The sequence below is a fragment of the Mesorhizobium sp. WSM4823 genome (assembly GCF_055811195.1).
On sequence record NZ_JBVVQL010000013.1, the window covers coordinates 1 to 55002 of the forward strand.

Here is a 55002-nt window from a genome sequence, read left to right on the forward strand (position 1 = left end):
GTCTTGCCATGATCGACGTGCCCAATCGTGCCAATGTTCACATGAGGCTTTGTACGCTCGAATTTACCTTTTGCCATAGTCTCTTTCCTTGGACGGCCTGGACCTTCAGTTCAGTCGAATGCGGGGCGATTAGCGACTACGGCCGAAAAACACAAGTGCCTTGTGGCCGAGCGCGCGCTCACCCGGTCTGAACCCGTAATCCGGTTTCGGGGATGTGGCGCGGATATAGGAACGAACAAGAAGAAATGGAATGGGCGAAGATAGGTTCCGCTGACATCGGCATTCACAGGATGGATACCGCCGCTCGCGCCTGTCCGCCTTGCCGGATTTTACGGCTGGATCTGGCCCATTGCCGGTGTGGCGCCGGTCTGATTTCCTGATCGGATGCATTTCATCCCGATTGCCATCCGCGGCCCACTGTTCATGATCCTCTCGACTGGATCCTATGTCGTCAACGACACCATGATGAAGCTGGCGACGGCAGGGCTGCCACCTTATGAGGTGTTGTTTCTGCGCGGGACAGCGGCAACGCTGTGGGGCATCCCATTGCTGCTTTCGCTGGGCTACGCCAAGCAGATCCCGCTGATCCTCGAAAGGAGAGTGTTACAACGAAACCTGCTCGAGCTGGCGGCAATCCTTTGCTACGTGGTGGCGCTCGCCAACATGCAGATCGCCGATTCGACCGCCTTGGGGCAAATCACTCCGCTTCTCATGCTGATTGGCTCCGCTGTCCTGTTCGGCGAACGGATCGGGGGACTGCGCATGGCGCTGATCGGGCTCGGCTTCGTCGGTGCGGTGATGGTGGCGCAGCCGACCATGCAGGGAATCTCGGTCTACGCCCTGCTGGCCCTCGGCAACGCGGCATTCGCCGCCGCGCGCGATCTCGCCGGACGGCGGGTCGCCGCCGACGTGCCTGGAATGATCGTTGCAATTTCCGCGGTGGTGGTGGTGCTGGTCGGCTCAGGCGTTGCGCATCTGATGTCGGAGCGCTGGGTGATGCCCGAGATGCATCATCTGCTGCTGATGGCCGGGGCCGGATTGTTCCTGATCTTCGGCCACTTCTTCATCTTCATGGCCTATCGCGTCGGGCCGGCCGGCGTGGTGGCGCCGTTCTATTACTGCTTCACCGTCTGGGCGGTCATTTCGGGTCTGGTGGTGTTCCAGCAATTCCCGAACGCGCTGGCGATCAGCGGCATCCTGCTGGTGGTGGCCAGCGGGCTGACCATCGTGTCGCTCGACGAGCGCAAGCGCCGGCTGACCGTGGTGGCGTAAGGCGCGTACTCACAAATCGAGCTGATTGGCGTGACTTTGAGCAAGGTCCGCTTCGCCCCGGCACTGATCAGATTCCGCATCGCGCCGAAATGACGCGAAGGTCACTTGCAGTCATTCGCGCCCATCTATTTACAGATCCTGTTGCCTAGAGGTTGCGGCAAAATTGCAGAACTGCAGTCGCCGCCTGATCAATGCTGGCGTGAACGGCCGGTTGTCATGCTTTGCAACGAAACCACGAGAACACTGTGCCTTGAAGAACGAAATCGATATTCCCGACAAACGAAGGGCAAATATGAGGAGTTTGGCGTTCGGTCTACACCGTTCGCGAGGGTCCGGTCTTGCCAGAAATGCCAATATGCGCAAACTTCACGGGCCTGTCATCCGGTGGGTGTCGTTAAGGAGCTACCCATCTTGGTGTACGCAAACCGCACGCCTCTCCGCGCTTTGGCGTTCGAACGCTATGATCCAACCGAAAAATCTATTGATTGGCTACGGCAGCAGGGGCTCGAAGTGCAACTCGGACATGCACTTTGGGAAATGCCTTTTCAGCGCTTTACCGAGGACGAACTGATCGCCAATGCCAGAGGCTGCGTGGCACTCATGGGGGCAAGTGGAACGCGTATTACTGATCGCGTGATGCAGGCATTGCCTGAGCTGCGCTATATATCCAAATATGGCATTGGAGTTGACAGTATTGACATCGAGGCTGCCACCAAACGCGGCATCCTTATCAGCAGCACGCCCAATGACTTTCAGATATTTACAGTAAGCGAACATGCAGTGGCAATGATGTTGGCCCTCGCCAAGCAGCTTGGGACTTGGACTCCGGAATTTATCCGTTGTGGTGGTTGGCGCGGCTTGACCCATTCCGCAACGCTGCGCGGAGCAACCGTTGGCATTGTCGGTCTCGGTCGCATCGGTCGGGGCGTGGCGCAGCGCTTAAGTGGCTGGGAAGCGAGGATTATTGCCTATGACCCATATCTCGAAGATGCACCCGCGGGGGTGGAATTAGTCAGCCTTTCCGATCTCCTGGCCCAATCCGACTTTATAACGCTGCATGCTACACCGAACCCGGAAAATCACCATCTGCTGAATGCCCAGACGTTCGGCCAAATGAAACCTACCGCCTACCTTGTTAATACAGGCCGGGGCTCACTGATCAACTATCCGGCGCTGCGCGATGCGCTAGACCAGAAGCAAATTGCCGGGGCTGCATTGGATGTCTTTGATCAAGAGCCACCAAGGACTGACGATTCGCTGCTCACGCGGTCAAATGTGATCTGCTCGCCGCATGTTGCCGCCTGGACAAGTGAAGGGACGCAGGCGATTGGTTGGCATGCTGCCAAAAATCTATGGGCAATGATCAGTGGTGAAGGGAGAGCTGACATCGTCAATCCTGAAGCCAGAACTGTGCCAGGATCGCGTAATCCAGGATAAAGACGCACGGGTTGGAAATTATGGTCCAACCGGAGTTCAATCGTGACACGGTGTCAATAGAAAAACAGTCGAGCATGGGTCACGCAACAAGAGACGATGGCCGCATAGGGTCAAGACTGACACACGATGGCCGCGATGTGCCGGCTTAACCTCCAACTCCGTCCCTGGGCTGCGTCCGGAGACTGAAGCGAAAGGCCAAATTCAGAGCGTAAGGGTACATGAAAAGCTCGGATAGCGACTGCCTATCAAATCACTGAGCGGTCAATCTCCCAAACGGTTCGCCGCCCCGTGATCGCCATGGCAGTCTCCAACTCATTCTTCAAGAGATTGACGCAACGCCTAACACCGACAGCACCGCTCGTGGTAGTGCGAAGACATATGGGCGCCCGATCATCACTGCCGTCGCCCCCAACGCCAGGCATTTGAGGACATCAGTGCCGCGACTGTACCGCCGTCCACAATCACGGCTGCCCCTCCGCTCACCCGCTCCACAACAGCAGGCAGAGCGAACGCGCTGGCGATCAGCGGCATCCTGCTGGTGGTGGCCAGCGGGCTGACCATCGTGTCGCTCGACGAGCGCAAGCGCCGGCTGACCGTGGTCGCTTAGTTTAAGCAGAGGTCACCGCAAAAGATGGAGAAGCCCGTGACAAGCCATGCCAACGACCGCACGCTCGCCGGAAAGTGCCTGTGTGGCGCCGTGCAATATGCGGTGGCCGATGAGTTTCTCTATGCCGCGAACTGCCACTGCTCGAACTGCCGGCGCACCACCGGTTCAGCCTTCAAGCCGTTTGCCGGCATCGAGCGTGAGAGACTGAGCCTGACCGAAGGCGACGACAACCTCCTGATCTTTGGCGACGAGACCGGTCATAACACGCACTGCAAGACCTGCGGCTCATTGCTCTATTCGGTCGTCCGCGACGGCGCTTTCGTGCACGTCGCCATGGGAACCCTTGTCGATGAGCCGACCATCCGCCCGACGCACCACATCTTTGTCGGCTCCAAGGCGAAGTGGTTCACGATCACCGATGACCTGCCTCAATATGAAGAGCATGTGACATGAAGAGCATGTGGTGACGGGCAGCCAGACGACAGGGATGATCGCACCGGCCGCAAGCCCATCCATAGATTAGCCGCGGTTCACCAAGTGTTAGAAACGCTCAACCAAATTATCGTTTCGTTTTCACATTCGGCGCCAAAGAACTTATAGTGATTCCGTTCGCTCGATTGTTGCGGGGATTTCTGTGGCACTGCCGCCGGACTGGATGCCCAACATTCCGATGAAGCGGGTCGTATGCCACTGGACGGCTGGCTCGCATTCGGCCGGCGATACCGACAAGGACGCCTATCATATACTTGTCGAAGGCAATGGCAGCCTCGTTAGGGGCCGGCCTTCCATCGCACTTAATTCCGGCAGGGTGAAATCAGGGTACGCAGCTCACACCCTCAACTGCAACAGCGGCTCGATCGGGGTTTCTCTGTGCTGCATGGCCGGAGCGGAGGAAAGGCCGTTCGATGCCGGCCGCTATCCAATGACGAGGACGCAATGGGATGCGCTGATTGTCGTCGTCGCCGAGCTTTGCAAATATTATCGCATCAAGGTAACGCCCAAGACGGTTCTTTCGCATGCCGAGGTCGAAAGCAATCTCGGCGTCGAGCAACGCGGAAAATGGGATTTTTCCCGCCTGCCTTTCGACCCGACGGTCGTCGGCGCGAGAGCCTGTGGCGACCGGCTGCGGCGGGATGTGACGGCGGCGATGGGGGCGATGCCTAATCTGCCGGTCAGACCGGGCCGTGACATGGCCCTCGAAACAGCCATCAGGCGTCTGCTCGATGAATTGTGGCCAATCCTGGCCAGAGGACTCCAAGCTGGCTTCAACACGCTGGTGCGGGAGATCCTCAAAAGGATGCGGTAAAGCGTGCAGCAGCCAAGCGGAAGGCAAATCCGCCCGGCTGCCGCATTTCTGCGACGCCAAATGATGCAGTGCAAATGTTCTAAAGAGCCCGGTTCCCGGTAAACTGGTGATAGGCCCACAGAACGACCACCGACCCCAGCACAGCGACGATCAGGCTGTAGATGTTGAGACCGGTAACGCCTGACGCGCCAAAGGCGCTGAAAATCAGTCCGCCGACGATGGCGCCCACGATCCCGAGTATGATGTCAAGAACAAGGCCCTGCCCGCTCTTGTTGACGATCTTACTGCCTATGAAGCCGGCGATAGCGCCAAGGACAATCCAGCTTAATATTGACATTTTCCTCTCCATTCCCCGCCTCCGATTACTTCCACATTATTAAGCAAAGCTCAAGCCAACTTGAAATTCGTGATTACGGAAAGATCAACCAGCTTGAAATTCGACCCGAATGGGTCATTGTGGGGCGGGATGGGCAACGTTGACATGGAGATCCACAATGGGACTGTTTGACAATGCCGTTCCCGGCGGTAACGTCGCCAAGCCGCTGATGATCGCACTCGGCGCGCTACTGGTTGGAAAAATGCTGAGCGGTGGAAGTTCCACCCAGACCGACCCGGCGCAAAGCCCCGCCCCCGTGCCGCCTGATACAACCGCGCCCACCGACGGTGGCCTGCTCGACGGGCTGGGTGGCCTGCTCGACAAGATGAAAAACGCCGGCCACGGCAACGTCGCCGATTCGTGGGTCGGCACTGGGCAGAACCAGCCGATCAACGCCAACGATCTGGGCAATGCGCTCGGGCCGCAGGTCATTCAGGAGATCGCGCAAAGGACCGGTCTGAACCAGCAGGACCTGCTCAAGCAACTCTCCGCGGCTTTGCCGGGCCTCGTCGACCAGTTGACGCCGAACGGACAAGTGCCGCAGCAGAATCAACTCGCGTCGATATTCAACAGGTTCACAACTTAGACAGTTAAGTCGCCACGCGTCCGTTTGGACGGGCTACGGAAGCTCCAGCATTTCGAACTATCGATTTGCGGATGATCCCGATCGCAAAGCGCGTTTCAATTGCGCTGACCTTTGGTTCGGGATCCTACGTTCGGCCCTGGCGGGCAGCGTATGGAGATCTGGAGCGGGTAGCGGGAATCGAACCCGCATATTCAGCTTGGAAGGCTGCTGCTCTACCACTGAGCTATACCCGCGCCTTTCAGTTAAAGCATCGGATTCATCTGAAAACCGATGCTTTTGCGTTTCAAACCTCCGGGCTGGCAGTGGTGGAGAGGGTTGGATTCGAACCAACGTAGGCTAAGCCAACGGATTTACAGTCCGTCCCCTTTAACCACTCGGGCACCTCTCCAGCCTGCCATCGAAGCCTTGCAACGAGGCATTCACGCTGATCAGGGTCGAAACCTCCTGGTTTTGTCCGAAATCAGCGAAGCGCCTTATGGCGGCAAGGCCATTGGGTGTCAACCGCGCAGCCAGGCTTTTTCGTTGTTGTTCGATATCCGCCGCGACGTGCCATATCCTTAGCCGAAGTAGGCGGTTATAGAAGCCAGCCATGAGCAATAAGTCAGGCACCCCAAAAGACACCCACTATGCCAAGCTGCGGCGCGCCCATCGCGACGAGAAGGCCGGCGGCGCGCCGGCGTTCAGGCCGCGCCAGCCGGTGCCGCCCGGCGAGATCCCCGCCGATGGCCTGGTGCGGCTCTACGGCCTGCATACGGTGCGGGCAGCGCTCGACAATCCGCGCCGGCGGATCAAAAAAATGCTGGTGACGCGCAACGCGGCCGAGCGGCTGGCGATCGCCGATCTCGCCGCCCTGCCGTTCACGGCTGAGCTGGTCGAGCCGAAGGACATCGACAAGATCACCGGCTCCGATGCCGTCCATCAAGGCGTGCTGATCGAAGCCGAGCCGCTGAAACCAAAACGCCTCGACGCGCTCGGCGAGACCAGGCTGGTGCTGGTGCTCGACCAGGTCACCGACCCGCACAATGTCGGCGCGATCCTGCGCTCGGCAGTCGCCTTCGGCGCCGGCGCGCTGATCACCACGGCGCGCCACAGCCCGCATGAATCCGGTGTGCTGGCAAAATCGGCCTCCGGCGCGCTGGAGCATATCGACCAGATCGAGGTGAAGAACCTCGCCGACGCGCTCGGCCAGTTGCGCGAGGCCGGCTTCCAGACCATCGGCCTCGATTCGGATGGGCCGGCTGAGCTTGAAAAGAGCTTTTCCGGGGAAAAGATCGCGCTGGTGATGGGCGCCGAAGGCAAGGGCCTGCGCCAGAAGACCCGCGAAACGGTGATGACGCTCGCCCGGCTCGACATGCCCGGCGCCATCCGCTCGCTCAACGTGTCGAACGCGGCGGCGGTGAGCCTTTATGCGGCGAGGAAATTTCTGGGGTGAATGGTGAATAGTCAATGGCGAATGGTTAGGACGCCTTCCTATTCACTATTCACTATTCACTATTCACTATTCACCCCACTTCATGCCCCGCCATCCGCTCCAGCGCCCTGACCAGCGCCGAATGGTCCTCCTTGGCGCCACCATTGGCGGCACAGGAGTTGAACAATTGCTGCGTGGTCGAGGTATTGGGCAGTGCCACACCCAGCGCCCTAGCGCCTTCCAGAGCGAGATTAAGATCCTTCTGATGCAGTTCGATGCGGAAGCCCGGGGCGAAGCTGCGCTTGATCATGCGCTCGCCATGGACTTCCAGGATGCGCGAGGCGGCCAATCCGCCCATCAGCGCTTGTCGTACTTTGGCTGGATCAGCGCCGGCTTTCGATGCGAAAACAAGGGCTTCGGCGACGGCTTCAATGGTCAGCGCGACGACGATCTGGTTGGCAACCTTGGTGGTCTGGCCGACGCCATTGGGCCCGACCAGCGTGATGTTCTTGCCCATCTTCTCGAACACCGGCCTGGCGCGCTCGAAAGCCTTTTCCTCGCCGCCGACCATGATGGTCAGCGATGCGGCCTTGGCGCCGACCTCGCCGCCCGACACCGGAGCGTCGAGATAGTCGCAGCCTAGCACGTTGATCTTACTGGCGAAAACCTTGGTCTCGATCGGCGAGATCGAGCTCATGTCGATGACCAGTCTGCCCCCGGTTAGACCCGAGGCGACGCCGTTGTCGCCGAACAGCACATCGGCCACCTCAGGCGTGTCCGGCACGATGGTGATGATGATGTCGGCGGCACGTGCCACGGCGTGATGGCCGGTGACTGTCTTCAGACCTTTGGCGATAAGATCGGCCGGCGGCTTCGAACGGTGGTCGCTGGCGACGACGGGGTAGCCCGCATCGAGCAGATGCCCCGCCATCGGCGCGCCCATGATGCCGAGGCCTATGAAACCGATGGTTTCCATTGATTTTCTCCGTTCTTTGTTAAGGCCGCGTTCCTTCGCGCCCCCCTCTGGCCTGCCGGCCATCTCCCCCACAAGGAGGGAGATTGGATGTCGCCGCCGCTTTCGCCAATTTTAGAGGTCGGGAAAGTTAAAAGCCGGCGCCGAAACTGCCAATCTCCCCACCCGTGGGGGAGATGGCCGGCAGGCCAGAGGGGGGGCGCGAAGGAACTTCAATAGTCCTTGACCCTAAGCCGCAGCACTGCCCCGCCCGGCCAGGTCCCGGAACCATCCCAGGCCGGCATCCGTCCCCGCCTTCGGCTTGTACTCCGCCCCGACCCAGCCGGAATAGCCGATGCTGTCGATGTAATTGTACAGAAAAGGGAAATTGATCTCGCCCGTCCCCGGCTCATGACGGCCGGGATTGTCCGCTAGCTGGATATGCGCGATGCGGCCGAGGTTTGCCTCGATGGTGCGGGCGAGATCCCCCTCCATGATCTGCATGTGATAGATGTCATATTGCAGGAACAGGTTCTTCGAGCCGACGCGGTCGATGAGCGCCAGTGCCTGCTCCGAATAATTGAGAAAAAAGCCCGGAATATCGAGCGTGTTGATCGGTTCGATCAACAGCCTGATGCCGGCCTGCTCCAGCTTCTCCGCGGCGAAAGCCAAGTTCTCGGCGAAGACGTCTTCCAGCACGCTCCGTTCGACGCCCTGCGGCGCGATGCCGGCGAGGCAGTTGACCTGTTCGCAGCCCAGCGCGTGCGCGTAGGTGATCGCCTTGGCAACGCCTTGCCGGAACTCCGGAATGCGATCCGGCAACACGGCGATGCCGCGCTCGCCCTTGCCCCAGTCGCCGGCCGGCAGGTTAAACAGCACCTGCGTCAGGCCGTTCTTCTTCAGCCCTGCTGCAACTGTCTCAGGCGCATGCTCATAAGGGCCGATATATTCGACGCCCTTGAAACCGGCGCGGGCGGCGGCATCGAAGCGGTCGAGGAAATCATGCTCGCCAAAGAGCATCGAAAGATTCGCTGAAAAACGCGGCATTCACTTCTCCCATTCAGTCGAGCATGACGATCGCCGTGGGGGCGTCTTCGTGATGTTCGGCAAGCTCCTCGAACTCGGTGATCTTGTCGATTTCGGTGCCCATCGAAATGTTGGTGACGCGTTCGAGGATGAATTCGAGCACCACCGGAACCTGGTATTCCTTCATCAGGCGCTGCGCCTGCTCGAAGGCGCCGGCGAATTCCTCCGGCCTGCGCACCCGGACCGCCTTGCAGCCCATGGCCTCGGCGACAGCGACATGATCGACGCCGTAGCCAGCCTCGGGATCGTCTTTGCGGTTGACGTTCTCGAAGGCGAGGCTGACTTCGAAATCCATCGAAAAGCCACGCTGCGCCTGGCGGATCAGGCCGAGATAGGCATTGTTCACGACGACATGGATGTAAGGCAATTTATGCTGCGCGCCGGCCGCCAATTCCTCGATCATGAACTGGAAATCATAGTCGCCGGATAGCGCGACAATGTTGCGGTGCGGATCGGCGGCGCGGACGCCAAGCGCTGCCGGCAGTGTCCAGCCGAGCGGGCCGGCCTGGCCGCAGTTGATCCAATTGCGCGGCTTGTAGACGTGCAGGAACTGCGCGCCGGCGATCTGCGAAAGCCCGATCGTGGTGACATAGGTGGTGTCGCGGCCGAATGCCTTGTTCATCTCCTCATAGACGCGCTGCGGCTTCAGCGGCACCTGGTCGAAATGCGTCTTGCGTTTCATCGTCTTCTTGCGGCCCTGGCATTCCCTGGCCCAGCTCGACCAGTCGCGCAGTTTCCCCGCGGTCTTCCATTCGGTGGCGACGTCGAGCAGCATTTTCAGCGCGGCACCGGCATCCGACACGACACCGAGATCCGGCGCGAAAACACGGCCTATTTGGGTCGGCTCGATGTCGACATGGATGAATTTTTTGCCTCTGGTGTAGACGTCGACCGAGCCGGTGTGGCGGTTGGCCCAGCGGTTGCCGATGCCGAAGACGAAATCGGCCTCGAGCATCGTCGCGTTGCCGTAGCGATGCGACGTCTGCAGCCCGCACATGCCGGCCATCAGCCGGTGGTCGTCGGGGATCGCGCCCCAGCCCATCAGCGTCGGGATGACAGGCACGCCTGTAACTTCGGCGAACTCGATCAGCAAATCCGAAGCGTCGGCATTGATGATGCCGCCGCCGGCGACGATCAGCGGCCTTTCGGCCGCGTTGAGCATCGCCAACGCCTTCTCCGCCTGACCGCGCGACATTGCCGGCTTGAACGTTACCAGCGGCTCATAGGCATCGATATCGAACTCGATCTCGGCCAGTTGCACGTCGACCGGCAGATCGATCAGCACCGGACCGGGTCGCGACGAGCGCATCAGGTGGAACGCCTTCTGCAGCGCCATCGGCACGAGATAAGGTTCCATGACGGTGACCGCCCATTTGGCGACGGGTGCGGCGATGGCGGCGATGTCGACCGCCTGGAAATCCTCCTTGTTGAGACGCGCCCGCGGCGCCTGGCCGGTGATGCAGAGGATGGGAATAGAATCGGCCGCGGCCGAATAGAGGCCGGTGATCATGTCTGTGCCGGCCGGACCCGAAGTGCCGACGCACAGACCGATATTGCCCGATCTGGCGCGGGTATAGCCTTCGGCCATGTGCGACGCCGCCTCGACATGGCGCGCGAGGATGTGGCGGATGGTGCCCCTCGCCTTCAGCGCCGAATAGAGCGGGTTGATCGCCGCACCTGGCACGCCGAAGGCGCAGGAAATGCCTTCCTTTTCGAGAACAAGAACCGCTGCGTCGACCGCGCGCATCCTGGCCATAGCAAGCCTCCGCAAATGTGTAGATGGCCAAGGATGGCAGCGTTCCCGCTATTTTTCAATTTTTTCAGAATATTTTTTCATTTCTAAAAAGCGACTGCTATAGGCTGATTTTGTTGTATTTTCCGTTTTCCAGAGATCGGCTTCTCTGGTTTGTGGAAAACTTTTTCATTGCCCTGTTTGGTGGAATTGGCGACAATGGCGCCGTGGAAACGAGTGAAAAACGTCAGCGTGGCCGTCCGCGCTCCTTCAACGGCCCCGCCGAGGCCGCCTCGGTGCAGTCGCTCGACCGGGCGTTGCGCATTCTGGCCATCGTTGCCGAGGGCAGCGGGCTGTCGCTGAGCGAAATCGCTGCGCAGAGCGGCCTCGCCGCGTCTACCGCCTACCGCATGCTGACGACGCTGGAAAACCACGGCATGGTCGAGTTCGACAGCACCGACCAGCTTTGGTCGATCGGCGTCGAAACCTATCGCATGGGCGCGGCGTTCCTGCGCCGCCGCAAGCTGGTCGACCGCGCCCGCGCCGTTATGCAGGAACTGATGGAGAAGACCGGCGAAACCGCCAATCTGGGCGTCGCCGAGGATGATTGCGTCGTCTTCGTCAGCCAGGTCGAGACGCATCAGGCAATCCGCGCCTTCTTCCGGCCGGGCACGCGCAGTTCCTTCCATGCCTCGGGCATCGGCAAGGCGGTGCTGGCGCATCTCGAGCCGGAGCGCGTCGGCGCGATCCTGCGCCGGGCCGGACTGGAGCGCTTCACCGAAAAGACGCTGTCCGATATCTCTGCGCTGGCTCGCGATCTGGTGACGATCAAGCTGCGCGGCTGGTCGGTCGACGACGAGGAGCGGCATCCCGGCATGCGCTGCGTGGCCGCCGCCATCTTCAACGAGTTCGGCGAGCCGATCGGCGGGGTTTCGGTCTCCGGCCCGACGGTGCGCGTGACGCCGGAGCGGCTGGCCGAGATCGGCCCCCTGGTGCGCGAGGCCGCAATGGAAGTAACCAGGATGATTGGTGGTCTGCCGCCCCCTTCTTCACCAAGCCGCGCCGGCGAACCGGGTTCACTCTTCGAGATTGGCGCTGCGCGCTCACCTTGACAGCCGCCCGGCTACGGCCAAGTTTGCGTCCACCTTCCGCCAGCCGAAAAGACGCATGAGCCTCCAATCCGTCAAAGCCTTCTTCGCCGAATATGCCCCCGATATCGAGGTGATCGAAACGCCGACAAGCTCGGCGACCGTCGCGCTCGCGGCCGAGGCGCATGGCGTCGAGCCGGGGCAGATCGCCAAGACCATCTGCCTGCGCGTCGGTGACCGGGTCATGCTGGTCGTCGCCCGCGGCGACGCGCGCATCGACAATCGCAAGGCGCGCGATGCATTCGGCGGCAAGCCGCGCATGCTCGATGCCGAGCAGGTGGCCGAAATCACTGGCCATCCGATTGGCGGCGTCTGCCCCTTCGGCCTCGCCTCGCCGTTGCCGGTCTATTGCGACGTATCGCTGCGCGCCCACGATCAGGTCGTGCCAGCGGCCGGCGCAACCAATGCAGCGGTGAAAATAGGCGTCGAGCGCATGGCAGCGCTGACCGGCGCCGAATGGTGCGACATCTGTCAGGATGAGCTAGGCCCCGGGCACCGCGCTCTTGGTCGATAGGTCGTAGAAATCAAGCAGCATCGCCAGCCCAACTCCGCAGGCGGTGAAGATGAGGCCGGCGATGAAGATGCGGGTGGCGCGCTCATAGACGCGTCGCTGTAGAGACGTTGTGTCGAGCAGCAACCGCAACGCTCGTATCTGCAAGGCAATGCCTATCAAAATCGGCACGACGGCTGCCAGGTGATAGATTTCCCAAGGGAGCGGGTTGGCGGCCCAATGCGTGATGAAGCCCAGCGAGAAAGCCAGTAGAATGCCGACGGTGGTGATCGAGCCGTTGCGGAAATCCGTCTCAATCTGCTCTGCCTTGGGTTCGTGCTCGTCCAAGCGTCCCTCTCCCTCTGGCGCCTTCAGCGCCAGACTAAGCTGTCGAAAAAACCCTGTACATCCCTCGCTTGAACCGGTTGCGGTGCCGGGTTCAATTTTGCAACCCAGACAGCTGAAAAGGGGCAGTGGGTGCCCCTTTTCCCTTGCCTGAAACGGTTCACTTCCCCTCAAAGCCGGCAGCGGTGACGGTAGCGCCTCAGCCCATGCCGGTGATATGGCGCAGCCAGAAGGCGAGCGCGATGAAGCCGATGATGGTGGTGACGCCGGTCCAGTCGACGCTGGCGCTCTTCAGATCCTTGATCAGCTTCACCAGGAGAATCCAGGCCACGACGACGACCAGGGCAATGACGACAAGTCTGATCATGCGATACCCTCGCCCATGCGATTGCACCTTCAATCAATATAGGAAGCGAATTGGCCGTTTTTCAGGATGCCCGCGCCGGCAGCTCCGGCGGGCTTATGGGAAACCAAAAACAGAGTTTTGTCTTTACTGGCGCAACAAATATGCTAACCGGAGCGCCGTGCCCTTGTAGCTCAGCTGGTAGAGCAGCGGTTTTGTAAACCGAAGGTCGGCGGTTCGATTCCGTCCGGGGGCACCAGCAAACCGCTTCTTGTGAGAACCTCCCACGGTCGGTCGAAATCTGCTCATCCCCGATTTCCACAGGCCGGGGCCGTAGCACATCAGCTTCAACGCATATATCCCTGAATGGGAACCACAGGTATTCCCCAGTGGGAAACCCTAGGTATTCCCTAGTGGGAACAGAGGAGCCTCCGTTGGAGCAAAAACGTACGATCGCCCCCTTTATTGGCGGCATGTATGGTGGTCTTGCTGCCCTCGCGTTGGCGTTCGGTTTCCGCTTCCTGGTGGTTCCCGATCCTGATCCAACCTCGCAAACAACGATAATCCTTTCAGGACTGGCCTTTTCGGTTTGTTTCAGCCTGGCCTTCCTTCGCGAGCATAGACGCCAAATCGCTGCTGCCAGGGAATTTCTAAGCCGCCCAAGATCGTACTAATCCTCCTGCCACGCGAAGCCCTTCGGATCACGTCTGGGCATCAAAAAAATTCGATCGAACCAACTGATGCAGCAGCGCAGGCGGACCGGCCGGCAACCCTGCCCTCCCGGCCACTTAATGCCATTCGATTAAAATGCACCTGTGTATATTAGCAATCGCTCAATTTAGCGCGTCGACAATGTCCGGGCGGCGGGTAAAATCAAATGGGTGATGTCATGCGAAGCGACTTCGCCGCTGCGCGCGAGCTCTTGGAGTGCGCCCAAAACCGGCTCTGCGGCATGGATGAAACGAGCCAACGCGTCAGCGAGGCGCTGGACTCCCTGATCGAGGAAATAGCCATCGCGGAATTCCGCAAGGCGCCACTGACCGTCGTGCCGTTTCCGCGCGCACGGCCCAGGCATGCTCGGTAAAATTGCCGGTCGTGCCCCGGGGAGGCAACTATCTCTCTCGGGATTGCTTGGCGCGCTGGCCCCTTACGCTTTTTGGGGCACATGCTTTAAATAGATTTCGCGAAAGCTGCGGCACTGGGATCTTTTGCCTGTGATGTGCCGGTGTTCTGAAACTGCGAGCTGATCCATGTCACGCTGTGGAGATGTCTACGAGAACAAGGTGACCGGCGAATATGCAGTGATCCTGCGCGGCACCGAAGACCGTGGCGAAGGGCCTGGCATCGTTTATTTAACCGCTCGGCCGGGGGCCGCGGTGGTAGGCGAGCACTTCCACCCGAACATGATTGAACGTTTTACCGTCTTCAGCGGCCGGCTCGATGCCTGCATCGCCGGGAAGACTTTCTCTCTGGGACCTGGGCAATCCGCCACGGCCGAGGCAGGCGTTGCACATGATTGGTGGAACAGCAGCAAAACCGACGAGGCGCAGATCCTGATCGAAATCCAACGGGCTCACGGTGCGGACCACATTGACCCGAACCGTTTCGAACTGCTGATCGGCATGCTCTTCGGCCTGGCCAATGCTGGCAAGGTGGATAAGAAAGGCAGACCTTCACCGCTTCAAGCGGCGGTCATCGCCAGGGAATTTGCCGATGTGATCGTCTTCACGCGGCCGTCACCGGCGATCCAGCGGGCGGCGTTGGGGCTTCTGGTGCCGCTTGCCAACCTGCTTGGCTATCGGGCGATCGATCCCAGCTACTGCAAACCGCACGCACATATCACCCCGGCCCTCGAAATCCTCGCGCTGGCAGGCCTTTCGGGTGCGTGATTTCGATGTCGCAAATTGGGCAACACTCGCTTTCACAGTTTGCAAGGTCCTTGGGTGGAGCCGGCGCTTCTTGGCCCCTCACGACGTGGTTTGGGTGAGAGGCCTCCTTCCAATCGCTGCCACCAGAATCCGGTTCTGCCTTCGTATCGCCGCGCGCAACTCCGCGATCCTCGCCTCGTCGCGTTTCACGAACTCGATGAACATCATGTTCATGTTGTTGAAGATCAGTTCGCCGAGCGCCGGCCCGTCTGTATCGGGGCGCACCAAGCCGATAGCGACCGGACGGCAATTCCCGTGGCGGAGCACTGACTGACGGGACCACCGCCCCGCCGTCTCCCCGAAAAACGTCCGTTAGTCGGCTTAGGATTTCGTCAGTTTGGCGTATTCCTTGGATACCTTGTCTCCGGCTTTCAGCCTCTTCAACTCGCCTTGGTAATAATCATCCTTCTTGGGTTTGGAGCCATCATAGTGAGTGGACCATAGCGTCCAGATCTTCTTTCCGTCCTTGTACCACTGCCAGCAATCGGACGCTTTACCGGTATCGGCCGACTTGATCGACTTCCAGGCAACTTTCATGCAATTCCGATTTGAAGAAACACTCCAACTGCCTGAAAAAGTAACCTTCCCCTTTGTATTGTAACCGATGACACTTCCATCCGGAGCAAAGAAAGCGCGAGCGTCGTCCCAGACAGCGGACTTTCCTGAATAGACGGCACGCACTTCATCCGCCGACATAGGTTTGGCGGTCTTGGGCAAATTGTCGGCCGATGCGGCCGATACCTGCGCTGCCAGACTCAAGACCAAAATAGGGAATACTGCCGAACGAATTCGTCTCATAACGCTACTCCCCTCCATTGATTGTTGTTCGGTATTTCCGTAGCGCCATTACTTTAGATCTTTCTAAACAATGGTCAACCAGTTAGGCCTGAGCAACGGCTCTCAGCCCGCAAGGGGCAAGGCCCAATGGGCGCCAAATAGCGGCATGCTACCGTGCTAACGGATACGAGAGCCAAATCTATGCAGCGTGCGCAGAGGTGCGTCCAGCGGACCTGAAATCCATCAGCAGACCTTCTCAAACCCCAATCGCTGCCACCAGAATGCGGTTCTGCCGGCGTATCGCCGCGCGCAGTTCCGCAATCCTGGCCTTGTCGCGCTTCACGAACTCGATGAACATCATGTTCATGTTGTTGAACACCAGCTCGCCCAGGGCCTGCCCGTCGATATCGCGGCGCACCAGGTCGATCGCCTGCAGTCTCGCGATCAGCGCGCGGATCTGTTCGGTCAGTGCCCGGTCGAGCGCGGTGTAGGCCTGGCCGAACGGGCTGTCGGGCAGCTGCGTCGAGATCGCCATCGCCTGCCGCCACATCTCCTTGCTGAGGTAGTGCAGCGAATGCTCGATATAGATGCCGAGCAGCGTGTCGAGCGCGTCCCCGACATTGGCCGGTGGATTGGCGACGACGCCCTGCCCGGCATTGAGCACCTCGTTGACCTCCATCGAAACGATGGCGCCCAGGATATCGCCCTTGTTCTGGTAGTAATTGTAGATCGTGCCGACCGACACCTCGGCCTGCGCCGCGATCGTCTCGATCTTGGCGCCTTCATAGCCGGCGTCGCGGAAAAGCGCCGCCGCCGCCTCGATGATACGACGGTGCCGGTCCGCCTTTTGCCTTGCCCGCAATCCACTCATATCGGCTATTTGCCATAAAAACAGAATTGACTCAATTTTAGAATTGGTTCAATTTTTTGCCAGAAGCCAAAAAGGCAAGGGAGAACACTCGATGTCCATCAATTCCACGTCCGTTTTGAAAACCCATCTGCGCGCCGCTACTGCAGCCGCAGCCCTTCTGCTCGCGACAGGCGCACAGGCTGCGGATCTCAACGCGCTGATCTGGTGCGATCATGCCGACCCGGCGCTGCTGCAGCCCTTTGAGGAGGCCAATGGCGTCAAGGTCAATGTCAAGGAATTCGAGGGCACCGGCGCCGGCATGGCGATCGTCGAACAGTCGCAGCCCGGCGACTGGGATGTGATGGTGATCGACAGCATCGACATACCGCGCGGCGTCGAAAAGGGCCTGTTCGAACCTCTGCCGGAAGACAAGCTGCCCTTCGCCGACCTCTTTCCGCAGGTGAAGATGGACAGCTCCACCGTGGTCGACGGCAAGCGCTACGGCATTACCGAAAAATTCGGCTACAACACGATCGGCTATAACAAGACCAAGGTCGATCCGGCCGACATGCAGTCGATGACTGCGCTGACCGGCGACAAGTACAAGGGCAAGATCGCCATCTATGACTATTACCTGCCGGTCATCGGCATGGCAGCACTGGCGATCGGCAAGAAGACTGCCGAGCTGACCGAAGCCGACCTTCCCGCCATCAAGGAAGAGCTGCTCAAGATGAAGGCCAATGCCAAGCTGGTCGGCGAAGTGACCGCCAGCCAGACGGCGCTGGCGACCGGCGAGGTCGACATACTGGTCGGCGGCGGCGAATGGGTGACGGCCGGGCTGGCCAAGGAGAACCCTGCCCTCGACTTCTCCATTCCTAAAGAAGGTGCTGTGCTGTGGTCGCAGTCGCTCGCCATGTTCAAGGACTCGGAGAACAAGGACATGGCGCTGAAGTTCATCCAGTACATTATGAGCCCCGAAGGCCAGGCGCGGCTTGCCACCTCCGCCTGCTATTGGGGCATGCCGGCGAATGCCAAGGCGGCGCTGAGCGACGAGCAGAAGAAGATCCTGCGCTTCGATGAGCAGCCGGATTTCCTCGCCCGCGCCCAGCCCTACCCGGCGCCGAACGCCGATCTCGACAAGAAGATGCAGGACGTCTGGACCGAAATGCTGCAGGCGCAGTGACCGGTAGCCGGTCGTGAACTCTGCCACGAACAGCGGGCCTGCCCTGCCTCGGGCGGGCTGCGCCCTGCCCTGGGCGCTGGTCACGCCGGCGCTCGGCTGGACGCTGCTGTTCTTCGTCCTGCCTTTCCTGGCCATGGCGTTGTCCAGCCTGACGGCACATGACGGCGGCGGCTTCACGCTCGCCAACTACAGCCAGTTCTTTGCCAATCCGGCCTATTGGCAGGCGATGGTGAACTCGCTGCAGGTCACCGCAATTGTCACAGTGGTTTCGGTGCTGCCCGCCTACCCCTTCGCCTGGATCCTAGCCGAACAGGTGCCGGAGCGCTGGCAGCGGCTGGCGCTGATGCTGGCCGTGCTGCCGTTCTGGACTTCCTATGTGGTGCGTTCTTACTCCTGGCTTCTGGTGTTGGCGCAGAACGGCGTGATCAACGGCGCGTTGACCGGCTCCGGCCTGTTCAGCGAGCCGGTGCAGCTCGCCAACACACGGCTGGCCACAATCATCGGCTTCGTGCATTTCTTCGTCATGCTTTTGACGTTGACGATCTTCGCCAATCTGAAGCAGCTCAGCCCGAGCTACCGCAAGGCCGCCGCCGATCTCGGCGCCGGGCCGGTGCGGACGTTCCTGCATGTCGTCCTGCCGTTGACCTTGCCCGGCATCATGGTCGGCGCCTTCCTCACCTTCGTGCTGTGCATCGGCGATTACATCACGCCGCAGATTCTGGGCGGCAACAACGAGCTTTTGATGCCGCAGCTGGTGATGATGCAGATCGGCCGGCGCGGCGACTTTCCGCTCGCCTCGGCGCTGTCGATCATCCTGATGGCGGTCGTCACTATCGCCTATCTCGCCTGCGCCCGCTGGCTGAAGATCGAGCGGGCCTGAGATGCACGCTCTCATCCGCATCGCCTCCGGTCTCTACGCCGTCGCCATCTATGGCTTCATCTTCCTGCCGGTGGTCGTGCTGGTACTGTTTTCGTTGCAGGCGACGTCGTTTCCGATCCCACCCTTCACCGGGCCGTCGCTGCGCTGGTACGACGCCGTGCTCGCCGACACGCGGCTGACCTCGGCACTAATCAATTCGCTTCTAGTGGCCGCCCTCTCCTCAGCTGCCGCGGTCACGTTGGGATTTCTCTCTGCCTGGGGCTTTGCACGCTTCGCCTTGCCGGCCTCGCCCCTGCTGCGCGGTCTGATCACGCTGCCGCTGACAGTGAGCTATCTCATCATCGGCATGGGGCTGCTGGTGCTGTTCAACTGGGCCGGCGTGCCAAAATCGCTGCTTGCCGCCGGCATCGGCCATGTCGTGATCAACCTGCCGCTGTGCTTTGCCATTATCTACAGCCAGATGGGTGACCACCAGATCAACATCGAACGTGCAGCGCGCGATCTCGGCGCGCCCGAATGGAAGGTGCTGCTGCTGATCACGGTGCCTGTCATGGCGCCGGCGATCTTCGCCGGTTTCTTCCTGTCGATGACCTTTTCCTGGGACGAGTTCGTGATCTCGTTCCTGCTGACGCGCTTCGACACCACGCTGCCCGTCGAGATCTGGAACCTGCTGCGCTCAGGCCTCAATCCCAAGACCAACGCCGTCGGCTCGCTGGTCTTCGCCGTCTCCATCGTGCTGGTGGTATTGTTCGAACTGATGCCGTTGCGGAGGAAGCCGGCATGACCGTGCCTTTGGTTGATATCCGTGCCGTCTCGCATCGTTTCGGCCAGCACATAGTGCTGAAGAATGTGTCGCTGCAAATCGAGCCGGGCAGCTACACCATCCTGCTCGGGCCGTCGGGCTCCGGCAAGACGACTCTTTTGTCCATTCTCGGCGGCTTCGTCACACCAAGCGAAGGCAAGGTGCTGATCCGCGGCGAGGACTGCACCGCCGTGCCGCCCGCCAAACGCCCGACGACGACGGTGTTCCAGGACTACGCGCTGTTTCCGCATATGAGCGTCGGCGGCAATGTCGGCTTCGGCCTGCGCATGCAAGGCGTCGAGGCCGCGACACGGGTCGCGCGGGCGCGCGAAGTACTGGCGCTGGTCGGTCTGGCCACTGCCTTCGACAAGAAGCCGCACCAATTATCCGGCGGCCAGCGGCAGCGCGTCGCATTGGCGCGGGCGCTGGTGATCGAGCCGGCGGTGCTCCTGCTCGACGAACCGCTCGGCGCGCTCGATCTAAAGTTGCGCCGGCAGATGCAGGACGAGCTGAAGGCGATCCAGAAGCGCGTCGGCACTGCCTTCATCCATGTCACCCACGACCAGGAAGAAGCGATGGCGCTGGCCGACCATTGCGTGGTGATGAATGATGGCCGCATCGAGGACGAAGGACCGCCCGAGCGCGTCTATGCGCGGCCGGCAACGCGGTTTTCCGCGACCTTCATGGGCGAAAGCACGCTGATTTCGGGAGCGGTGACTGCGGCGAAGGACGGAACAATCACCGTCGCAACGCAGACTGGATCGTTCTCGCTGCCCGGCACATTGCCGGCCGGGACGGCCGTCGCCCTCGCCATTCGTCCGGAGCATCTCGTTTTCGGCGCGGCCGGCGGCGCGGTAAGGCTCGGCACGGCCACGGTGAGCGACGTGGTGTTTCAAGGCAGCTTCAAGCGCGTGCTTGCTGTCTCCGAGAAAGACCCTGCGGTGCACTTCATCGCCAAAGTCCCTGCCGCATCAGCCGTTCAGCCGGGCGAAATCATTGCGGTCTCGTGCGACACTGGCGACATCATCCTTCTGGCGGGTTGAGCCATGGGCACGCTTCCAGTCATCGACGCCCCGCAATGGTACGAAACCATCCGCATGAGCGATGGCGTGACGTTGATTCACGAACCATGGATAAAACCGTTCTTCCGCTGCAATATCTGGCATGTGCGCGGCCGCGACCGCGATCTTCTGTTCGATACCGGCCTCGGCCATTTTAGTCTCAGGCGCCACGTGCCGCTGGTGAGCGAGCGCAAGCTCATTTGCGTGGCCAGCCACACGCATTTCGACCATATCGGCTGCCACCACGAATTTTCGGACCGCGGCGTTCATCGGGCCGAAGCAGAAATCCTCGCCGATCCGCGCAATGAATGGACGGTCGCCGACCGCTATGCGACCGACGCAATGTTTGAAGGCCTGCCGGAGGGCTGGGATGCGGCGCGCTACCGGATCCTGCCGGCGCCGGCCGGCCGCCTGCTTGGAGAAGGCGATGTTGTCGATCTCGGTGATCGTGCCTTCGAGGTGATCCACACGCCGGGCCATTCACCGGGCGGCATCGCGCTCTACGAGAGGAAGACCGGCATCCTGCTTTCCGGCGACATCGTCTATGACGGCCCGCTGATCGACGATGTCTATCATTCAGCCATCGACGACTATGTCGCCACGCTGCTCAGCATGCGCGACCTTGATGTCTCAGTCGTCCACGGTGGTCATTTCCCGAGCTTCGGCAAGGTGCGCTATCGCCAGCTTATCGACGAGTATCTCGCACAGAAGCGGCAGGCCGGCTGCCATCTGCTGCAGGCGCGATAGGCATCGGCTTCTCGTAGGACGGCTTGCCCGGTGCCTAGCGAATTCACAAAGCCCTTTGAGGGCACGGTGTGCCGGCGGCGTCGCCGCAGCGTGAAGCCGTAGGCTGGGGTCTTAAACTCGTCTCTTCGGACTGGCGCACCAGTTGGGCAAAGGCAAGCGCAAAGCTTCCCAGCATCAGGACGATGATAATCAGGCGTGTTATCGGCAATAGATCGGTCCGACTGGCTAGCCCCGCGCCACCCATCCACTGCCGGCTAACATGATCGATCCCGCTTTACGAGAGTTTAATCCCCGTCTTAACCATCACATTCGCCTGTCACTCGACACGATGCGCGAGAACCCGACCGGCGCGCTTCACGGCGCTGTGTCGAGGGGCAGCACTTGCCTCCTTTGCAGATTTGCCCGCCCATGCTAACCCGGCGCTGGCGCGGCCCCAGCAACCGGTCGCCATCAGCCGGTCGCCACCAACCTTCGCCATTGGGGAGCCATGAGCAAAGCCGCCAACCGTTTCGCCTTCGTCTCGTCCGGCACCGCCGACGCCAATGCGGCGCTGGAGAGCCTGTCGGCGCGCTATGGCCAGGCATCCATCGAAAATGCAGAGATCGTCGTCGCCCTCGGCGGCGATGGCTTCCTGTTGCAGACTTTGCGCGAGACGATGAGCACGGGAAAAAAAGTCTACGGTATGAACCGTGGCACCATCGGATTCCTGATGAACGAGTACCGCGCCAGTGGGTTGACGGGGCGCATTGCGGCAGCCGTTGCCGAAACGATCCGTCCCTTGGAGATGCAGGCGGTGACGGCAGAAGGCGAAACGATTTCGGCGCTAGCGATCAATGAGGTTGCGCTGTGGCGCCAATCCTACCAGACGGCCAAGATCCGTATCACCGTGGACGAGCAGATGCGGCTGGAGGAATTGAACTGTGACGGCGTGATGATCGCGACGCCGGCCGGTTCGACCGCCTACAATCTGTCCGCGCACGGGCCGATTCTGCCGCTCGACGCGCCACTGCTGGCGCTGACCCCGGTCAGTCCGTTCCGCCCGCGCCGCTGGCGCGGCGCGCTGCTCTCCAACAAGGCGATCGTTCGTTTCGACATTCTGGAGCCGGAAAAGCGGCCGGTGAACGCCGCCGCCGACCACACCGAGGTGAAGGCCGTAACCTCGGTCACGGTACGGGAATCGCCAACGGCGACAGCCACGCTGCTGTTCGATCCCAACCACTCTTGGAACGAGCGTATTCTCGCCGAACAGTTCCGCTATTGAACCGGCATAGTGACAGACAGCCCGATTAAGCATCGGGATTAAGGTTACGACTTCACAATCGTGCCATTCCGCGCCCGTTTCTGTTGACAAATCGTGGGCTTGCGCCTACCTGCAATACCAATCTTGCAGGCGCGCGGCGCTTGCCGCGACTGCTTATGTTGCGCCCCCGAACCAGCCAAAGACAGCCAAACTTGTCCTCAGACGCCCAGATCGCTCAAGAAGCGTTGACCTTCGCAGACCTCGGCCTGTCGCCGAAGGTCCTTTCCGCAGTTACCGATGCCGGTTACACCGAACCGACGCCGATCCAGGCTGGCGCCATTCCGCACGCCTTGCTCGGCAAGGATGTTCTGGGCATCGCCCAAACCGGCACCGGCAAGACGGCCTCGTTCGTGCTGCCGATGCTCACCCGCCTAGAAAAAGGCCGGGCCCGGGCCCGCATGCCGCGTACGCTGATCTTGGAACCGACACGCGAGCTTGCCGCGCAGGTCGAGGAAAACTTCGTCAAATACGGCAAGAACCATAAGCTCAACATCGCACTGTTGATCGGCGGCGTGTCCTTCGACGAGCAGGACAAGAAGCTGGAGCGCGGCGCCGACGTGCTGATCGCGACGCCTGGCCGCCTGCTCGACCACCGCGAGCGCGGAAAGCTTCTGCTCAACGGGGTCGAGATCCTCGTCATCGATGAGGCCGACCGCATGCTCGACATGGGCTTCATTCCCGACATCGAGCGTATCTGCGAGATGATCCCGTTCACGAGACAGACGCTGTTCTTCTCGGCGACGATGCCGCCTGAGATCACCAAACTCACCGAAAAATTCCTGCACGCGCCGGTGCGCGTCGAGGTTTCGAAGGCCGCATCCGCGGCGACCAACATCATCCAGCGGCTGGTGAAATCCGGCTCGAAGCCCTGGGACAAGCGCGAGACGCTGCGCAATCTGATGAAGGCCGAGGATGCCGAGCTGAAGAACGCCATCATCTTCTGCAACCGCAAGATCGAGGTTTCGGAGCTTTTCCGTTCGCTGCTGAAATATGATTTCGACGCCGGCGCGCTGCATGGCGACATGGATCAGCGCGCGCGCATGCAGATGCTGGCCAATTTCCGTGACGGCAAATTGCGCTACCTCGTTGCGTCGGACGTTGCGGCCCGCGGCCTCGACATTCCCGATGTCAGTCACGTTTTCAATTACGATGTGCCCATCCATGCCGAGGATTATGTCCACCGCATCGGCCGCACCGGCCGCGCTGGCCGCTCGGGCAAATCCTTCACCATCGCCACCAAGTCCGACACGAAATACATCGACGCGATCGAACGGCTGATCGGCAACAAGATCGAGTGGCATGATGGCGATCTGTCGACGGTCGTCGCCAGCGAAAGCGGAGAGGACGACGCTCCCCGCCGTGGCCGCGGCGCGCCGCGCCGTGCCGGCCGCAAGGACGGCGACCGCAAGGACAGGGGCGAACGCAAACCGCGCGAACGCCACGCCAGGCAAAGCGAAGATGCAGCACCGGATACCATGGGCGAGCCATTGGTGGCCGAGACCGCGGTCGCCGATGCCGGCGAGCGGCGCGCGCGTAAGGAAGCGATCCGCTCGGAAAATACCGAGCGCCAAGCTTCACCCGAACGCCAAGTTTCATCTGACCGCCAAGCTTCACCCGAACGCCAAGCTTCATCTGAGCGCCAAGCTTCACCCGAACGCAAGGCTTCGTCCGATCGCAATCGCAACGAACAGCGTGCGCCGGAACGTGGCGATACCAGGCCGCAGCGCGACGGCAACCGCCCTGCCCGCAATCGCCAGGAAGACAATGACGCGACCGTCGGCTTTGGCGACGACATGCCCGCTTTCATGCGCATCGTGGCCAAGGTCTGACCACACAAGAAATTCTCAAATGCCAACGAAAACGGCCCCTTGCGGGGTCGTTTTCGTGTCTGACATTTGCTTTGCTCTGGCGTAGTCCGAAAGCTGATCTCGACGTCCTGGTTCCAGGCGCGGTCAGCCGCGCTCCCTCGCCTTATCTGTGGCTACAGGTTTTTAAATTCCAGGCGGGACGGCAACATATCCAGAAAGGCGCGAACTTTGGCTGAAGATGATCTGCCTTCCGGCCACACGGCATGCATCGGTACCAGCACCGGCTCGAAGTCGCTTAAAACCACCTCTAGGCGGCCGTCATCCACCAACTGCCTTATCTGCCAAAGGGGCGAGTAGCCCAAACCCAATCCGTGAACTGCGGCTGCATAGATCGGTGCCATCAAATTGGATCGAAAACTGCCAGCCACTTTCACCGCCCGGGGTTTCCCCTCGATCTGAAACATCCATTCACCCGGACGCTGGTCGGAGGTTCGAACAATGCAACTGTGCTTGCTAAGGTCAAAGGGATGCGTTGGTCGGCCACGGCGTTCAAGGTAGGAAGGCGAGCCGAACACGACGCGCCGCAACGCGCCCAAGCGTCTGGCTCGCAAGCTGGAATCCGGCAAATTGCCGATCCGTATCGCGAGATCGAGGCCATCGGCACCTAGATCTACAAACCCATCGGCAAGTTGGAGGTCAACCTCGACCCGCGGATACATCTGCATGTAGTCGGCTATGACAGGTACAACGAAATCCGGGCCGAACAGAACTGGCGCGCTCACGCGCAGGATGCCTGATGGTTCTGAACGTTGGTTGGCGGCTTGAAGCCTCGCGTCGTTTATTTCGTCGATCGCGGGTTTGATGCGGTGGAAAAACACCAATCCGGCTTCGCTTGGTGTCGAACGGCGCGTCGTCCGCTGTACAAGCTCGACCCCGACGGATTCCTCCAGCGTCGCCAAGGACCGGCTGATCGATTGCAGTGAGCGGCTCAGCCGGCGTGCGGCGGCCGTCAAGCTTCCATGCTCGACGACTGCCATGAAAGCTTCAAAATCATCTATCCGGCTCATGATGTCCGTTTCTCTCGAAAATCGAGAGAAACTATCGCAAGTCCAAACAATTGTAACGCTGTTCGCGAGTTTTTATTTCCCTAGAAGGAATCCCGATAAGGGCAAGCTTCGGTCGAAGGGAATGGTCATGCGAGCACTCAATCCAACCGTTCTGGTCGTGGGCGCAACAGGCCGATTTGCCGGATTGATCGTGCCTCAACTTATCCGCCGCAATGCCAGCGTTCGAGCATTCATTCGCGACCCCGCGAACGCCGAAAAGGCCCGGAGGCTCGGGGCATCCGAGGTCGTGACCGGAGATTTGCGCAACCCTCAGAGCCTCGAAAATGCCGTCGAGGGCGTCGACGGCATCTTTCACATCGGACCGGCTTTTGCCCCCGATGAAGCAGCCATGGGTGTTGCCATGGTCGAGGCTGCAGCACGAGCATGCGTTCGAAAATTCGTCTTCTCGTCGGTCATCCAGCCGACCAATACGAGGCTAAAAAACCATGCGAGCAAGGTGCCGGTCGAGGATGCTCTCTATTCGACGAACATGGAATACACCATTCTGCATCCCGCCAATTTCATGCAGAACATCGCAGCAGCCTGGCCATCCGTCGTTAGGGACGGCGTCTTCTCGGAACCGTTTCCAAAGACGGCAAAGCTGGCGCGTGTCGATTACCGCGATGTCGCCGAAGTGGCAGCGATCGCATTGACCGAAGCGCGGTTGTCCTACGGGACGCTCGAGCTGTGCGCTGGTATGCATAGCCGGGAAGAGATCGTTTCAATGATGAGCGAGGAGCTTGGCCGCCCGATCTCTGCTGGGGAGCCGACCTTTGGCGAGTGGGCAGCGAATGCCCGCCTTCCCTACGACGACCGCCAATTGCAGCTGCTGGCTAAAGTCCATGACCACTACGCCAAATACGGCCTGGGCGGAAACACTCTGACGTTGCGCGCCGTCTTGGGCCGCGAGCCGCGTTCGCTACGAAGCTTTATCCGAGAACTGGCCCTGCAAACGGCACAGAACGCCTGATCGCGCTCACGCATTTTCCGACTGGGAGACTTCCATGCAAGCGTCACCGCAAAAGAAGACGTTGAAGCTGAGAAAACTGCCACCTTCCTACAGTGCTGTGGTCATGCCGTTCGTTCTTTCAATCCTCATGACCTGCATCATCTCGGCGGTTTCGACGGCGATCGGCACGGGCTGGACTAACGATTTCGTAGCGACCCGGTCATACGCATGGGGCGTATCATGGCTTGTTGCGTTTCCGAGCCTGCTGATTGTCCTTCCGATCGTGCGTCGGATCGTTGCGGCAATTGTCGATCAGCCGGTCCGACCCTAATCCTAACAGAAACGGCCCCTTGCGGGGCCGTCTTCATGTTGGATGCCGGCTTGCTCAGGTGAGCGGTGAAAGCTGGATCTCGACGCGACGGTTCTGGGCACGGCCGTCGGCCGTTGCGTTGGAAGCGATCGGACGCGTCTTGCCGAAGCCGGTGACGGCGAAGCGGCGGGAATCGACGCCCTGCCCGGACAGGTAGTTGGCGACCGCCAGCGCGCGGCGTTGCGACAGGTCGAAATTGTGTTGGTCGCCACCGGTCGAGTCGGTGTGGCCGAACACGTCGACCGTGGTCTGCCGGAACTTGTTCAGCACAAGTGCGACCGAATTCAACACCTGATAGAAGCCGGGCTTCACCGCGTCCTGGTCGACGTTGAAGGTGATGTCGGACGGCATGTTGAGGATGATCTGGTCGCCGGTGCGGGTAACGCTGACGCCGGAGCCCTGAAGCTGCCGGCGCAGTTCGGCCTCGTTCTGGTCCATGGTGGCGCCGATGGCGCCGCCGGCGAGCGCGCCGACGCCAGCCCCGATCAGCGCATTACGGCGATCGTTGCCTCCGGCAAGCAGGCCGAGCCCGGCGCCTGCTAGCGCACCGATGCCGGCCCCGGCCGCAGTATTGGAAACCTTCTGCTCTCCGGTATACGGATCGGTGGTGGTGCAGGCGCTCACGAGTACAGCCGTCGCCACGGCGACGAGCACAGTCTTTTTCATTGGGTAGTCCCTCTTCAAACCGTGGCTACGCCGACGGCGCGCCATATCAGCCCTTCCGGGCTCGTTGTAACATGAAATGCGGCGAAAAGCGGAACAGGAAAAGCGGCTGGCTATGGCTTTTCCCGGTCAATTCCACAGCCACGATGTTGCGCGATTTCGATCGGCTACCAGAGATTCTTGCCGTCGATGACAACGACCTCGATCTGGCCGAGGTCGAAGTCGTCGAACAGGCGCGAGTTCACGCTGATCTTCGGGTTGTCGAAGTTCGGCTTGCCGGTCGACCAGTCCGGGGTTTCGGTGAACGTGCCGCAGCCGCAGGTGGCGCAGAAGCCGTGTTTGATGGTTTTCGACCCCCACCGGTAGAACGAGACATTCTTGAGCGGGCTGGTGAGCTTGAATTGCGACGGCGTATAGTAGGCCCACAACGAGCCGCGCTTCGAGCAGAAGGAGCAGGTGCATTGCGTCACCGTTTGCGGCGCCTCCGAAACCTCGAATGTCGTCGCTTTGCAGTGACAGCTTGCCTTTATGGTCATGAACGACTTCCTCACGATTGCCTGCCGCCTGCACGACAAGGCAACATAAAGAGACGCTTCTGACAACCGTCTGTCAGCAGGCCCGCTTGCCTGCGTCAGACGCTTAGCGCTTCAATCTTTTTTGATGCAAGCCGTCATCCCAAAACCGCTGCGCACCCTCGGGTCAGGCCCGTGGGCAAGCTTTTGGGGCGACATGCACTAAAACGATGACGGCGGCACGAAAAGGCAGATGGTCTTTCCATCATTGGCGCCGGCAACCGAGCACCAGTGATATTCGCCATCGGGCGAGTTCTTGATCCGTGTGTCGGTGTAGGCCACGACCTCGCCTGTCCCCCTGATGACGTAGCCCTCCGGACGCTCGCTGATCGACGTCTGCGAGACCGCGCGGCAATCATAGCCCGAGCAGCAGGAGAAAGGGTAACTCCAGCCTTGCGGCTTCGCCGCGGTCGGCTTGGCGTCATGCGCCAGAGCGGGCGCTGCAAATGTCGTGATGGCGGCTGTCATAGCCACCACCGCGATGATTGAATTCAGGAAGCGGCGCGCCGTGTTGACGGCTGAGGCCGGTCGGGTTGTGAAAGCAGGCATGGGCGCAATTCCTATCGACGGTTGTCAAGCGTTTCGCTTGCCCGTTCCCGGAACGTGTCTTCCCAGTGGCCGGATCGTCAGGTCGCAGATACGCCGCGTCCGGCCATAAATGCTTTTTCTCCCCCCAGCCCTTGAATGCTGGGCTGATTCCTTGGTTGGCGCAAGAAATTGCTGTGCAAACCGAGCGCCGACATCTGCGGCCGGAATCAGCCTGCCGGGTTGGCGAGGCTAACCTCGTCAACCCGGCAGATGGGATCGCAAATAACGGAATTCGGCTCGCAGTGGTTCCGGGCTGACCGCCGGCAGGCATGCGACATCCAACCTGGAGATGATAATCGTTCTGGAAAATTCGATGAAAAACAAAGCCATAAGCAACCGCTCAATTCGAGTGAGAGCCTGTTACTCTAGCGTGATGTTGCTGCTGCTTTGATGCTTAAAGCGTGTCGCGTTTGAACGGATTCATGCAACGCGCTTTAAGCCCTTTGTTTCTATGCATATCGTTACCCCAAAACCGCTGCGCACTTTTGGGCGACATGCGTTAGGAGCTTCAGTCGATATCGGCAACCATTTCGCCGGCGCCGCCCTCGATGCGCTGCGACAGCGAGGCCTCCATGAAATCGTCGAGGTCGCCGTCCAGCACGCTCGACGGGCTTGTGCTCTCGACACCTGTGCGCAGGTCCTTCACCAACTGGTAGGGCTGTAGAACGTAGGAGCGGATCTGGTGGCCCCAGCCGATATCGCTCTTCGACGCTTCGGTGGCGTTCGCCACCGCCTCGCGCTTCTTCAGTTCTTCCTCGTAGAGCCGCGAGCGCAGCATCTCCCAAGCTTTCGCCTTGTTCTTGTGCTGGGAGCGCTCGGCTTGGCAGGCGACCGCAATGCCGGTGGCGAGATGGGTGATGCGGACCGCCGAATCGGTGGTGTTGACGTGCTGGCCTCCCGACCCGGACGACCGATAGGTGTCGATGCGGACATCCGATTCGGATACGTCGATCTCGATCGTATCGTCGATCACAGGATAGACCCAGACGCTGGCGAAGGACGTGTGACGGCGCGCATTGCTGTCATAGGGCGAAATACGCACGAGACGGTGGACGCCGGATTCCGTCTTCAGCCAACCATAGGCATTGTGGCCCTTGATCAGCAGCGTAGCGGATTTGATGCCGGCCTCTTCGCCGTCATGGACTTCCAGCACCTCGACCTTGAAGCGGCGCCGCTCGGCCCAACGCGTGTACATGCGCAGAAGCATCGAGGCCCAGTCCTGGCTTTCGGTGCCGCCGGCGCCGGCATGGACTTCGAGATAGCTGTCGTTGGCGTCCGCCTCGCCAGAAAGCAGCGTCTCGATCTGGCGCGCCTTTGCCTCGCCGCGCATCGAGCGGATCGCCGCTTCCGCCTCGGCGACGACGCTCTCGTCGCCCTCCTCCTGGCCAAGCTCGATCAGACCGATATTGTCTTCCAGGGCCTGGGTGAGGCCTTTGACCGCGGCGATCCCGTCCTCGAGCCCCTGGCGCTCACGCATCAGCTTCTGCGCCTCCAGCGGCTCGTTCCAGAGGCTCGAATCCTCGGCTCGCACGTTCAGGTATTCAAGCCGCTTTATAGCTTGATCCCAGTCAAAGATGCCTCCTCAGCAGGGTTATCGCCTGCCTGATCTCATCGACAATATTCTGCGTTTCCGCGCGCATGGCTGGCCGTTCTGTCCCGTTCTGAAATGATGCCCGTTAACTGAAAATAGCGCTCGGGGTTGGCGCGATACATAGGGACGGCACTGCCGCCTGTAAAGCGGAATGGCCGGCTAGACCATGATCGCGAAAAGCGAAAATCGGTTTTCCGAAAAGATCATGGTCAGACAAGAAGAGGTCCGGCCCAACCGCATGTTCCGGCTGTCAATAGAGCCCGCCACCGCCGGACTGGATAGCCTGGTTGGCCTGAGGCGAAAGCGATCCGCCGGAGGCCTTGGAGCTGTCCGCATCCATGCCGATCACCCAATAGCTGTCGGCGGGGCCGGTCCCCGGCTTGAACGCTTCGATAAAAGCACCGGCGTCGCCTGAGTTGGCCCGCATGCCGGTCTTGCGATTGATGGCGATCAGCTTCATGCCTTCGGGGACCTTGAAATCGACATTGGGCGTGCCGTCCAGCGCCACCCGCATGACGTCCTTGAAGATCGGCGCGGCGAGGCCGCCGCCAGTGGCGCCTTTGCCAAGACCTTTCGGCTGATCGTAGCCCATATAAAGGCCAACGACGAGATTGGGCGTGTAGCCGATGAACCAGGTATCCTTCTCGTCGTTGGTCGTTCCGGTCTTGCCGGCGATGTGGCGGCCGAGTTCGGCGACGGTGGCGCCGGTACCGCGCTCGACGACGCCCACCATCATCGAGGTGATCTGATAGGCAGTCATCGGGTCGAGCACCTGCTCGGAATTGTCGACCAGTTCCGGCTCAGGCTGGTTCTGCCATTCGGCCGCGTTGCAATTTTCGCAGCCGCGTTCGTCCTGCCTGTACACCGTCTTGCCGTAGCGATCCTGGATGCGGTCGATCAGCGTTGGTTTGATCGACTTGCCGCCGTTGGCCATGATCGAATAGGCCGACACCATCCGCATCACGGTGGTTTCGCCCGACCCCAGCGCCATCGGCAGATATTGCGCAAGACGATCATAGACGCCGAAGCGCTCGGCATATTCGGCGACCAGCTTCATGCCCATGTCGTTGGCAAGGCGTACAGTCATCAGATTGCGCGACCTCTCGATGCCGGACCGCAAGGTCGCTGGGCCTGCTGTCCTTCCATCGTAGTTCTTCGGCGTCCAGGTCGTGTTGCCGCTCTTGATGGTGATCGGGCCATCCATGATCACCGAAGCTGGCGTATAGCCATTGTCGAGGGCGGCCGCATAGACGATCGGCTTGAACGACGAACCCGGCTGCCGCATGGCCTGGGTGGCACGGTTGAATTCGGACTGCGAATAGGAGAACCCGCCGACCATGGCCAGAACGCGGCCGGTATGCGGATCCATGGCGATCAGGCCGCCTTCCACTTCGGGGACCTGGCGCAGGGCATAGGCCCCATCCGCATCCTCTTTCTTCTGCACGAAGATGACGTCCCCCGGCTTCAGCACATCCGCCGGCGAGCTGGCCTTGACGGTCCTGCCGTCGACCACATGACGCATGGCGAAGCGCATGTCCTCCTTGCTGACCGTGCCTTCGATGCGATCCTTGGCGAGTTCGCCCGAGACCTCCCGGGTCGGCTGAAGGCCGATGGACAGGCCGTTCGCCGAGCTGTCGAGCACTACGGCGAGCGACCATTCCGGCACGTCCTCCAGTCGCTTGACCTCGCCCAAGGGCACGCCCCAGTCGCCGGATACATTGATCGACGTCACCGGTCCGCGGTAACCGCGCAGCGTGTCGAACTTCATCAGGCCGTTCTGCATGGCTTTGCGGGCGATGAGCTGCATCTTGGGATCGAGCGTCGTACGGACGGACAGGCCGCCCTCGTAGAGCGCATTCTCGCCGTAGCGGGTGCTGATCTGGCGACGCACTTCCTCGGTGAAGTATTCGCCGGCGAACAGATAGGTGCCGGTGCGGCGCGGCGTGACACCAAGCGGCTCGGCCTTGGCCTTGTCGCCTTCCTCACGCGTGACGTAGCCGTTGTCGACCATCTGGTCGATGACCCAGTTGCGGCGCTCGATGGCACGGTCGGCATATTTGAAGGGGTGATAGTTGGAGGGTCCCTTCGGCAAAGCCGCCAGATAGGCCGCCTCCGCCACGGTGAGTTCATTCACCGCCTTGTCGAAATAGGTAAGTGCCGCGCCGGCGACACCGTAAGCGCCAAGCCCGAAGAAAATCTCGTTGAGGTAGAGCTCGAGAATGCGGTCCTTCGAATAGGCCTGCTCGATACGGAAGGCGAGGATCATCTCCTTGATCTTGCGCTCGTAGGTCTGGTCCGAGGACAGCAGGAAGTTTTTCGCCACCTGCTGGGTGATCGTCGAGGCGCCGACCTGGCGCTTGCCCGAGCCGAAATTCTGCAGATTGACCATGATTGCGCGGCCAAGGCCGGTCATATCGATGCCAGGATGATTGTAGAAGTTCTTGTCCTCGGCAGACAGGAAGGCCGCCTTGACACGATCCGGCACCGCCTGGATCGGCAAATACAGGCGCCGCTCGCGCGCATATTCGGCCATCAGCGCACCATCGGACGCGTGGATGCGGGTCGTCACCGGCGGTTCATATTTGGCCAGGACCTCATAGTCGGGCAGATCCTTCGACAAATGGCTGATATAGATCGCCACGCCCGCCGCGACCAAAAGGGCCAACGCCGTGCCGATGCCGAAAAAATAGCCAATGAGACGAATCATGCCCGCTCCAGTCCTTGGTTCGGGAATCTCCTAAACGAAGCCGCCTTTCGCGCAAGCTTTCGAGCCGATCCCGACCGGTAATCAAAAACCCATGTCGCTACCATGTGGGTAAAATACGGCAGCATGCGATTTCGGCTTCGAATGGAGGAAATAAAAGCGCCGGGTGTTGTCGTCGTGCAACGCTGCCTGTGGTTGCGAGCGACGGCGCGCATCTCAGCCTCCGGTTCCTGCTCCGGTCCTGGCTGAAGCGAACAGAGCGATGGCATTGGTTATGCTCTGCGCTGCCTTGCCGCGCCAATCCGGGCTGAGCAGTTGCGCCTCGTCCTTGGCGTTCGAGAGATAGCCGAGTTCGACCAGCACGGAGGGGACATCCGGCGCCTTCAACACCTTGAAGCTGGCCGAACGCTGCGGATTGTTGATCAGGCCGACGCTGGTGGAAAGCTGGCCTACCAAAGTGTGGGCGAAACTCATCGAGAAACTGTGCGTCTCGCGGCGGATCAGGTCGATCAGGATGTCGGTCACTTCCTTGTTGTCGTCCTTGATTTCCATGCCTGCGAATTGGTCGGAGAGGTTTTCACGGTCGGCAAGCGCCTGCGCCTCGGGATCGGAAGCCTTATCGGAGACCGTGTAGACGGTTGCGCCGCGAATGCCCTTGACCCTGATCGTGTCGGCATGGATCGAAATGAGCAGATCGGCCTCGTGCTGGCGGGCGATGCGCACGCGATCGTCCAGCCGCAGGAATTGGTCCGTCTCGCGCGTCAGGAACACGTCGTATTTGTCGGCTGCCGCAAGCCTGGCGCGCAGTTCGTTGGCGAAGGCGAGCGTGACGTCCTTCTCGACCGTGCCGTTCAGACCCTCGGCGCCGCCGTCAATGCCGCCATGACCTGGATCGATGACGACGGTGAAGCGATGGCCTGGATTGGAGACCGGCCCGGTGCCGATCCTGCCGCCCTTGTCGGAGGAAACCGTCGAGCCCGTGGTCAGCGCCTGATTGGCAAGAGCAGCGTCGAATTCCCGCGCCGACGCCGCCGACATCTCGATGGCGATGCGGTAACCGATGCCGTCTTCATTCTTGAGCACGTCGAGCCTGTCGACGGCGAACGGCCCCTTGCCGGTGAGAATCAGCCGCGATACCCCCTCGCTGAGATCGCCGTAGCGCACGCCTCTGACCAAGCCGCGCGCCTTCAGATCTTTGGCATTGATGGCAAATTTCGTGTTTGGCAGGTCGATGACCAGACGGTGGGGACCGCGCAGCAGGAACCATTTGACGTCGGGCTCACGGTCGAAATTCATAACGATGCGCATCTTGGTGGCGTCGCCCGCCATTTTGTAGCTCGTCGCAGCAAGCGGCGCTTCGGCAGCAAAGGAAACCGGCGAAAGGGCCATGCAAGCGATAAGCAGCAACAGCAGACAAGCAACGGGGAAGCAGGCGTAGAAGAAAATGCCTCCGGCACGACTGTCCTTGCGCGTGAAGACTGCCAGTCCCATCTTTATTCCAGTCGCTCCGGTTTGGCGCCAGGCGCCCAATCTTGCTTGTCGGAGTGTCGGCGTCTTGTCGAAATGCCGGTTAGGCCGCGAACTCGATTAACGATTGGTATCCAGAGAAGGTTAACCAAGCCTTTTCATCCAAAGGCTTAAAGCGTGCTTCCGTTACGGAACTGCTTTTTGCCGGCATCGGAAATCGGGGTTGCCTTCCAACCCGCCAAATCATAAAAGCGATGGTGGATCACTGCAATCCTGGAACCGTCCTTCTCCGCAGCTTCCTGCTACAGGTCAGATGAACGACGGCTCCTTTCGCTTCAGGCGAAAAAGGCATCAGGTGATCGCGACGAATTTCGCAGGCGCGAGCCCGTGGCGGGGGAAACGCCTGCGTAAGGAAAACGGCCGGGATTGTCCCGCGCCGGCTCTGTACGAGCAAACAAGCTGGTCCGGTTTTCCCGGGCTTTGGTTCAAAAAGGTTCTGCTGGTTACGATGGCTTCAAGCGCAATCATGGAAAGGTCCGCAGCAAACCGCGCCATTATGGCTGCGGGCGGCACCGTCATGGCGCTCAGGCCGCGGCCGGCGGACGTTCAATTGCCCGGCACCCATGTTCATCCACACTCACAGCGGCGGGCTTTGCCCCGCAAGCTGCGGCTGACGGCTGCCGGGGGGAAACGAAATAATGCCCAACAAGATGCTGATAGACGCCTCCCACCCGGAGGAAACACGTGTTGTCGTCGTTCGCGGTAACCGTATTGAAGAATTCGACTTTGAATCCCAGGACAAGAAGCAGCTCAAAGGAAATATCTATCTCGCCCGCGTAACCCGCGTCGAACCCTCGCTTCAGGCAGCCTTTGTCGAGTATGGCGGCAACCGTCACGGTTTCCTCGCCTTCAGTGAAATTCATCCCGATTACTACCAGATTCCGGTCGCCGACCGTCAGGCGCTGCTGCGCGCGGAAGCGCAGGAGGCCGAAGACGAGGACGACGAGGACGGCGAAGGCGACGACCGCCAGAGCCGCGATCGCGGCCGGCGCGGACGCCGGCGCGGCGGCAAGAGCCGCGACCGCGGCGAACACAAGCGTGATGCAGGTGCGGCCGACGACGATTCTGCCGGTTCTGCCGATTCCCCCGATTCCAATGAGAGCGGCGAACTCAACGAGAACGGCGGCGATGCGCTCGCGGAGAGCGGCGATGCCGTTTCCGAAAATGTGAACACGGCATCCGAGACTTCTGAACATCGCGAGGATATCGCCAGTCACAGTGAAGCCAGCCATAGTGAGGCGCACCATGATGAGACGTCTCATGATGAGACTGGGCCTTCCGAAGGCGGTCCAAATTCCATCGCCGCCAGCATTGAAGCGGATGTGATTTCCGAAGCCGTGCCGCAGGCGGACTCGGTCGGCGAAGCCACGTCCACCGACAACGATCGCGGCATGCTGGAAGAGGTGCATTCCTCGCATTCGGACGACCACGAGGTCGAATCGGTCGGCGCCGAGGATGCGCTGGAAGAAGCGCGCAACCGCCGCAAGCCGGTGCGCCGCCAATACAAGATCCAGGAAGTGATCAAGCGCCGGCAGATCCTTCTGGTGCAGGTCGTCAAGGAAGAGCGCGGCAACAAGGGTGCGGCGCTCACCACGTACCTGTCGCTTGCCGGCCGCTATTCGGTGCTGATGCCCAACACGGCGCGCGGCGGCGGCATTTCGCGCAAGATCACCAACGCACAGGACCGCAAGCGCCTGAAAGAGGTCGTCGCCGACCTCGAAGTGCCGCAGGGCATGGGTGTCATCCTGCGTACGGCCGGCGAAAGCCGCACCAAGGCCGAGATCAAGCGCGACTATGAATACCTGATGCGGCTTTGGGAAAACGTCCGCAATCTGACGCTGCAGTCCACGGCCCCTGCCCTGGTCTACGAGGAAGGCAGCCTGATCAAGCGCTCGGTGCGCGACCTCTACAACAAGGACATCGACGAGATCCTGGTCTCCGGCGAAGAAGGCTATCGCGAGGCCAAGGACTTCATGCGCATGCTGATGCCGAGCCATGCCAAGGTGGTGCAGCCGTTCCGCGACACCACGCCGATCTTCGTGCGCAACGGCATCGAGGCGCAGCTCGACCGCATGCTGCAGCCGCAGGTGACGCTGAAGAGCGGCGGCTACATCATCATCAACCAGACCGAAGCGCTGGTCGCCATCGACGTCAATTCGGGCCGCTCCACCAAGGAGCACTCGATCGAGGACACAGCGCTTCACACCAATCTGGAGGCGGCCGAGGAAGTCGCGCGGCAGCTGAGGCTACGCGATCTCGCCGGCCTGATCGTCATCGACTTCATCGACATGGAGGAGAACCGCAACAATCGCTCCGTCGAGAAGCGGCTGAAGGATCACCTCAAGAACGATCGCGCCCGCATCCAGGTCGGCCGCATCTCGCATTTCGGCCTGATGGAGATGTCGCGCCAGCGCATCCGTGCCAGCGTGCTAGAATCGACCATGAAGCCTTGCCCGCATTGCGGCGGCACCGGCCATGTCAGGTCCGATTCGTCTGTCGCGCTGATGGTGGTGCGGGCGATCGAGGAATTCCTGCTCAAGGATTCGCGCAGCCACATCACGGTGCGGACGCCGGCCGCGACCGCGCTCTATGTGCTCAACCACAAGCGCGGCACGCTGGTGGAACTCGAAAGCCGGTTCGGCCTGACTATCACCGTCGAAGCCGACGATACGGTCGGCGCCCAGCACTATGCGATCTTCCGCGGCGCGCTGGCGGAAAAGCCTGAAGGCTTCGTCGAGATGCGCACCTTGCCCGCCTATGTCGAGCCGGAAGAGCCTGCAGACGAAATCGTCATCGACGAGGAGGACGAGACTGTTGCACTGGCGGAGCAACCGCGCCACGCCCAGCAGCCGCAGCAGCCGCAGCAGCCGAGGCCAAGCGAGGATGGCGAAGGCCGCGACCGCAAGCGCCGCAAGCGCCGCAGACGGCGCGGCGGCAAGGATCGCGATCGTGAGCACGGCGCACCCGTGGACGGCACGTCCGTCTCGACCACTGCCGATGGCGTCTCCGAGGCAGCAAACGATGAAGGCGCCGAAGCGGCCGACGAAGAGCAGGTCGGCGTCACCGAGGCCGTGGAAGCGTCGGATGACGGTCAAGAGCCTGATGAAGGTCGGGGGCCGGATGACGGTCAGGGCAAGAAGCGCCGGCGCGGCAAGCGCGGCGGTAAGCGCAATCGCCGTGAAGATGGCGAAGGCGAGATCGAGGCAGGCACTGCCGAGGCGGCCGATGGCCGCGCAAGCGAAGTCCCGGACGCTGTGGCCGTCTCCAGCGAGCCGCTAGCCGCAACGCCGGTTGAAGAACCGGCGGATCTTGCTCCGGCCAACGACGACGTGCCGACCGCTGAGAAGCCGAAGAAGCCACGCCGCGCCGCCAAGCCGAAGAAGGCTGCGGCGGACGTCGTCGCCGAGGCGCCGCCTGCCGAGCCGGAAGCCTCCGCCGAGGCTCCCGCACCTGTTTTGGAGGAAACAGCCGTGGCCGCCCTCGACGAAAAGCCGAAGGTCCGCCCATCGCGACGCAAGCCTGTACCGGTAGATGCTCCCGTTGAGCCTATCGTGTCCTCGACCGTTGCCGATGAGGCAAAGACCGAGGACAAGCCGAAGCGTGCCGGCTGGTGGCAGAAGAAAGGTTTCTTTTAAGCTTTTCAGCTAGTTAACCTGATCTTTTAATCAAATGATCCCGCGCTGTTCAAAGACGGCGCGGGATTTTTCTTGTCCGGCGTTTCCGTGAACCGGTGAACCGCTCTACGGCGCGAAGACCGACCAATTCATCATCTTCGCCAGCCGTTCCAGCGCGACCGAGCCCAGCCTGGAATTGCCGTTGGCGTTGAGGCCGGGGGACCATACGGCAAGTGACGCCACGCCCGGCACGATCGCCAAGATGCCGCCGCCGACGCCGCTCTTGCCGGGAATGCCGACGCGGAACGCGAAATCACCTGAGCCGTCATAGTGACCGCAGGTCAGCATCATCGCGCCAATGCGGCGGGCGCGCTCGGCCGATACGACGGAATGGCCGGTCGCTGGGTTCTTACCGCCATTGGCGAGGAAGCGGCCGGCCACAGCCAATTGCCGGCAGCTCATGGCGATGGCGCAATGGTGGAAATAGACGCCCAGCGCCAGATCCGGCGCGTGGTTGAGATTGCCGAATGATTTCATGTAGTTGGCAAGCGCCAAATTGCGAAAGCCGGTAGCGCGTTCCGAAGCGGCGACCTCGCGGTCGATGATAATGGTCTCGTCGTCGGCCAGGAACTGGACGAAGCGCAGGATCTCGCCGATCGCCTCGCGCGGCTGATGGCCGGCGAGCAGAATGTCGGAAATGACGATGGCGCCGGCATTGATGAATGGATTGCGCGGAATGCCGTTCTCATGCTCGAGCTGGACGATCGAGTTGAATGGGTTGCCCGAAGGCTCGCGTCCGACGCGCTGCCACAGCGCATCGCCGACATTGCCGAGCGCCAAAGTCAGCGTGAACACCTTGGAAATGCTCTGGATCGAAAACGGCTCATCGGCGTCACCCGCCACCAGCATGCGACCGTCATTGGTCACGGCGGCAATGCCGAACTTCTTCGGGTCGACCTTGCCGAGTTGCGGAATGTAGGTCGCGACGTCGCCGCGATCCGTGCGCTCCGCCATCTCAGCGGCAATTTCGGTCAAAGCCTGTTCGAGTTCCGGCATTCGCGCTACTTCAGCCAGCGTTCGATGCGCATCATCGCCTCGGCCATCTCATCGTGGCTGCCGGCATAGGAAAAGCGCATGGTTCGATGGCCTTGAAGCGGATCGAAGTCACGGCCGGGGGTCGCCGCGACATGCGCCTCAGCCAGCATCTTGCGCGCGAAGGCCATGCTGTCGTTGGTGTGCCTGGTGACATCGCAGAAGGCGTAGAAGGCGCCGTCCATCGGTGCGGCCAGCGTAAAGCCGAGTTCGGGCAGCCGTTTCATCAAAAGCTCGCGATTCCAGGCGTAGCGCGCCTTCACCGCCTCCAATTCCTGCTTAGCCTTAAACGCCTCGATCGCGGCGATCTGGGACAGTTCCGGCGGCGAGATGTAAAGGCTCTGGGCGATGCGCTCGACCGGCCGCACCAATTGTTCCGGCAGCACCATCCAGCCGATGCGCCAACCGGTCATGCAGTAATATTTCGAGAAGGAATTGATCACCGTCACATCGGGGTCGTAGGCAAGCGCCGTGGTGTCCGGCGCAGCGTAAGCCAGCCGGTGATAGATCTCGTCGGAGATCACGGCGATGCCGAGTTCTTTCGCGGTCGTCACCAGCGCCGACAGCTCGTCGGCCGGTATGATCGCGCCGGTCGGGTTGGCCGGGCTGGCGAACAACACGCCCTTCAGCTGCTTTTCGCGATGCGCGGCTTTCAGATGTCCGGCGTGGAGATAGGCATCACCGTTGAGCTCGATCTCGACGATCTCGATGCCGAGCGCCGCCATGATATTGCGATAGGCCGGATAGCCGGGTGCGGCGATGGCGACACGGTCGCCTGGATCAAACATCGCCAGAAAGGCCAGGTTGAAGGCGGCCGACGACCCGGTGGTGACGGCGATCCGGCTTGGCGATACGTCAAGCCCGTAGTGGTCGGCATAATGCTGCGCGATCGCCTCGCGCAGGCCCGCAAGGCCCAACGCATCGGTGTAGCCGATGCACCCCATTTTCAATGCGTTCCTCGCCGCTTCCCTGACACCGGCCGGCGCCGGATCGGACGGCTGGCCTACGGCCATGGAAACAACCGGTACGCCCCTGGCCTTTAGCCGATTCGCTTCCGCCAGAATGTCCATGGCGTGGAACGGCTCGACTTCGCCGCGACGCGAAAGCGATACAACCATTTGACCTCATTCCTTGTCAGCCCCTGGGGTCGGCCCTTTGGGGGTTGACCTTGCCGGCTGCCGGCGCCGAGCTTTGGTGTCCAGCGCCGCACAAATGCCCGATTGATGTGAGGATCACAAGTTCAGTAAAGTTTCAGCGCCGACTTTTCATCCTTCGCCCGCTCGTCTACCAGTGGACCTGCCATGTTGAGCCGACCCAAATCGACGATTGCCAGGGCAGCGCGCGTCTTCGCCACGTTTTCGCTTGCCGCGACCGTCGCTGTGACCAGCACGGTCAGCGCCTTCGCGCAAAACGTGCCGGTGGTGCGAGATGCCGAGATCGAAGCGCTGGTGCGCGACTATGCGCGGCCGATCTTCAGGGCCGCGGGCCTGCCGGAAGACGGCGTCGACATCGTGCTGGTCAACGACCAGAGTTTCAACGCCTTCGTTGCCGGGCCTCGCCTGTTCATCAACACCGGCGCCCTGATGTCGGCGGAGACACCCAACGAGATCATCGGCGTCATCGCCCACGAAGCCGGCCACATTGCCGGCGGGCACCAGCAGAAATTGCGCAACCAGCTCGAACGCGCCAAGACGATGGCCATCATCGCGACCCTGCTTGGCGCCGGTGCCATCGTCGCCGGCGCCACCTCCAAAAGCCGAGGCCTTGCCGGCGCCGGCATGGGAGTTGCGGCTGGCGGCGGCGAGATGGCGCAGCGCAGTATTCTCGCCTATCAGCGCACCGAAGAAATGACCGCCGACCGCTCGGCGATAACCTATCTCAATGCCACAGGCCAGTCCGGCATGGGCATGCTGAAGACCTTCGGTCGCTTCCAGAGTGCGCTCTCGCTGTCGGGAGCGCAGGTCGATCCCTACCGGATCAGCCATCCGCTGCCGCGGGAACGCATCGCCAATCTCGAAGTGCTGGTCAAGCAGAGCCCCTATGTCGACAAGGTCGATCCGCCGGCATTGCAGCAGCGGCACGACATGATGCGCATCAAGATCGCCGCCTACATGGAAGGTCAGGCCGCCGCATCGCGGCTGATGCGCAAGAATCCGGGCAGCCTCGCCTCGCAATATGGCGATGCGCAAACGGCCTATCTCTACGGCAATCTGGCCAAGGCGCTGGCCAAGACCAACGCGCTGATCAAGGCACAGCCGAAGAACCCCTATTTCCAGGAGTTGCGCGGCGACATCTTGATGAAGGCGAACAAGCCGAGGGATGCCGCCGAAGCCTTCGCCAAGGCGGTCAGCCTCGATCCGGCGCGATCCGGGCTGCTGCCGGTCTCCTACGGCCAGGCGCTGATGGCCGTCGGCACGCCCGATTCCCTGGAGAAAGCGGTAGTCCAAATCAACAAGGGCCTGGGTCGCGACCGGGAAAACGCCGTAGGGTACCGCTATCTGGCGCAGGCCTATGGCGAGCTCGGCAAAATCCCGGCCGCGGACCTTGCGACCGCCGAAGGCCATTTCTATTCCGGCGCCTACAAGGATGCCAAAATCTTCGCAATGCGTGCGCAGATGAAAATGAGACGCGGCGAGCCGGGCTGGATCCGCGCTCAGGACATCATAAACTACGCACCGTCAGGCAAGAAAAAGTGAACATTCCGGCCGTGCGCGGCGACATATAGTGGACCAATCGGGTCAGACCAATTGGGCCGGAACCAGGCGAAGGATTTAGGGACCATGAACAAGGGAATTCTGCTGGGCACCACCGGAGTGGCGGTCGCTCTCGCCATGCTGGGTTTCGGGTTCGTGACCGGAAGCCCGCAGACGGCAAACGCCGATACCGCGCAGATCGCCCAGGCGGCGCCCGCCGACACCAAGATCGACCGGGCCGAAGTCGAAGGCATTATCCGCGACTATCTCCTGAAGAACCCGGAAGTGCTGTTGGAGGCTCAGGAAGCGCTCGAGGCCAAGCAGAAGGAGGCGCAGCGCGTCGCCAGTCTCGCCATCATCCAAAATGCCAAGGACCAGATCTTCAACTCGGCCTTCGACGGCGTCGTCGGCAATCCGAACGGCAAGGTCACCATCGTCGAGTTCTACGATTACAATTGCGGCTACTGCAAACGCGCCATGGAGGACATGCAGACGCTGACGACAGCCGATTCGGACCTGCGCTTCGTGCTCAAGGAGTTCCCGATCCTCGGCCCGGATTCGCAGAAGGCGAGCGTCGTCTCGATGGCCTTCCACCTGATGATGCCGGAGAAATACGGAGCGTTCCACAACGCGCTGCTCGGCGCCCAGGGACGCGCCACCGAAGCGGCGGCCATCAAGGTAGCGCTTTCGCTCGGCGCCGACGAAGCGACGCTGCGCGAGAAGATGAAGGACCCGTCGATCGCCGAGGCCCTCACCAAGACCTATGACCTTGCCAACAAGCTGGGCATCACCGGAACGCCCTCCTATGTGGTCGGCAACGAGGTGGTGTTCGGGGCGCTCGGGCAGGAAGTGCTGGCGGAGAAGATCGAGGCGGCCAAGGCTGCACTCTGATCGACCGCTGGGTTTTCGGCGCAGGCCATTTTCCGCCTGTTGTGGACAGCGAAAGAACCCACTTGCGCTCTTTTCGCAGGCGTCTAAGCCCATTATAGAGGCCCAGTGCGCCGGCTGATGCCGGTGCTGATGTGGTGGATTTGAAGTTCCTGCTCCTTTCGTGGCACCAGCGTTCAGGAACTTCAAATCCACCACATCACAAATGTATAAATTGCCAGTGTGGCTAGCCACACTGGGAAAGGTCGGCATTTTGAAAACGGTTTTCGTCTTGAACGGTCCCAACCTCAACGCGCTCGGCAAGCGCGAGCCGGGCATCTATGGCGGCAAGACGCTTGCCGCGATCGCCGACGATTGCAAACAGGCAGGCGCGACACTTGGGCTCGAGATCGATTTCCGTCAGTCGAACCATGAGGGCGACCTCGTCGACTGGATCCAGGAAGCCGCCGACAAGGCTGTCGGCATCGTCATCAATCCAGGCGCCTACAGCCACACCTCGATCGCAATTTACGATGCCATCCGCTCCATTGCGCCATTGCCCGTCGTCGAAGTTCATCTCTCCAACATCCATGCACGGGAATCATTTCGCCACGTCTCCATGGTCTCGCCGGTCGCCGTCGGCGTGATCTGCGGGTTCGGGCCGCTCGGCTACACGCTGGCGCTGCAGGCGCTGGCCGCACGCCTATGACCGGCCAACAAACAGAAGGCTCGAAAATGTCGATAAAGAAGAACGGTGTTGACCAGCAGCTTATTCGCGATCTGGCGGGCATTCTGAACGACACCAACCTCACCGAGATCGAGGTCGAGCTGGGCGACTTGAAGGTGCGCGTGTCGCGACAGGCGCCGGCCGTCCATGCAGTCGCCGCACCGCAGCCCGCCTATGCACCGCCGGCAGCGCAGCCGGCGGCCGCAACCGCTCCGGCAGCGGCCGAGATATCCAAGAACGCGGTCGCCTCGCCCATGGTCGGCACCGCCTATCTGGCGCCGTCGCCCGACGCCAAGGCGTTCATCGAGGTCGGCCAGCAGGTCAAGGAAGGCCAGACGCTGCTGATCATTGAAGCGATGAAGACGATGAACCAGATCCCCTCGCCCCGCGCCGGCACGGTGACGGCGATCCTGTTCGAGGATGCGCAGCCGGTCGAATATGGCATGCCGCTCGTCGTGATCGAATAGAGCCGGGAACAGCCGAAACATGTTCCAGAAAATCCTCATCGCCAATCGCGGCGAAATCGCACTGAGGGTGCTGCGCGCCTGCAAGGAGCTCGGCATCCAGACCGTAGTGGTGCATTCGACCGCCGATGCCGATGCCATGCATGTCCGGCTCGCCGACGAGAGCGTCTGCATCGGGCCGCCGCCGTCGCGCGACAGCTATCTCAACATCCACCAGATCGTCGCAGCCTGCGAGATCACCGGCGCCGACGCTGTGCATCCAGGCTACGGCTTCCTGTCGGAGAATGCCAAATTCGCCGATATCCTCGCCGCCCACAACATCACCTTCATCGGCCCGTCCGGCGACCACATCCGCATCATGGGCGACAAGATCGAGGCCAAGCGCACCGCAAAGCGTCTTGGCATTCCGGTGGTGCCCGGCTCCGACGGCGCGGTCACCGAGGAAAAGGAAGCCAGACGCATCGCCGCCGAGATCGGCTATCCCGTGATCATCAAGGCGTCGGCCGGCGGCGGCGGACGCGGCATGAAGGTGGCGCGCAGCGAAGCCGATCTTGAAGTCGCGCTGCAGACAGCGCGCTCGGAAGCCGGGGCCGCTTTTGGCGACGACGCCGTCTACATCGAGAAATATCTCGAAAAGCCGCGCCACATCGAGGTGCAGGTGTTCGGCGACGGCGCCGGCCGCGGCGTGCATTTCGGCGAACGCGACTGTTCGCTGCAGCGCCGTCACCAGAAGGTCTGGGAAGAAGCGCCCTCGCCGGCGCTCAATGCCGAGGAGCGTGCGCATATCGGCGGCGTCTGCGCCAAGGCGATCGCCGATCTCGGCTACTCCGGCGCCGGCACCATCGAATTCCTCTACGAGAACGGCGAATTCTACTTCATCGAGATGAACACGCGCCTGCAGGTCGAGCATCCGGTGACGGAGGCGATCACCGGCATCGACCTCGTGCATGAGCAGATCCGCGTCGCCTCGGGCGGCGGGCTTTCGGTGCGCCAGGAAGATATCCGCTTTCAGGGCCACGCCATCGAATGCCGCATCAATGCCGAGGATCCGCGTACCTTCACCCCGTCACCCGGCACGATCACCCATTTCCACACGCCGGGCGGCCTCGGCATCCGCGTCGATTCCGGCGTCTATTCCGGCTACAAGATCCCGCCTTATTACGACAGCCTGATCGGCAAGCTGATCGTGCATGGCCGCAACCGGGTCGAATGCATGATGCGGCTGCGGCGGGCGCTTGACGAATTCGTCGTCGACGGCATCAAGACGACGCTGCCGCTGTTCCGTGATCTCGTCGGCAATGCCGATATCGCCAATGGCGAGTATGACATCCACTGGCTGGAAAAATATCTGGCCAAAGAGGATTAGGTCGCGAACTTATAGATTATGATGCCGCGATGACCCGTCCTTACGCGCCAGGCTATCGCATCCCGACCGACCTGTTGCTCAAGGCCTACGCCTCGGGCGTCTTTCCGATGGCCGAAAGTGCCACCGATCCCGAAGTGTTCTGGGTGCGGCCGGAGACGCGCGGCATCATCCCGCTCGATGGTTTTCACACACCAAGGAGCCTGAGCAAGGCGATCAGGAAAAAGCAGTTCGACATCCGTTTCGATTTCGACTTCGAGGCGACCATCGATGGCTGCGCCGAGAGGCGCGAAGAACGCCGGTCGACCTGGATCAATGCACCGATCCGCGAGGCCTATGTCGAGCTTCATCGGATGGGTCATTGCCATTCGGTCGAAGCCTGGCGCGAGGACCGGCTGGTCGGCGGCCTCTATGGCGTGTCGCTCGGCCGGGTGTTCTTCGGCGAAAGCATGTTCGCCAGGGAAACCGACGCGTCGAAGATCTGCCTTGTGCATCTGGTCGAGCGCCTGAAGGAACGCCACTTTGCGCTGCTCGACACGCAGTTCACCACTGACCACCTCAAACGCTTCGGGGCGGTCGACGTCCCCAGGGGCAAGTACGAGAAGATGCTGGCTGACGCGCTGAAGGGCGAAGCGGTCTTCTTTCCCTGACGACCCGTCTTTCCCTGACGACCGTCCAGTCAGTCTTTTGCCGCAACTTCCAGCGGCGTCTGTGCATGGAACATCATCTTCCAGCCATTGACGCGATGGACATAGCCGGTGCTGACCAGCGCCGCATAAGGCTCGCCATTCTCGCGAGTGGCGTGGGCCTCATAGGTCAGCATGACAATGTCGCTGCCCGGCTCGATGATGCCCTTGAGGTCGATGTCGAGATCGCGCCAGCGGTTCGGGTCCGTCGCGGTTTCGGCCAGATCGGCGTTGCTCATCGCCTGCGCCATCTGTGGGAACGCCACCAGGCATTCGGTGTCGGCATTGGCTTTGAAATAGGCTGCGTCGCCGGTCCAGAACCCTTTTTCGAGTTCGAGAAGTTCGCCTTTGTTGGCCATCATCGGAACGTCCTCCGCACGTGCCCTAACGCGCGGCTGGCAGGGCAGTTCCGAAAGGACGCAGCGCTCTAATTGGTTTTGGCGGCGTCGGGTGCCGGCACGTCCGACTTCTGCTTGCAGCCCTTCAGCCAGACGTCGTAGACGGCGTGCTCGACGGCATTGAGGCCGGGACTTTCGGCAAACATCCAGCCGGTGAAGATGCGGCGGATCTTGCGATCCAGCGTGATTTCGTCGACTTCGACGAAGGAATCGGTCTTCGGCTCTTCGGTTTGCGGCCGCGAATAGCAGATGCGCGGCGTTACCTGCAAAGCACCGAACTGCACCGTCTCGTCGATATAGACATCGAAGGTGATGATGCGGCCGGTGATCTTGTCGATGCCGGCAAATTCGGCGACGGGATTGGTGATGCGTTCTGGTGCCGCCGGCGTCGCCGGCGCCACGGTCGCATCCGGTTCCACTGTCGCATCCGGGTCCACTGGCGCCTCCGGCTCCATCGGCGCCCCCGGTTCCATTGGCGGCTCCAGTTCCATCGGTGCCCCCGGTTCCACTGGCGCCTCCAGCGTCTGTGCGGCGGCGATGGCGCAAGCGACAAAAGCGGCGACCACCGTCAGTCCGCCCATCGAAATTCGGCTGAAAATGCTCATGCAAGGATCCGGTGGTTTGCGCCCGGGGTGATTCTGTCGCGCCCAAGGCTAGTCGCTGCTGTCAGATCGACAAGCAGCTAAACGCCAATTGTGGCGATAAAGGACCGAACCGCGCCTGGCGAGCAGTTACGACCCCGGCGTCCAGGCGTCGTAATCGCCGGTCACCTGCGGGCGGTGCTGATTGCTGAGTATGGAGCCCTTGGGGCGATAGGCCGCGGCACTTCCGGTGAGGTTCGGCTGATGCGGCTTCTGCCAGTCGCGTGGCTTGTAGGTGTCGCTCGGCGGCGCGGCATCGACGCGGTGATGCATCCAGCCATGCCAGCCGGGCGGAATCATCGAGGCTTCCGAATAGTCGCGATAGATGACCCAGCGGCGGGTGCGGCCTTCGGAATCGACGCCGCCCTCGTAATAGACGTTGCCAGCCTCGTCCTGCCCGACTTCCTTGCCATGCCGCCAGGTATGGAAGCGCGTTCCCAGCGTCTGGCTGTTCCACCATGTGAAAAACTGCAGAAGGAAAGTCTTCATCCAAATCCTCGTGACAAGCTCTCGCGGCGGCGACACCTGTTTCCTGCTTATGGCGTCAGGCCCGCGCCAAGGCAAGAGTTTTGCCGCACCAGCCGCTCAAATGGTTGTCAGAACCCGATGCAGGCCTTTGCGCTGCCGAGGGTGCCTTGCCAAGACTGCCTCGTCTTTCTAAAGCTCTGCGCGTCCTATGCAGGTACCAGCCTGATTGACGGTTGAGGGAGGTAAAGATGGCCCCGGACGCATCCGACCCTGAGCTGCGGATCAGTGCCAGCTCCATCCGCCTGCGCAAGGGCGGCGTGCCGGTCGTCTGCCTCACCGCCTATACCTACCCCGTCGCTCGCCTGCTCGATGATCATGTCGACCTGCTTCTGGTCGGCGACAGCGTCGCCATGGTTCTCCACGGCCACGAGACGACGCTGGGCGCCTCGCTGGAGATGATGATCGCCCATGGCCAAGCCGTAATGCGCGGTTCCGCCAAGGCCTGCGTGGTGGTCGACATGCCCGCCGGAAGCTATGAGGATTCGGCTGCGCAGGCCATCGCTTCGGCTCGGCGGATCGTCGGAGAAACCGGTTGCCAGGCCATCAAGCTGGAAGGCGGCGTCACAGTTGCCCGGCAGATCGCGACGATCGTCGCTGCCGGCATTCCGGTCATGGGACATATCGGCTTGCAGCCGCAATCGGTGGAAAGCGATGGCGGGTACAGGATCAAGGGTCGGACGCAGGAGAATGTGGCGGCGCTTTATCGCGACGCCGAAGCGGTCGAGAAGGCCGGCGCGTTTTCGGTGGTCATCGAGGGCACCGTCGAGACCGTCGCCGCCGACCTCACCCGGCACATTTCCATTCCAGCCATCGGCATCGGCGCCAGCGGCAACTGCGACGGCCAGATTCTGGTCATCGACGACATGGTCGGCCTGACCGTCGACCGCGTGCCGAAATTCGTCAAGCAATATGCCGACCTGCGCAGTGTCATATCCCGGGCGGCAGCCAGCTATGCAGCGGAGGTGCGAAGCCGGACTTTTCCCGGCCCAAACCACGTCTTTTCCGCCGCAGCCGACAAGAACAAAGCATGAGCCGGCCTCGCGTCGTCGACAGCGTCGCCGCCCTTCGCGGGCAAATCCGCGACTGGCGCCGCGATGGCCTCAGCGTTGCCATGGTGCCGACCATGGGTGCGTTGCATGACGGCCATATCTCGCTGGTGGAGATCGCGCTGGCAAAGGCCGATCGCTGCGTTGTCTCGATCTTCATCAACCCGACGCAGTTCGCGCCGAGCGAAGACCTCGACAAATATCCGCGCCAGCTCGCCCGCGACCTCGACCGACTGGGCGAGGCCGGCGCACAGCTCGCCTTCACCCCTGATGTCGCGGAGATGTATCCGGCCGGCTTCGCCACAAAGATTTCGGTTGGCGGACCAGCCGCTGGGCTGGAATCGGATTTCCGGCCGACCTTCTTCGACGGCGTCGCGACGGTCGTGGCAAAGCTCTTCCTGCAGGCGTCGCCCGACTGCGCGGTCTTCGGTGAAAAGGACTACCAGCAGCTTTGCGTTGTCAGGCAGCTCTGCCGTGACCTCGATTTGCCGGTGGAAATCGTCGGCGCGCCAACGGTACGCGACGCGCATGGCCTCGCCATGTCGTCACGCAACGCCTATCTCGGCGAATCCGAGCTCGAGGTGGCGCGCCAGCTCAACCTCATTTTGCGCCGGGCAGCAGTGGCACTTGTGGAAGGCAGCGACGAAGGCAGCGCAACCGCCGAGGCCAGCCACGCGCTTGTCGAGGCCGGTTTCGACAAAGTCGACTATGTCGCGGCGCGCGAGAATCTGACCCTCGCCCCGTGGCGGCCAAACCGCGACGGCCGCCTGCTCGCAGCCGCTTGGCTGGGCAAGACTCGGCTGATCGACAATGTGGAAGTTCCCCCACCTAAAGCGCGACGCGACTAAGGGATTCGCGGCCTCATTTCCAAAATCTGCAGCACCAGGCCGGCTTCGTTACAATTCGGCCAAAATCATGGTGCGGTCCTGCGCGCTCCAGGAGCGCTGCATCAGCTCGGCTGGAATGACAATGATTTCTGGCGCGGATCCTCAATCTTGATACCGGCACATGTCGAGCGGCTGCTCCCCTATCTGTTCCTGCTTGCATTGATCTGCATTGCGGTCGCCTTCCGGCCGCTCCTGCCTGTCGATGAAACACGATATCTCGGCGTCACCTGGGAGATGTATCTGAGCGGGCGGATCTTCGTTCCGACGATGAATTTCGCGCCCTATCTGCAAAAGCCGCCGCTGCTGTTCTGGCTTATCGATCTGGCCTGGAACATTTTCGGCGCAAGCCGGATTGCGGCGATGCTCGTTATCTTCGTTTCGTCGTCGCTCGTCATCTGGCTGACGACGCGGCTGGCAAAAACCCTCTTTCCCGAACGCAACGACATTGTAAGCCGAGTCCCTTGGCTGGTCGCGGGAAGCATCATCTTCGTCGTTTATTCGACACTGATCCTGTTCGACATGCTGCTGACGGTCTTCGTGCTCGCCGCGCTTTTGTCGTTGCTTGCCTTTGCCAGGAGCGGCAACCGCCGGCACGCGGTCCTAGCGGGATTGTTCATCGGACTGGGTGTTTTGACGAAAGGTCCGGTGGTGCTCATCCATGTCGGCGCCCCCATCCTGCTCTATCCGCTCTGGCGCGATCGGCAAGTCGGGCTGGCGACGCCGAAATTCTTCGCCGGGGCGGGTCTGGCAATTCTCGCTGCATTGATCCCAGTGGCGATCTGGTTGGTGCCTGCGACGATCCTGACGAAAGGCGACTTCGTCTACGACCTTGTCTGGAACCAGTCGGCCGGGCGTGTCACCGGCAATCTGCACAACTCCCACGGCCGGCCGTTCTATTTCTATGTCGTGCTGATGCCGATCATGCTTTTACCGTGGATCTTCATACCCGAAACATGGCGGCTGAAGCTGGGCGCCCGCATACGTGGCTTGATCGACACGAGATCGCCGGACCTGCGCGCGTTGCGCCTGCTGTCGTTCTCGTTCGTCGCGGTTTTACTGGTTTTCAGCGCGATATCCGGCAAGCAGCCTCACTATATGGTGCCGGTGTTGCCATTTGTGGCCATCCTGTTCGGGTATTTCATGGCGGAGATCCCACTAATGCGGCTCAGAAACTCGGCCTTCGCCCTGCTTGCCATTTTCGGCGCCGGCCATGCCGTAGCATCAGCGACCGTTTTCAAGCGCGAGGACCTCATGCCGCTGGCCAACTTCATCGACGCGCGAAAGGATGCGGACTGGGCTGTCGCCTTCGATTACCAGGACGAGGTCGGCTTCCTTGCCCGGTTCCAGAAGCCGTTTGAGAGCACCGACAATCCCGAGGAATGGCTTCGCTCCCATCCTGGCGGCTATGTCGTCGACAAATCCAAGGACCCTTTGATGTCGGAGCAAGCTGCTTTCCGTGCTCGCGTGGAACGGGGCTATCTTGTCGTCCTCAAGGGAGGACATTGACGGCGTGGCTACCGCAATCGACCGGCGCTGCCAGTGAAACGCAACCGACTGCGACGTGGGCGGCAGAGAAATCTATCCGATCGTCTTCTCGAAAATCAGCGCCGGCAACCCTGAACCACCACCGCAGTCGGCGGTGGTTCCGGCGGGCAAAAACCCTTTCGAGCGGTAGAAGGCAACGGCCGGAGCGTTTGCCTCTTCCACTTCGACACGCAGCGTTCGCGCCTCCGGAAAGCTGGCTTCGACCTCTTCCAGCAACGCCTGGCCGATGCCTTGCCTCTGGCAGGCCGGATGCACGTACAGCTGGTTCAGCATGACGATTTTCGCATCCGTGGTGGCTGCGGCAAAAGCCATGCCGCCGATCCGCTTGCCGTCGTCCGCGACCAGGAATTCGGAATTCGGCCGCGTCAGCCGCGCCCTGAGCGAGGCGATCGAATGCCATTCATCAGTGATCTCGGTGACTTTGTCAGCACCATAGATGCTGTCATAGGTGGCGTGCCAGGTTTCGACCAGCAACGCGCGGACCGCGGCAAGATCGCGCTCGCCAGCGGTGCGGACGAACATCATTCTATTCGATCCCGAGCTTGGCCTTGACGAGGTCGTTGACCGCCTGCGGGTTAGCCTTGCCGCCTGTCGCCTTCATCACCTGGCCGACGAACCAGCCGGCCATGGTCGGCTTGGCGCGCGCCTGTTCGACCTTGTCCGGATTGGCCGATATCACCTCGTCGACCGCCCTCTCGATGGCGCCGGTGTCCGTGACCTGCTTCATGCCGCGGCTTTCGACCAGCTGGCGCGGATCGCCACCCTCATTCCAGACGATCTCGAACAGGTCCTTGGCGATCTTGCCGGAGATGGTGCCCTCCTTGATCAGGTCGATGACCGCGCCGAGCTGATCGGGCGAAACCGGAGCATTTTCAATACCCTTTCCGGCCTTGTTCAACGCACCGAGCAGATCGTTGATGACCCAATTGGCGGCGAGCTTGCCGTCGCGACCAGCGGCCACCTTCTCGAAATAGTCGGCGACCGCCTTTTCCGAAACCAGGATCGAGGCGTCATAGGTCGACAAGCCAAGCGAGGAGATCAGCCGCGCTTTCTTGGCGTCGGGCAGTTCAGGCAGATCCTTTGCCAGCGCATCGACATAGGCCTGGTCGAATTCCAGCGGCAGAAGGTCGGGATCCGGGAAATAGCGATAATCGTGCGCTTCTTCCTTGGAACGCATCGAGCGCGTCTCGCCCTTGTTGGGGTCGAACAGCCGCGTTTCCTGGTCGATCTTGCCGCCGTCCTCCAGGATGGCGATCTGGCGGCGGGCCTCGTAGTCGATGGCCTGGCCGATGAAGCGGATCGAGTTGACGTTCTTGATCTCGCAGCGCGTGCCGAATTCGCCGCCGGGCCTGCGCACCGAAACGTTGACGTCGGCGCGCAGCGACCCCTCGTCCATATTGCCGTCGCAAGTGCCGAGATAGCGCACGATGGTGCGCAGCTTGGTCACATAGGCCTTGGCCTCGTCGGCGGAGCGCATGTCGGGCTTGGAGACGATCTCCATCAGCGCCACGCCGGAGCGGTTGAGATCGACGTAGGACATGGTCGCATGCTGGTCGTGCATCGACTTGCCGGCGTCCTGCTCCAGATGCAGGCGCTCGATGCCGACCTCGATATCTTCGAATTCGCCCCGCCGGTCCGGGCCGACGGAGACAATCACCTTGCCCTCGCCAACGATCGGCTGCTTGAACTGCGATATCTGATATCCCTGCGGCAGATCGGGATAGAAATAGTTTTTCCGGTCGAAGACCGACTTGTGGTTGATCTCGGCCTTCAGCCCGAGGCCGGTGCGGATCGCCTGCTTGACGCATTCCTCGTTGATCACAGGCAGCATGCCCGGCATCGCCGCATCGACCAGGCTGACATTGGCGTTCGGCGGCGCGCCGAAAGCCGTCGAGGCGCCGGAGAACAGCTTTGCCTCCGAAGTCACCTGCGCGTGGACCTCAAGTCCGATGATGATCTCCCAATCACCGGTGGCGCCTGATATCAGGCGCTTGGCGTCGGGCGTGCGGGTATCGATGAGGGTCATAGCGGCCTGCGATTAGCGACGTGAATTCCACGTTTAAAGTGAAGGTCATTCGCTAGTGCAAACCGTTCCGCGAGACAAGCGCAAAGCCGCGGGCTGTCGGTAGCTAATCAAGTTGTCCGGTTTTGGTAGCACATCACTTGTCCGCTTCAGGTTGCGTCGAAGCGGTTCACGCGGCTTGCCTGATGGGCCAAGTGTCTTGGATTGCGGCGCCATTGGGCATGTATCGTGCAATGCTTCGCGGCGGCGGCATTTTTTGTTTCCCGGGAATATTTCGCGCACTGAACAGCGCGTCCTGCATCTGCTTGCGCAGGGCGGGCGCATCGAAATCGAAAAGAACGAGAAGAAGCGGATCGCTTCCGTCAAATGCCTGACCCGCGATGGCTGGCACTATCCTGGCGTCGATCTCGATCTGTTTCGCAAACTGAAGCGGAAGAGAGCGGTCTCCTCGGCGGGTGGCGGACCTTACCGCATTACCCGACGCGGGCTCGAACTCGTCCGTGCCGAACTCGACAACAGGTGATGGGCAAGTCCGCCGGCCGGTATCGCGGTCGGCGGTTCCTTGCCGACGATCTCAGGCCGTCGCGATGTAGGCCCTGATCTCCGCGGCCTCGCGCTCGACATCCTCAATGCGCCGCTTGACCACGTCGCCAATGGAGACGATGCCGTCGAGCAGGCCGTCCTTTTCCACCGGCAGATGGCGGAAACGGCCGCTGGTCATGATCTCCATGACCTCGTTGACGGTGTGGTTCTCATTGCAGATCTTCACCTTGGGCGTCATTGCCGAACGTACCGCAATGTCCAGTGCGGCGGCTCCTTCCCTGGCGAGGACCCGCACGACGTCGCGCTCGGAAAGAATGCCGACGATCTTGTGATCGCCATTGGTGATGACCAGCGCACCGATCCTGTGCTCGGCCAGGATGCGAATGGCCTCGCTCAGCTTTTCGTTCGGCCCGAGCGTCAACACGTCATGGCCTTTCTGCTCGAGAATTGCCTTAACAGTCATGGCGTCCTCCTCAGTTTTACTTGCCGGTTCCTGCCCTGACCGGCTTTCCTTCTGCGCATGAACCCCGAAAATCAGCCTCGATTGTCGGAAAGGATCATGCGCCGCAAATCAAAGTTCTACAGCGTCCTTGCGCCCAAGAGGACACGCGGCCCTGTGGGAAACATCGTGCGCCGCGATCGATTGCATTTCAAGTGCGGCGTCTCAATGCGCATCGCATGTCGTTGTCCCAAAACCGCTACGCACTTTTGGGCGACATGCTTCAGGCCGTGGACTCTTCCGCCTGCCGCCGCCGATCGAAGGCGCGCAGGCCGAAGAAGCCGGCGACAAAACCGCCAATATGCGCCTCCCAGGCGATCTGGCTGTCGATGCCAGGCGCAAAGGCAACGAGGCCGGTAACGAGATTGATCACCATCCAGATGGCGAGAAAAGTCATGACTCCGCGCGAGCGGAACACTGCCGCCATTGGCATTGGCGCGCCGGCGAAGGCGGCTTTGCCGGACGAGCGGTCGATGCGGAAACCAAAGCGGGCAGCTGCCCCCATCATTCCGGAAATCGCTCCCGATGCGCCGACCAGCGGTGCCTGGCCGAGCGGATGCACGGCCCAGAACAGCACCACCGCCGCCAGCCCCGTCGCCGCGAAGAACAGGCTGAACCGAAGCGCACCGAAGCGGTTTGCCAACGGCGAACCGAACGCCGCCAGCCAGACCATGTTGATGGCAAGGTGAGCAAAGCCGCCATGCAGGAAGGCATAGGTGAAGGGGCTCGAAAACGCATAGAAGTCGAGGTCGAAGCGACCGGAATAGCGGATCGGAATGAAAGCGGTCCGGATCAGCAGGGAGAAATCCTGGTCATCGGTAAGCCAGTAGAACCGGATCAGGTGAACGACGACGCAGAGCCCGATAATCGCCAGAACAATGGGCGGCAT

Annotated in this window: 56 protein-coding genes, 3 tRNA genes and 2 pseudogenes (1 of these 61 only partly in view); 32 read left to right on the forward strand and 29 right to left on the reverse strand. The window is 61.2% G+C overall.

All coding sequences use genetic code 11. The features are described 5' to 3' along the window. A pseudogene (locus AC0L26_RS25290) lies at window positions 1–77 on the reverse strand (GTP-binding protein); the annotation flags it as partial. 307 nt (window positions 78–384) lie between these two features. Between AC0L26_RS25290 and AC0L26_RS25295 the strand changes: the two are divergent. Together AC0L26_RS25295 and AC0L26_RS25300 are read left to right on the forward strand one after the other, a co-directional pair. Continuing rightward, window positions 385–1272, forward strand: a complete 888-nt coding sequence (locus AC0L26_RS25295) for a DMT family transporter (protein WP_473635038.1) — start codon at window positions 385–387, stop codon at window positions 1270–1272. A gap of 414 nt (window positions 1273–1686) precedes the next feature. Next, complete coding sequence (locus AC0L26_RS25300) at window positions 1687–2709, forward strand: hydroxyacid dehydrogenase (protein WP_473635173.1); 1023 nt, start codon at window positions 1687–1689, stop codon at window positions 2707–2709. Between the two features lie 245 nt (window positions 2710–2954). On the opposite strand, the pseudogene AC0L26_RS25305 reads toward AC0L26_RS25300, so the two are convergent. Next, window positions 2955–3103: pseudogene (locus AC0L26_RS25305) on the reverse strand (alpha-hydroxy-acid oxidizing protein). Between the two features lie 237 nt (window positions 3104–3340). On the opposite strand from AC0L26_RS25305, the gene AC0L26_RS25310 reads away from it, so the two are divergent. Both AC0L26_RS25310 and AC0L26_RS25315 read left to right on the forward strand, forming a co-directional pair. Then, on the forward strand, window positions 3341–3769 hold the full coding sequence (locus tag AC0L26_RS25310; protein WP_473635039.1) for a GFA family protein: 429 nt from the start codon (window positions 3341–3343) through the stop codon (window positions 3767–3769). 181 nt (window positions 3770–3950) lie between these two features. Further along, a complete protein-coding gene (locus AC0L26_RS25315; RefSeq protein WP_473635040.1) occupies window positions 3951–4622 on the forward strand; it encodes a peptidoglycan recognition protein family protein in 672 nt (223 codons plus the stop codon). A 79-nt stretch (window positions 4623–4701) separates the two neighbouring features. Here AC0L26_RS25315 and AC0L26_RS25320 read toward each other — a convergent pair whose 3' ends face one another. Next, window positions 4702–4959, reverse strand: coding sequence for a GlsB/YeaQ/YmgE family stress response membrane protein (locus AC0L26_RS25320; RefSeq protein WP_354492416.1), 258 nt, complete (start codon window positions 4957–4959; stop codon window positions 4702–4704). Between the two features lie 157 nt (window positions 4960–5116). On the opposite strand from AC0L26_RS25320, the gene AC0L26_RS25325 reads away from it, so the two are divergent. Further along, window positions 5117–5584 carry a YidB family protein gene (locus AC0L26_RS25325; protein WP_473635041.1) on the forward strand — a complete coding sequence of 156 codons (468 nt, stop codon included), beginning with the start codon at window positions 5117–5119 and terminating at the stop codon, window positions 5582–5584. Between the two features lie 159 nt (window positions 5585–5743). On the opposite strand, the gene AC0L26_RS25330 is transcribed toward AC0L26_RS25325, so the two are convergent. Together AC0L26_RS25330 and AC0L26_RS25335 are read right to left on the reverse strand one after the other, a co-directional pair. After that, window positions 5744–5817: transfer RNA gene (locus AC0L26_RS25330), tRNA-Gly, on the reverse strand. 70 nt (window positions 5818–5887) lie between these two features. Next, window positions 5888–5972, reverse strand: a tRNA-Tyr gene (locus AC0L26_RS25335). Between the two features lie 201 nt (window positions 5973–6173). Here AC0L26_RS25335 and AC0L26_RS25340 point away from each other — a divergent pair. Further along, window positions 6174–7016, forward strand: a complete 843-nt coding sequence (locus AC0L26_RS25340) for a TrmH family RNA methyltransferase (RefSeq protein ID WP_473635042.1) — start codon at window positions 6174–6176, stop codon at window positions 7014–7016. A gap of 70 nt (window positions 7017–7086) precedes the next feature. Here the strand turns inward: AC0L26_RS25340 and AC0L26_RS25345 are convergent, their stop codons facing one another. From AC0L26_RS25345 to gcl, 3 genes are all read right to left on the reverse strand, one after another. Further along, the gene (locus AC0L26_RS25345; protein ID WP_473635043.1) at window positions 7087–7971 is read right to left on the reverse strand and encodes a 2-hydroxy-3-oxopropionate reductase; all 885 of its coding nucleotides are present in this window, start codon (window positions 7969–7971) and stop codon (window positions 7087–7089) included. Between the two features lie 225 nt (window positions 7972–8196). Beyond that, window positions 8197–8994 (reverse strand): hydroxypyruvate isomerase, encoded by a 798-nt coding sequence (gene hyi, locus AC0L26_RS25350; RefSeq protein ID WP_473635044.1) that lies wholly within the window; start codon window positions 8992–8994, stop codon window positions 8197–8199. A gap of 13 nt (window positions 8995–9007) precedes the next feature. Further along, window positions 9008–10789 carry a glyoxylate carboligase gene (gene gcl, locus AC0L26_RS25355; protein WP_473635045.1) on the reverse strand — a complete coding sequence of 594 codons (1782 nt, stop codon included), beginning with the start codon at window positions 10787–10789 and terminating at the stop codon, window positions 9008–9010. 203 nt (window positions 10790–10992) lie between these two features. Between gcl and bhcR the strand changes: the two genes are divergently transcribed. Both bhcR and AC0L26_RS25365 read left to right on the forward strand, forming a co-directional pair. After that, window positions 10993–11877 (forward strand): HTH-type transcriptional regulator BhcR, encoded by an 885-nt coding sequence (bhcR, locus tag AC0L26_RS25360; RefSeq protein ID WP_473635174.1) that lies wholly within the window; start codon window positions 10993–10995, stop codon window positions 11875–11877. A 55-nt stretch (window positions 11878–11932) separates the two neighbouring features. Continuing rightward, on the forward strand, window positions 11933–12427 hold the full coding sequence (locus AC0L26_RS25365) for a YbaK/EbsC family protein (RefSeq protein WP_473635046.1): 495 nt from the start codon (window positions 11933–11935) through the stop codon (window positions 12425–12427). Here the strand turns inward: AC0L26_RS25365 and AC0L26_RS25370 are convergent. Together AC0L26_RS25370 and AC0L26_RS25375 are read right to left on the reverse strand one after the other, a co-directional pair. Next, window positions 12395–12751: a hypothetical protein gene (locus AC0L26_RS25370; RefSeq protein ID WP_473635047.1), complete on the reverse strand. Its 357-nt coding sequence runs from the start codon at window positions 12749–12751 to the stop codon at window positions 12395–12397. The two genes, AC0L26_RS25365 and AC0L26_RS25370, sit on opposite strands and share 33 nt — an antisense overlap. Window positions 12752–12947: 196 nt before the next feature. Then, a complete protein-coding gene (locus AC0L26_RS25375) occupies window positions 12948–13115 on the reverse strand; it encodes a hypothetical protein (protein ID WP_473635048.1) in 168 nt (55 codons plus the stop codon). 159 nt (window positions 13116–13274) lie between these two features. Here AC0L26_RS25375 and AC0L26_RS25380 point away from each other — a divergent pair. The 4 genes from AC0L26_RS25380 (at window position 13275) to AC0L26_RS25395 (ending at window position 14980) form a co-directional block, all read left to right on the forward strand. Continuing rightward, a tRNA-Thr gene (locus tag AC0L26_RS25380) sits at window positions 13275–13350 on the forward strand. A gap of 175 nt (window positions 13351–13525) precedes the next feature. Beyond that, the gene (locus AC0L26_RS25385; protein WP_473635049.1) at window positions 13526–13765 is read left to right on the forward strand and encodes a hypothetical protein; all 240 of its coding nucleotides are present in this window, start codon (window positions 13526–13528) and stop codon (window positions 13763–13765) included. Between the two features lie 215 nt (window positions 13766–13980). Next, window positions 13981–14175 (forward strand): hypothetical protein, encoded by a 195-nt coding sequence (locus AC0L26_RS25390; RefSeq protein WP_473635050.1) that lies wholly within the window; start codon window positions 13981–13983, stop codon window positions 14173–14175. A gap of 199 nt (window positions 14176–14374) precedes the next feature. Beyond that, entirely contained in the window at window positions 14375–14980 is a 606-nt protein-coding gene (locus tag AC0L26_RS25395) for a cupin domain-containing protein (protein WP_473635051.1), read from the forward strand. Between the two features lie 78 nt (window positions 14981–15058). Here the strand turns inward: AC0L26_RS25395 and AC0L26_RS25400 are convergent, their stop codons facing one another. The 3 genes from AC0L26_RS25400 to AC0L26_RS25410 all read right to left on the reverse strand — a co-directional run bounded on the left by AC0L26_RS25400 (window position 15059) and on the right by AC0L26_RS25410 (window position 16667). Next, window positions 15059–15244 (reverse strand): hypothetical protein, encoded by a 186-nt coding sequence (locus tag AC0L26_RS25400; protein WP_473635052.1) that lies wholly within the window; start codon window positions 15242–15244, stop codon window positions 15059–15061. A 96-nt stretch (window positions 15245–15340) separates the two neighbouring features. After that, on the reverse strand, window positions 15341–15817 hold the full coding sequence (locus AC0L26_RS25405; RefSeq protein WP_352954419.1) for a DUF995 domain-containing protein: 477 nt from the start codon (window positions 15815–15817) through the stop codon (window positions 15341–15343). A gap of 235 nt (window positions 15818–16052) precedes the next feature. Further along, entirely contained in the window at window positions 16053–16667 is a 615-nt protein-coding gene (locus AC0L26_RS25410; protein WP_128241165.1) for a TetR/AcrR family transcriptional regulator, read from the reverse strand. Window positions 16668–16758: 91 nt separating this feature from the next. Here AC0L26_RS25410 and AC0L26_RS25415 point away from each other — a divergent pair, with 91 nt between their 5' ends. The 7 genes from AC0L26_RS25415 (at window position 16759) to AC0L26_RS25445 (ending at window position 24448) form a co-directional block, all read left to right on the forward strand. After that, window positions 16759–17829 carry a polyamine ABC transporter substrate-binding protein gene (locus AC0L26_RS25415; protein ID WP_473635053.1) on the forward strand — a complete coding sequence of 357 codons (1071 nt, stop codon included), beginning with the start codon at window positions 16759–16761 and terminating at the stop codon, window positions 17827–17829. 13 nt (window positions 17830–17842) lie between these two features. Beyond that, complete coding sequence (locus tag AC0L26_RS25420) at window positions 17843–18709, forward strand: ABC transporter permease (RefSeq protein ID WP_473635054.1); 867 nt, start codon at window positions 17843–17845, stop codon at window positions 18707–18709. A gap of 1 nt (window position 18710) precedes the next feature. Beyond that, window positions 18711–19493, forward strand: a complete 783-nt coding sequence (locus tag AC0L26_RS25425) for an ABC transporter permease (RefSeq protein WP_473635055.1) — start codon at window positions 18711–18713, stop codon at window positions 19491–19493. Beyond that, window positions 19490–20554: an ABC transporter ATP-binding protein gene (locus AC0L26_RS25430; RefSeq protein WP_473635056.1), complete on the forward strand. Its 1065-nt coding sequence runs from the start codon at window positions 19490–19492 to the stop codon at window positions 20552–20554. The genes AC0L26_RS25425 and AC0L26_RS25430 overlap by 4 nt, the downstream gene beginning before the upstream one ends. A 3-nt stretch (window positions 20555–20557) precedes the next feature. Next, window positions 20558–21319 carry an MBL fold metallo-hydrolase gene (locus AC0L26_RS25435; RefSeq protein WP_473635057.1) on the forward strand — a complete coding sequence of 254 codons (762 nt, stop codon included), beginning with the start codon at window positions 20558–20560 and terminating at the stop codon, window positions 21317–21319. A gap of 487 nt (window positions 21320–21806) precedes the next feature. Beyond that, window positions 21807–22580: an NAD kinase gene (locus tag AC0L26_RS25440; RefSeq protein ID WP_352930484.1), complete on the forward strand. Its 774-nt coding sequence runs from the start codon at window positions 21807–21809 to the stop codon at window positions 22578–22580. 191 nt (window positions 22581–22771) lie between these two features. Then, on the forward strand, window positions 22772–24448 hold the full coding sequence (locus AC0L26_RS25445) for a DEAD/DEAH box helicase (protein WP_473635058.1): 1677 nt from the start codon (window positions 22772–22774) through the stop codon (window positions 24446–24448). 152 nt (window positions 24449–24600) lie between these two features. Here AC0L26_RS25445 and AC0L26_RS25450 read toward each other — a convergent pair whose 3' ends face one another. After that, window positions 24601–25464 (reverse strand): LysR family transcriptional regulator, encoded by an 864-nt coding sequence (locus AC0L26_RS25450; protein WP_473635059.1) that lies wholly within the window; start codon window positions 25462–25464, stop codon window positions 24601–24603. Here AC0L26_RS25450 and AC0L26_RS25455 point away from each other — a divergent pair. Both AC0L26_RS25455 and AC0L26_RS25460 read left to right on the forward strand, forming a co-directional pair. Continuing rightward, window positions 25463–26503, forward strand: a complete 1041-nt coding sequence (locus AC0L26_RS25455; RefSeq protein ID WP_473635060.1) for an NmrA/HSCARG family protein — start codon at window positions 25463–25465, stop codon at window positions 26501–26503. The two genes, AC0L26_RS25450 and AC0L26_RS25455, sit on opposite strands and share 2 nt — an antisense overlap. A 34-nt stretch (window positions 26504–26537) precedes the next feature. Next, complete coding sequence (locus AC0L26_RS25460) at window positions 26538–26813, forward strand: DUF2798 domain-containing protein (protein ID WP_473635061.1); 276 nt, start codon at window positions 26538–26540, stop codon at window positions 26811–26813. A 54-nt stretch (window positions 26814–26867) separates the two neighbouring features. Here AC0L26_RS25460 and AC0L26_RS25465 read toward each other — a convergent pair whose 3' ends face one another. From AC0L26_RS25465 to AC0L26_RS25490, 6 genes are all read right to left on the reverse strand, one after another. Beyond that, window positions 26868–27518, reverse strand: a complete 651-nt coding sequence (locus AC0L26_RS25465) for a YiaD family glycine zipper/OmpA-like lipoprotein (RefSeq protein ID WP_095489478.1) — start codon at window positions 27516–27518, stop codon at window positions 26868–26870. A 164-nt stretch (window positions 27519–27682) separates the two neighbouring features. Continuing rightward, window positions 27683–28051 carry a GFA family protein gene (locus tag AC0L26_RS25470; protein WP_473635062.1) on the reverse strand — a complete coding sequence of 123 codons (369 nt, stop codon included), beginning with the start codon at window positions 28049–28051 and terminating at the stop codon, window positions 27683–27685. A gap of 198 nt (window positions 28052–28249) precedes the next feature. Continuing rightward, window positions 28250–28636 (reverse strand): hypothetical protein, encoded by a 387-nt coding sequence (locus tag AC0L26_RS25475; protein WP_473635063.1) that lies wholly within the window; start codon window positions 28634–28636, stop codon window positions 28250–28252. 547 nt (window positions 28637–29183) lie between these two features. After that, window positions 29184–30315 (reverse strand): peptide chain release factor 2 gene (gene prfB / locus AC0L26_RS25480; protein WP_352930498.1). Its coding sequence is split into 2 segments (ribosomal slippage): window positions 29184–30248 and window positions 30250–30315, totalling 1131 coding nucleotides; the frame shifts between segments, so codons are not numbered across the junction. 201 nt (window positions 30316–30516) lie between these two features. Next, window positions 30517–32973 (reverse strand): penicillin-binding protein 1A, encoded by a 2457-nt coding sequence (locus tag AC0L26_RS25485; protein ID WP_473635064.1) that lies wholly within the window; start codon window positions 32971–32973, stop codon window positions 30517–30519. 213 nt (window positions 32974–33186) lie between these two features. Further along, window positions 33187–34461, reverse strand: coding sequence for an N-acetylmuramoyl-L-alanine amidase (locus AC0L26_RS25490; protein WP_473635065.1), 1275 nt, complete (start codon window positions 34459–34461; stop codon window positions 33187–33189). 674 nt (window positions 34462–35135) lie between these two features. Between AC0L26_RS25490 and AC0L26_RS25495 the strand changes: the two genes are divergently transcribed. Beyond that, the gene (locus AC0L26_RS25495; protein ID WP_473635066.1) at window positions 35136–38132 is read left to right on the forward strand and encodes an Rne/Rng family ribonuclease; all 2997 of its coding nucleotides are present in this window, start codon (window positions 35136–35138) and stop codon (window positions 38130–38132) included. 105 nt (window positions 38133–38237) lie between these two features. Here AC0L26_RS25495 and AC0L26_RS25500 read toward each other — a convergent pair whose 3' ends face one another. Beyond that, a complete protein-coding gene (locus tag AC0L26_RS25500) occupies window positions 38238–39167 on the reverse strand; it encodes a glutaminase (protein ID WP_473635067.1) in 930 nt (309 codons plus the stop codon). A gap of 5 nt (window positions 39168–39172) precedes the next feature. Next, window positions 39173–40321 carry a pyridoxal phosphate-dependent aminotransferase gene (locus AC0L26_RS25505; protein ID WP_473635068.1) on the reverse strand — a complete coding sequence of 383 codons (1149 nt, stop codon included), beginning with the start codon at window positions 40319–40321 and terminating at the stop codon, window positions 39173–39175. A gap of 183 nt (window positions 40322–40504) precedes the next feature. Between AC0L26_RS25505 and AC0L26_RS25510 the strand changes: the two genes are divergently transcribed. The 6 genes from AC0L26_RS25510 (at window position 40505) to aat (ending at window position 45967) form a co-directional block, all read left to right on the forward strand. Beyond that, window positions 40505–41899 (forward strand): M48 family metalloprotease, encoded by a 1395-nt coding sequence (locus tag AC0L26_RS25510; protein WP_473635069.1) that lies wholly within the window; start codon window positions 40505–40507, stop codon window positions 41897–41899. Between the two features lie 84 nt (window positions 41900–41983). Further along, window positions 41984–42787 (forward strand): DsbA family protein, encoded by an 804-nt coding sequence (locus tag AC0L26_RS25515; RefSeq protein ID WP_473635070.1) that lies wholly within the window; start codon window positions 41984–41986, stop codon window positions 42785–42787. A gap of 250 nt (window positions 42788–43037) precedes the next feature. Continuing rightward, window positions 43038–43472 (forward strand): type II 3-dehydroquinate dehydratase, encoded by a 435-nt coding sequence (gene aroQ / locus AC0L26_RS25520; protein WP_473635071.1) that lies wholly within the window; start codon window positions 43038–43040, stop codon window positions 43470–43472. Window positions 43473–43498: 26 nt separating this feature from the next. Then, window positions 43499–43957 carry an acetyl-CoA carboxylase biotin carboxyl carrier protein gene (gene accB / locus AC0L26_RS25525; RefSeq protein ID WP_354492448.1) on the forward strand — a complete coding sequence of 153 codons (459 nt, stop codon included), beginning with the start codon at window positions 43499–43501 and terminating at the stop codon, window positions 43955–43957. A gap of 19 nt (window positions 43958–43976) precedes the next feature. Further along, window positions 43977–45320, forward strand: a complete 1344-nt coding sequence (gene accC / locus AC0L26_RS25530; RefSeq protein WP_352930518.1) for an acetyl-CoA carboxylase biotin carboxylase subunit — start codon at window positions 43977–43979, stop codon at window positions 45318–45320. A gap of 29 nt (window positions 45321–45349) precedes the next feature. Beyond that, window positions 45350–45967 carry a leucyl/phenylalanyl-tRNA--protein transferase gene (gene aat, locus AC0L26_RS25535; protein ID WP_473635072.1) on the forward strand — a complete coding sequence of 206 codons (618 nt, stop codon included), beginning with the start codon at window positions 45350–45352 and terminating at the stop codon, window positions 45965–45967. A 29-nt stretch (window positions 45968–45996) separates the two neighbouring features. Here the strand turns inward: aat and AC0L26_RS25540 are convergent, their stop codons facing one another. The 3 genes from AC0L26_RS25540 to AC0L26_RS25550 form a co-directional block, all read right to left on the reverse strand. Further along, window positions 45997–46365 (reverse strand): hypothetical protein, encoded by a 369-nt coding sequence (locus tag AC0L26_RS25540; RefSeq protein WP_095489491.1) that lies wholly within the window; start codon window positions 46363–46365, stop codon window positions 45997–45999. Window positions 46366–46430: 65 nt separating this feature from the next. After that, the gene (locus AC0L26_RS25545) at window positions 46431–47006 is read right to left on the reverse strand and encodes a DUF2155 domain-containing protein (RefSeq protein ID WP_473635073.1); all 576 of its coding nucleotides are present in this window, start codon (window positions 47004–47006) and stop codon (window positions 46431–46433) included. A 126-nt stretch (window positions 47007–47132) separates the two neighbouring features. Continuing rightward, window positions 47133–47531: an NADH:ubiquinone oxidoreductase subunit NDUFA12 gene (locus AC0L26_RS25550; RefSeq protein ID WP_473635074.1), complete on the reverse strand. Its 399-nt coding sequence runs from the start codon at window positions 47529–47531 to the stop codon at window positions 47133–47135. 227 nt (window positions 47532–47758) lie between these two features. Here AC0L26_RS25550 and panB point away from each other — a divergent pair, with 227 nt between their 5' ends. The 3 genes from panB to AC0L26_RS25565 all read left to right on the forward strand — a co-directional run bounded on the left by panB (window position 47759) and on the right by AC0L26_RS25565 (window position 51009). Continuing rightward, a complete protein-coding gene (gene panB / locus AC0L26_RS25555; protein WP_473635075.1) occupies window positions 47759–48601 on the forward strand; it encodes a 3-methyl-2-oxobutanoate hydroxymethyltransferase in 843 nt (280 codons plus the stop codon). Beyond that, the gene (gene panC, locus AC0L26_RS25560) at window positions 48598–49464 is read left to right on the forward strand and encodes a pantoate--beta-alanine ligase (RefSeq protein ID WP_473635076.1); all 867 of its coding nucleotides are present in this window, start codon (window positions 48598–48600) and stop codon (window positions 49462–49464) included. Before panB ends, panC begins: the two co-directional genes overlap by 4 nt. Window positions 49465–49611: 147 nt before the next feature. Continuing rightward, window positions 49612–51009, forward strand: a complete 1398-nt coding sequence (locus tag AC0L26_RS25565; RefSeq protein WP_473635077.1) for an ArnT family glycosyltransferase — start codon at window positions 49612–49614, stop codon at window positions 51007–51009. A 72-nt stretch (window positions 51010–51081) separates the two neighbouring features. Here AC0L26_RS25565 and AC0L26_RS25570 read toward each other — a convergent pair whose 3' ends face one another. Together AC0L26_RS25570 and gatB are read right to left on the reverse strand one after the other, a co-directional pair. Further along, window positions 51082–51570, reverse strand: a complete 489-nt coding sequence (locus AC0L26_RS25570) for a GNAT family N-acetyltransferase (protein WP_473635175.1) — start codon at window positions 51568–51570, stop codon at window positions 51082–51084. 4 nt (window positions 51571–51574) lie between these two features. Further along, on the reverse strand, window positions 51575–53074 hold the full coding sequence (gatB, locus tag AC0L26_RS25575) for an Asp-tRNA(Asn)/Glu-tRNA(Gln) amidotransferase subunit GatB (protein WP_473635078.1): 1500 nt from the start codon (window positions 53072–53074) through the stop codon (window positions 51575–51577). Window positions 53075–53327: 253 nt separating this feature from the next. Here gatB and AC0L26_RS25580 point away from each other — a divergent pair, with 253 nt between their 5' ends. Then, window positions 53328–53594 carry a YjhX family toxin gene (locus AC0L26_RS25580; protein ID WP_473635079.1) on the forward strand — a complete coding sequence of 89 codons (267 nt, stop codon included), beginning with the start codon at window positions 53328–53330 and terminating at the stop codon, window positions 53592–53594. Window positions 53595–53645: 51 nt separating this feature from the next. Here the strand turns inward: AC0L26_RS25580 and AC0L26_RS25585 are convergent, their stop codons facing one another. Continuing rightward, entirely contained in the window at window positions 53646–54077 is a 432-nt protein-coding gene (locus AC0L26_RS25585; protein ID WP_023798170.1) for a CBS domain-containing protein, read from the reverse strand. Between the two features lie 259 nt (window positions 54078–54336). Further along, window positions 54337–55002, reverse strand: the 3' portion of a protein-coding gene (locus AC0L26_RS25590) for a rhomboid family intramembrane serine protease (protein WP_473635080.1). The gene runs 90 nt beyond the window's last position; 666 of the gene's 756 nt are visible here — the last part of the coding sequence; its start codon lies off the right edge, out of view; it ends in the stop codon at window positions 54337–54339.

Bases quoted from the DNA above. Each gene is read 5' to 3' on its own strand.
- AC0L26_RS25425 (WP_473635055.1), top strand. From the start codon at position 18,711: ATGCACGCTCTCATCCGCATCGCCTCCGGTCTCTACGCCGTCGCCATC.
- AC0L26_RS25430 (WP_473635056.1), top strand. From the start codon at position 19,490: ATGACCGTGCCTTTGGTTGATATCCGTGCCGTCTCGCATCGTTTCGGC.
- AC0L26_RS25485 (WP_473635064.1), bottom strand. From the start codon at position 32,973: ATGATTCGTCTCATTGGCTATTTTTTCGGCATCGGCACGGCGTTGGCC.
- AC0L26_RS25490 (WP_473635065.1), bottom strand. From the start codon at position 34,461: ATGGGACTGGCAGTCTTCACGCGCAAGGACAGTCGTGCCGGAGGCATT.
- hyi (WP_473635044.1), bottom strand. From the start codon at position 8,994: ATGCCGCGTTTTTCAGCGAATCTTTCGATGCTCTTTGGCGAGCATGAT.
- AC0L26_RS25505 (WP_473635068.1), bottom strand. From the start codon at position 40,321: ATGGTTGTATCGCTTTCGCGTCGCGGCGAAGTCGAGCCGTTCCACGCC.
- AC0L26_RS25415 (WP_473635053.1), top strand. From the start codon at position 16,759: ATGTCCATCAATTCCACGTCCGTTTTGAAAACCCATCTGCGCGCCGCT.
- AC0L26_RS25585 (WP_023798170.1), bottom strand. From the start codon at position 54,077: ATGACTGTTAAGGCAATTCTCGAGCAGAAAGGCCATGACGTGTTGACG.
- aat (WP_473635072.1), top strand. From the start codon at position 45,350: ATGACCCGTCCTTACGCGCCAGGCTATCGCATCCCGACCGACCTGTTG.
- AC0L26_RS25550 (WP_473635074.1), bottom strand. From the start codon at position 47,531: ATGAAGACTTTCCTTCTGCAGTTTTTCACATGGTGGAACAGCCAGACG.
- AC0L26_RS25450 (WP_473635059.1), bottom strand. From the start codon at position 25,464: ATGGCAGTCGTCGAGCATGGAAGCTTGACGGCCGCCGCACGCCGGCTG.
- AC0L26_RS25365 (WP_473635046.1), top strand. From the start codon at position 11,933: ATGAGCCTCCAATCCGTCAAAGCCTTCTTCGCCGAATATGCCCCCGAT.
- panB (WP_473635075.1), top strand. From the start codon at position 47,759: ATGGCCCCGGACGCATCCGACCCTGAGCTGCGGATCAGTGCCAGCTCC.
- accC (WP_352930518.1), top strand. From the start codon at position 43,977: ATGTTCCAGAAAATCCTCATCGCCAATCGCGGCGAAATCGCACTGAGG.
- gatB (WP_473635078.1), bottom strand. From the start codon at position 53,074: ATGACCCTCATCGATACCCGCACGCCCGACGCCAAGCGCCTGATATCA.
- AC0L26_RS25495 (WP_473635066.1), top strand. From the start codon at position 35,136: ATGCCCAACAAGATGCTGATAGACGCCTCCCACCCGGAGGAAACACGT.
- AC0L26_RS25460 (WP_473635061.1), top strand. From the start codon at position 26,538: ATGCAAGCGTCACCGCAAAAGAAGACGTTGAAGCTGAGAAAACTGCCA.
- AC0L26_RS25340 (WP_473635042.1), top strand. From the start codon at position 6,174: ATGAGCAATAAGTCAGGCACCCCAAAAGACACCCACTATGCCAAGCTG.
- AC0L26_RS25310 (WP_473635039.1), top strand. From the start codon at position 3,341: ATGGAGAAGCCCGTGACAAGCCATGCCAACGACCGCACGCTCGCCGGA.
- panC (WP_473635076.1), top strand. From the start codon at position 48,598: ATGAGCCGGCCTCGCGTCGTCGACAGCGTCGCCGCCCTTCGCGGGCAA.
- AC0L26_RS25390 (WP_473635050.1), top strand. From the start codon at position 13,981: ATGCGAAGCGACTTCGCCGCTGCGCGCGAGCTCTTGGAGTGCGCCCAA.
- AC0L26_RS25510 (WP_473635069.1), top strand. From the start codon at position 40,505: ATGTTGAGCCGACCCAAATCGACGATTGCCAGGGCAGCGCGCGTCTTC.
- AC0L26_RS25410 (WP_128241165.1), bottom strand. From the start codon at position 16,667: ATGAGTGGATTGCGGGCAAGGCAAAAGGCGGACCGGCACCGTCGTATC.
- AC0L26_RS25465 (WP_095489478.1), bottom strand. From the start codon at position 27,518: ATGAAAAAGACTGTGCTCGTCGCCGTGGCGACGGCTGTACTCGTGAGC.
- AC0L26_RS25435 (WP_473635057.1), top strand. From the start codon at position 20,558: ATGGGCACGCTTCCAGTCATCGACGCCCCGCAATGGTACGAAACCATC.
- accB (WP_354492448.1), top strand. From the start codon at position 43,499: ATGTCGATAAAGAAGAACGGTGTTGACCAGCAGCTTATTCGCGATCTG.
- AC0L26_RS25295 (WP_473635038.1), top strand. From the start codon at position 385: ATGCATTTCATCCCGATTGCCATCCGCGGCCCACTGTTCATGATCCTC.
- AC0L26_RS25515 (WP_473635070.1), top strand. From the start codon at position 41,984: ATGAACAAGGGAATTCTGCTGGGCACCACCGGAGTGGCGGTCGCTCTC.
- AC0L26_RS25570 (WP_473635175.1), bottom strand. From the start codon at position 51,570: ATGTTCGTCCGCACCGCTGGCGAGCGCGATCTTGCCGCGGTCCGCGCG.
- AC0L26_RS25325 (WP_473635041.1), top strand. From the start codon at position 5,117: ATGGGACTGTTTGACAATGCCGTTCCCGGCGGTAACGTCGCCAAGCCG.
- AC0L26_RS25440 (WP_352930484.1), top strand. From the start codon at position 21,807: ATGAGCAAAGCCGCCAACCGTTTCGCCTTCGTCTCGTCCGGCACCGCC.
- AC0L26_RS25405 (WP_352954419.1), bottom strand. From the start codon at position 15,817: ATGAGACGAATTCGTTCGGCAGTATTCCCTATTTTGGTCTTGAGTCTG.
- AC0L26_RS25470 (WP_473635062.1), bottom strand. From the start codon at position 28,051: ATGACCATAAAGGCAAGCTGTCACTGCAAAGCGACGACATTCGAGGTT.
- AC0L26_RS25455 (WP_473635060.1), top strand. From the start codon at position 25,463: ATGAAAGCTTCAAAATCATCTATCCGGCTCATGATGTCCGTTTCTCTC.
- AC0L26_RS25375 (WP_473635048.1), bottom strand. From the start codon at position 13,115: ATGATCAGACTTGTCGTCATTGCCCTGGTCGTCGTCGTGGCCTGGATT.
- gcl (WP_473635045.1), bottom strand. From the start codon at position 10,789: ATGGCCAGGATGCGCGCGGTCGACGCAGCGGTTCTTGTTCTCGAAAAG.
- AC0L26_RS25475 (WP_473635063.1), bottom strand. From the start codon at position 28,636: ATGCCTGCTTTCACAACCCGACCGGCCTCAGCCGTCAACACGGCGCGC.
- AC0L26_RS25500 (WP_473635067.1), bottom strand. From the start codon at position 39,167: ATGCCGGAACTCGAACAGGCTTTGACCGAAATTGCCGCTGAGATGGCG.
- AC0L26_RS25345 (WP_473635043.1), bottom strand. From the start codon at position 7,971: ATGGAAACCATCGGTTTCATAGGCCTCGGCATCATGGGCGCGCCGATG.
- AC0L26_RS25540 (WP_095489491.1), bottom strand. From the start codon at position 46,365: ATGATGGCCAACAAAGGCGAACTTCTCGAACTCGAAAAAGGGTTCTGG.
- AC0L26_RS25320 (WP_354492416.1), bottom strand. From the start codon at position 4,959: ATGTCAATATTAAGCTGGATTGTCCTTGGCGCTATCGCCGGCTTCATA.
- AC0L26_RS25545 (WP_473635073.1), bottom strand. From the start codon at position 47,006: ATGAGCATTTTCAGCCGAATTTCGATGGGCGGACTGACGGTGGTCGCC.